Consider the following 51,912-nt stretch of genomic DNA (forward strand, 5'->3'; position numbering starts at 1 on the left):
AACACCCCAGCGCGCCAGCTCCAGCGTCAGCGGTGCCAAATCGGCCTCTGCAATTTCGGGCGCGGTAAAGGGGGCGCGCGCACGATGTTCGTTTTCCGGCCACAGGCGATAACACACGCCCGGTTCCAGTCGCCCGGCGCGGCCACGACGTTGCTCGGCACTGGCTTGCGATGACTTCACCGTGACCAGCCGCGTCATGCCCGATGCCGGATCAAACCTTGGCAGGCGTTGCAGGCCGCTATCAATCACCACCCGGATGCCGTCAATGGTCAGCGACGTTTCGGCAATCGCGGTGGCCAGAACGACCTTGCGCTTGCCGTCCGGAGCGGGCTGGATCGCGACATCCTGCGCCTTGGCATCCATCGCGCCATAAAGCGGGGCGATGATGACATCACTTCCCACCGCATCCTTAAGCGCACTTTCAACCCGGGTGATTTCGCCCTGCCCCGGCAGGAAGGCCAGGATCGATCCGCTTTCTTCGCGAAGGGCGGTTTTGATCGCGCCGGTCATTTCGGCGTCAATGCGGGTATTGCCCCATTTATCGGGCTTGGGGACCAAGTATTTCGTTTCAACCGGATAGGCGCGGCCTTCGGATGTGATCACCGGGCAATCGCCCATCAGGCGCGCAATCGGTTCGCCATCAAGGGTGGCCGACATGACCACAAGGCGCAGATCATCACGAAGCGCCCCCTGCGTTTCAAGGGCAAGGGCCAAGCCAAGATCGGCATCCAATGAGCGTTCGTGAAATTCATCAAACAGGACGGCGGCAACGCCTGAAAGTTCGGGGTCATCCTGAATCATGCGAACCAGAATGCCCTCGGTCACGACCTCGATCCTGGTGTCCTTGGAAATCTTGCTGTCGAACCGAACGCGATAGCCCACGCGCCCGCCAACCGCCTCGCCGAGTAACTGCGCCATGCGCCGCGCACTGGCACGCGCGGCCAGACGACGGGGCTCCAACATGATGATCTTCTGATCCCCGCGCCACGCGCAATCAAGCAACGCCAGCGGCACCTTGGTCGTCTTGCCAGCACCCGGTGGCGCCTGCAAAACGGCATTGGTGCCCAGATCAAGCGCAGAGACGAGCTCTGGCAGGACGGCATCAATTGGCAGGGCGGGAAATCGGGAACTCATATGTTTTCAATACTCAGCTTGGCACGGCAGATGCCTGTTTGCGGGCATTGCCTAGCAATATCCCTGTGCGCTTGTCCGGGGCAATGAAAATTGCGCCGGATCTTGTCGGGAAACCAGTATCGGATTGATGCGGCTCAATGCGCGCCACCCCGATCATGATACAGTGGCCTTGTTAATTGGGGCAGTTTCCCGGCTTCGGCTTGATAACACATGAAGGGCGATCTGCGCACAATGGTCTCACCCCTTAGGAGCAGGAGACTAACCATGAAAAGATTTCTCGCAATCACCGCAATCGGCCTGATGCTTGCTGGTGCTCTTGGCGTCGCCCAAGCGCAGCAAGGCACGCAAATGATGAACCAGACCGGCCAGGGCATGATGCAAGGCCAAGGTACGATGCAAGGTCCCGGCATGATGATGGGTCAAGGCCAAGGTATGGGCATGGGATATGGCGCCGGTAACATGATGGGCCTCCGCAACGGTACCATGGGTCCCGGAATGATGAACGGTGGCATGATGATGGGGGGCATGATGGGCAAAATGCATGGCCCGGAAATGATGATCGTCATGATGGACACCAATGGCGATGGCCAACTGCAACTTGAAGAGTTCCAGGCCGTCCATAACCGGATGTTCAACTATCTTGATGAGAACGGCGATGGGCAACTGACCGTCGACGAGCTGCGCCAACGCTAGGCGCAATGATCAGGCCCCGCGCCTGTTACCAAGGATGATGCCCTGCTCCGCCGCGATGCGCTGCAGGGTCTTCATCCCGCGCGTCAGGCCATAAAGCGCTTCCATCGCGCCCTCAGCCTTGGCCCGCGATGCCGCCGCACGCGTGATATCGTATAGCGCGCGAAATGCCGGTTCAGGCAGGGTGCGCAAGGCCGCCTCCTTCTCCGCCCGGTCAGGGTCGGGATGGGCAAAACTGATGGGCACGGTCGGGTCAAAATTCGACATGGTTTGATCTTGCAGGTTCGACAGGTTCGGGCCCGTGTTTTCTATCACGATTGACAGCGCCCAGACCATCCATGCCTGCGTCCAGCGCATGTAATTGCGCCGATCTGGCCTGCCGTCTTTCTTGATCCCGGCAAAGAACAGATCACGGCCCGGATCAAAAAGATTTTCTGCGGCCCATTCTGACACCCGGATCGCTCCGTCGCGGTCCCCGAACCGGCAAAGACTTGCCATCGCCTGTGCAACTGCATGGGCATCAAGGTAGCCATCCCGCCCGGCGTCACTTCGTGGCAGGTCATCTTTATCGAAGAACGCTGCGCGATAGAATTGCCACCCACATGCAATGGCTTTGTCCAGCCTGTTCAGCCCGTCCATCCCTGACGCCCGCAAGCGGTCAAGAAGATCAAGAACATAACCCGTGTGAAACCCGTCGACGAACCGGTGATGGGACCGCGTGCCATAGGCCCAGCTGCCATCGGCCTTTTGTGCGGCGATAATGCGCTCCACAGCCTGCGTCGTTTTGTCATTCGGTCCGATCATCCGATACAGCACGAAGGCGGCCCACAGACTGGCATTATGTATTTCAACGTTACTGTGATCGAAATAGGCGAAATAGCCGTCCCGCCAGAGCTTGCCTTCAACAAATCCTGCCGCATGAACCAACGCCGGGTGATCCTTCTGCATCCCGCTTTGAAGTAACGCATCAACGACAAAGCTTGTCACAATGGCATTGCTTTGATGGCGCGTGGCGTAAAACGCCCGCGCCTGCCATTCAAATGGATATCCCCATCCGCCATCCGGGTTTTGCAGTTCCAACAGGCGACCGCGAACGTCACAAAGCACCACGCCCTGCGCGGCCCCACCCAGCAAGGCCAGGGTCTTGGGATTGACCATGGGGGGAATGCGAACAACCTTGCGCAAACCAGCCTGGCCACGTTTGATCGTCTGCAACCAGGCCAACCGCGCCAGTCGGAACCGGCCAAGTCCACTTGCCCGAAACACAGCACTTTCAAGCCCGTCAAACGGATCGGCCCCGGCAAAGCCATCAGCGACCATACGGGCAAGGACCCGATCACGGATATCGATCAGACGATCCCTATCCATGGTCACACCCCGCACGGGCGGCAATGCCGGCAGCAATTCCGCAACAGATCAGATAATGCCCGTAATTCAACGTATTGTCCGTCACCATCGTCAGCATTGCCGAAAACAAAATACAAACCGCAAGGCGCGCATGACGCACCGACCACAGCATCACACCCCATCCGAAAAGCCAAAGCCCCGCCCCCAGAATGCCGGTTTCAAACAGCATGCGGAAATGATCGTTATGTAGGGCCCCAAACGATGCAAAGGATTGATAACCTGACAGGGTCTCCTCGACCGCACCCGCACCGAAACCCAACCATCTTTGCCCGACGGAGCCACCTTGCCACAGCCCCCAGAAATCCTGCCAGAACGCCAGGCGGCCACTGCCATGGGTAAGAAACAGGCGCGGTAAATGAGACACGGCGATCCAGCTAACACCCGCAAGCACGATGACACCGACAAGCCATGTCATCGCGCGCGAGAACCGGATCATCCCAATCAGATTGACCAACATCGCCAACACCGCAATCCGGGTCTGGCTCAGCAAAACCGCCACGCCAGCCGCCGCTGAAAGCAACTGGTGCCCCCGCCATCGGGCAACCGAGCACAAGGCAAACAAGCCCAAAAACAAGAACGGCTGATTAAGACGCAATCCCTCATGCGTCATCTGAAAGGAACTTGACAGCAGCAGGTAAAGCACAAGAACCGGGATCATAAGCCCAAGGCTGTCACGACCCACCATACGCCCGACCAGAAGCCCGACCGGCAGCATCAAAAGGTTGCCGATCAGACGCAGCTTTTCCAAACTCGCACCATTCCCCATCGCGATCAGGCCCGTTAACGCAGCAAGGATCAGCCCCCCAGTCAGCAAACCGCCCCCAACCCGGACTTGGCGCGCGAACCGACACAGCAGCGCAATCCAGAAACCAAGCAGAATAAGCTTTGCGGCCATTCCACCGGCACCTATCAGCCAGAGCGAGACCCCCATCAGCAAATTACCCAGCAGCACAAGCCATAAAGGCAAAGTTGCTGGGTTATGGCGCGCATCGCGATTTTGCCGGTCGGCAATCGTCGCCAAAGAAACGCTTCCCTTCATGGCCGGTTGCCTCTCGTAAGCGGCGCGACAGGATGCGAAAATTCGGCTAGGCTAACGGTTTGGATTTCAACGCAGATTGGCTGACCTTGATGCTCAGGCTTTCGCAAACTTGTCTGATGGCGCAGATCATTCTTGCCCCGCTTTTGCTGGGCGGTCTGCGGCCATGGGCGCTTGCCATTCTGGCGATCCTGACCGGCATTGGCATCGTCGCAATCTGTCTGCGCGCCGGTCCGGTACAGATCAGCAAACATGTGCTCTATCTCTGGCTGGGGATCGGTGGGCTGATTGGTTGGTCGGCCCTGCAAAGCGTGGGCGTCTGGCCCCTGCAGGCCTATCCGTTTAATGCACCGCGCATAGCACTTGTCCCCAATGGCTGGTTGAACATGGCGTTCTATTTGATCTGGCTGGGCGGTGTGCTGACGCTGACTACACTGGTTGCGCGGATGCAGTCCCACTTGACGGTCATTGTCGCCCGCACTCTTGTGGTCGCCTGCGCCCTTCAGGTCGTGCTGGCAACAAGTGCCGAGCTGTTGGGATGGCAGACCACATTCTGGTTTGCCAAACAAGTCCATCTTGGCGACTGGACCGGAAGCTTTGCCAACCGCAATGCCTTTGGCACTTTGATGGCATTTGGCATCGTTGCCTCCCTCTTTCTCTATCATCAAACCGCTGCATCGAGCACGGGCAAGCGCCTTGATCAGGCAGGTGGATGGCTGGCACTGGCGATGGTTTTTGCCACAGCCCTTACGCAAAGCCATTCGCGGCTGGGCTTTGCCATGGCGATTATGGGCAGTGCCCTGTTTGTTATTTTGACGCCAAGTGAAATCACCAACCGTCTCAAACGACTGCTTCTGACCGCCTTGGGCTGCATCGCAATCCTTGGCGTTGTTGCCATTGCCTCGCCAGAGCTTTGGGCCCGGTTCATTGACCTGTCGCGCACCGACCTGATCCAGCGCGATGATCTCTGGATGACTGCTCTGCAAGCAATTTCGGAACGACCAATCACCGGATGGGGGGCAGATGGCATTGCTGTTGTCATTGCTCATTTCGCCACCCCGGATCTGAATGCGAATGCCAACTGGTTTAGCAGCCATAATCTCTGGCTCGACAGCAGTCTGGTGTTTGGCATCCCGACCACGCTGATCCTGTTGGCCGCAATCGCTATTGCTTTTGTGGCGGCTATTGCCAACGGCAAGCACCGCGACACACGCGCACTTCTGATCGCGCTTTTGGGCATGGGATTGCTTGGCAGCGTTGGCGACTGGGTCATGGTCATGCCAGCCCTTATTCTGCCGGTTGTGATGATGGCAATGACGCGTCTTGAAGCCACATTTGCAACCCGTCGCGCAAAGTCCGCACCCTTGGGTCGCGCGGCGCAATCGCCTGTGCCTGATCAAGCAGGCTAGCCCCCACCAACAGATCACGCTTCGCAAGCATTTCGGCCTTCAGGCCCCAAAAAAGCGGATCGAACGGCCTTTCCGTCAGTCGCTGATCAACAACTTCGCCAAGCTGCAAAGCATCATTCGCCATTACAGCTTTCAGCAGGTTCTGTGCGTCACGCGCCGCAGCAAAACCGTTTCCATTGGCAAATCCCGCCCGCTTGTCTTTAAGCTGTGATAGCGCCCTGCCCTCTGAAACCAGCGCCGCCCCGCCAGCGCCAAGCAAAAGAAGCGCTATCGCAAACAGGCACCACTTCATGTCAGTTGCCCTTTCGTCGCCATCGCCGGTTCGGCTTTGCCATAGGCAGGACGGGCTTGGGCGCTATTCAAAACCACCCCGTCGGGTACGATACCGGCTGCACGCAATTGTGACAGGGCATGGGTGATATCGCGGCGCTTGCTGTGCCCGCAACGCAGCGTAAACAGTCTGACATCGGCGAGCCCCAGCGCAATCACGCCGTCCGCCACCGAGAGGATCGGTGGTGTATCAACAATCACATGATCGAACCGGTTGCGCAGGCGCTTGATCAAATGCGGCAATTGCCCGTCTATCATGCCCGTGGCGATATTGCCCGGCACCGGCATCCGCGCACCAAGATATTGATACCTGTCTTCATGCCCCGGCCCGAAAATGACCTCATCCGGATCAACAAGCCCTGACATGACGTCAGTCAAATCGGCGTCGTTTTTGCTGTCATGATCGGTCCGCTTTGGCGGTGCCGGATCATGCAAATCCGCATCAAGGACAATCACCGAAGCCCCCAAGCCCGACAGCTTTTCAGCCAATGCATGCGCAATGTGGCTTTTGCCATCGCCAGACACCGCTGAACCAAGGGCGATCACTTGTCCGTTCGGGTTGCTTTGCGTTTCCCCATCCCGTCCCTGAGACATAATCCGCATCAGAACCGCCAGATGACCAGTCGCTTCCTCATGTGCGGTGGTTGCATTCCCCAGGCCGGATTGATCGGGGATACGCGCAAAAAGCGGGATGCCAACTATCGCTTGGGGATCAAATGCATCATCAATGCGCTGATCGAAATAGTGATGCAGCAATGCCGCAACCACAGCTGCAAACAACGCCATCATGATGGCCAACAGGGCAAGGTCACGTTTAGCCGGGAATTCGGTTGCTGCGGGCAAGGTTGGCGCATGCAGGATCGCAGCATCGCCATGAAAAGCCGCCATTTCGCGCCGAAGCGATTGAACCTGTTGCCCAATCTCCTGAACGTTCGCACGCGCCAGAGCGACTGACCGACTCAACGCCGCCTGCCCCTGAACGCTTTTATTGCGTACAGCCATCCGTTCTTCCCATTGATCACGTTGATCGGTAATCAAGCGAAGCTTTTCTTCGGCCCCGGCAAGTTCAATATCCATTTGACTGGCAACTTTACCTGCCGCATCGCCAAGTTCACTACGCAGATCCCCAATCTCACGCTGCTTGCCCTGCATCATGGGATGCTTGGGGCCATAGCGCTGATCAAGCGACACAAACTCCTGCTTTTTTGCATCAAGCTGTGCTGAGACTTGCCGCACAACCGGATGGCCTGCGATATCGGGAATTGCCAGAAGATCATCAAGCGTCGCTGCGTTATTGCGGCTGTCACGCGCAAGTCTCAGGCCAACAACCTCCTGACCAAGTTTTTCAGCCTGTTCATCAAGCGCATAGATGCGATCAAGCATCCGCGCACTTTCATCAGCGTCAAGAATACCCGCACTGTTTTGCAAAACGGCCAGATCGCTTTCCAGTGCCGCCAGTTCAGTTTGCGCGGCATCGAACTGCGAAACGGCCTCCGCAAGTTGCTGCCGAACCGCACTTTTCTGGCGATCTTCGCGTTGCCAAAGATAGGTCTCGACAATCGCCTGCAAGGCCTGTTGCGCTATTTCGGGATGCTTCGCACGAAAAGAAACTTCAATAACGGCTGCGTTTCCGACCCGTGATGCTTCCAGCCCCCGGCGCAAATCATTCAGACGATCCGCTTCAGCATGGTCGTCTGGCGCGATATCATCCTGCCCTGGGTTAAGGATACCAAGCTGCTTGAAAAGTGACCCGCCTTCAGACGCGTTGCCAAGCTTAACACCCTCCCCACGCAGCACCGACAATGCTGCCAAAAGTGTTTCCTGCCCCTTGATTTCGGCAATCGCTGTTTCAATTTCCTGGGCTGTTACAGCATGCCGATCACCCAACCAGGATTCTGACGATGAGCTTTTGCCGACAGATGATTCCTGTGAAAACCCGATTTCGGCCACTGAGCGGTAATTGCCCTGCCAGTTTGCGAACAGCGTCAAAAGCCCAATCAAAACAATGACAAAGGCCATGAACGCAATACCACGTCGCTGCCAAAGGATGACCAGCATATCGCGCAATGATGGGTCAAAACGTTCGCTCATCTGGGACTTGCATCCTCAAGCTCTGCCAGATCGCTCTGATCCTCGTAATCATCACCCTCCCAAAGGTTGTCTGTGCTGCCCTGAAGCTGCAGCCCAATGACAAGCAAGGGGGCATATTTTCGGGTCCGCTCTGCCTCGGACTGTCGCCGTGATTGTCCCACACGCCGAGTCGTATCGCCGTCAAAGGTTGCCGAAACGGATGCTTGTGTATCAGTGAAAGTAAGTTGGCGATCCGTCGGGCGTTCAAACAAACGGGACATCAAACCGGGTGCATTGGTGCGCATGTTTTGCCTGAATTGACCGGGTTCAGGATGCAGATCAATCAGACGTAAAATTACCCCGCCAAGAACAGTTTCCGCGAGAAACCGGTTTGTACCACCACCAAGAACGGCTTCAAACAGGCTCAGAAGCGCATTGACGCTCTCCTCGGATGCTTGCCAGTCGATTGCATTGCTGTCTTCCGCACCATCTGCGATCAACAAGGCGCCAACAAGCACCTCAATCATCTGGCCAACATCTTCGGGGTCTGACAGCTTGGCAAGCTCACTCTCAAGCCAACTTAATGCCGCCTGTCGGTTCGCGGGATCAAAATTGGCCACAATATCTGATTGCGCCCTTAAATCGGCGACCGGCAGCAACATCATGATTACGGCCAAAATGCTTGCCGTTCTTTGTATTGCTCCGCGAAGGCGGGCGATCTGAAAGCTTGCGATTTTTGGCAAAACAACGCGGGAAAATGCCGCAAGACCACGACCGTAACGCGGGACCATGTAGCGCGGCTGCCAAACGATGCGCCAAAGGAATTCCAGACCAATTCGTTGGCAAATCAGCGGCGCACGCCGAACTTGCCCTGCCAAAACGTCAAACGCGCCGCCAACCCCCATGACAAAACGGCATCCGGTTTCAGGCCCATATTGATCAACGAACAATTCCTTGCGCGGCGACGGCAAGGCAACAAAAAGCGCATCCGGTTTGCACGCAGCAACACTGCTGGCAAGTTTGTCGTCATCCATCTCATAGCCGTGATGTGTCCCGACAATGTTCAGGCCGGGAAACCGATCAGGCAACGATATTGTCAACTGATCAAGAACCTCCTGACGCGCCCCCAGAAGGAAGACACGCACACCATCACGTGCGAACAGAGCCAAAAGATCCGTCATCAGATCAATGCCGGTTACCCGCTCTGACACCCTGATCCCCATCAGGCGGGCTGCCCACAGAATCCCCATGCCATCTGCCGAAAGGCAGCTCGCGCGCGACAGTGCCGCAAATAACTTTTCATCGCGCAAGGCAGCGGGAAGTTTGATCGCATTCAGGCTGTGATGGCGAAAGCAGGTTCGGGTGTTAGCGGCGGTTGCTTCACGAAGCTTCATCCGGATATCGGCGCAGACGTGGTGTCTTTGGCGCGTATCAAGTGGCAGCCCAAAAAAGGCAGCCCGTTGCCCTGCAATTTCGTCGCGCATGCACCACCCCTGTCACTTCGCCGGACACACCTGCCCCCCGGCGAAACCAAACAAGCCGCCTTCTCGTCATCGGCTTATGAATGCCCAATGCAATTTAAGGTTATGGCTAATTGGTTGAAGATAATGGTAACTTATGATTGAGTTATCGGCAATATTAGCATCTCAAGGTGAGCGCCACGGTGAGGGTGACTTTACTGACAAACCTTGTGCCACCCTACCGATCCGCGGCCTATGACGCGCTTCAACACTGCGCTTATTTGGCCGGCGGCGGCTTACGGGTTCTGTGCACCCAGCGGCGTGAACCACAACGTAATTGGGCAAGCCCTGCGGGCAGCTATGAATGCGCAACCTTGTCGGGCCTGCAAATTCCGCTTGGGGAAAACCGAACCCTTGCGATCCCGTTCGGGGTTGCGCGCGCCCTTTCGGCAAAACCGGCCGATATTCTGATTCTGGGTGGCTTTGGCATTGCCCAATGGCAGGCTCAAAACTGGGCCCTGGCACACGATATTCCAACGGTTTTGCAATTTGATGGCTGGTTGGGCTCGGATGCGGCCTATTCCAATCCCGTTCGACAAAGATTACGCCGCACCCTGATCGCACGGGCAGATGGTTTTCTCGCCGCAAGCACGAGCGGGGCGAGTTGGTTTGAAAGCCACGGAGCACTTCCCCAACACATCCGGGTCGCGCCAATTCCTCCGTCATTTCCGATCCCCGCTGCAACGGCCAACCGGACACGGTCAGAACGGTGTTATGACCTGCTCTGGTGCGGCCGCACGACCAAGTCCAAGGGTTTTGATATCTTTGTTTTGATCGCGGCAAAGCTGAGCAAAGCAGGCATGGCCCAGCGCATCGCAATCGCAGGCAGCACCGATATCCCAAAAACCACAGAAGTGTTGAAATCTGTAGGCCTTGAGAACCATGCCGACGTTTTTGACCAGTTACCGCCAGATGACCTCCCGCCAATTCTGACCAACAGCAAGATCGCGCTTTTCCCAAGCCGCAATGATGCTTACGGGGTTGGTGTGATTGATGTGATCACCTGTGGTGCTGTCGCCCTGACAAGCGCGGTGACGGGTTGCGCGCCTGATGTTTTGCAGCCGCCCGAAATCCTGCCGGTCGACGATCCGCAACGGTGGGTTTCTGCCTGCGAACGGCTTCTTGCCAAGCCCGAACTTCTTGAAACCACGCGACAACAACAAGCCAAGGCGATTGCCAATAACAATCCTGCGCATCACGGCGAGACCATCTGGAATGCTGTTCACGACGCGATAAATCGCAAAACGGAAGTGCGGCAATGGGGATGATCACGCCACATGCCAAATCAGGGTCCGGGCCATCGGTCTGGTTGATCAGCCGCATCGATCAGGCCAGCATTCTCGCCCAACATTTGGCGAACCAGAAAAGGCTTCTGCGTTGGGACAGTTTCTGGCGCCACAATGGCACCGGACTTGTTCGGCCCGCATCACGCAATGTCGGGTCGGCACTGTCGGATATTCCCGGTCGTCATCTGCTGCCTGATTTGCTTGGCAAAGCGGCCCAAAGGCTCCGGTTGCCTGCCCATAATCTTTATTCCGACATTCCGCTGTCAATGTTGGCTGCACTGCGCCCACCCGATGCCAGGATTTTGCATGGGCAAGGCAATTACAGTCTGCCCGCCATGCGCCGGGCCAAGGCACGGAATATGATCACGATTTCGGATGTGACCGGTCAATTGGCAGAAACCCGTCATCATCAGCTTGCCGGTGAATATGAAACACATGGCCTCAGATACCGCGAAATCTCGAGCCTCCTTGCAAGACGCCGCTGCACAGAAGCCCGATATGCAGATGCTGTTTTTGCACCATCAGAAGCCGTTGCAGACGGTCTTAACCGCGCTGGCATTGCAGAGGAAAAGATATACCTGGTTCCATTCCTGTCACAGCACTGTCAGGCACTGTCCAGACAGAACCGGCCATCGCGCGACGACACCGTCATTCGATTTCTGTATGTCGGCAACCTGTCACTTGCGAAGGGCACAGCACACCTTCTGGCCGCGTGGAAAAACATCCGTCACCAGTTCCGCATGCGCGTGGAATTGACGTTGATCGGGGCGCTACGACCTTGCGCAAAAGCTTTGCTTTCAAGCTTGCCTGATGGGGTGAGATGGCTTGGCCCTTTGCCGCATGATCAGGTTGCCAAGCACCTGCTGGCTGCAGATATTTTCGTCTTTCCCAGCCTGACCGAGGGCAGCAGCCTTGCCACCATGGAGGCAATGGCAGCAGGCTGCGCTGTCATCACGACGTTTGATGCCGGAAGCCCGGTGATCAACCATCAAAGCGGCCTGATCATTCCACCGCGGGATCAAAACGCGCTGGTTACAGCGGCAAAAGCACTTATCACGCACCCCGTCATGCGTCGAAACATCGCACAAACGGCACGCAATCACATCGCTCGTAACATTGAACACGCCTATGGCACGCGGGTCGATCACGCCTATGAAACCATTTTGTCGCGCCATGGATAAATGGCAGACGATCATAGGTATCAGGGCCGGGCTGTATCCCCTGTGGCTGATCGGGGCCAATCTGGTTGCGCGAACGGGCGGGTTGGCGATCCTGGTGCTGATCGGTCATTCATATTCACAGGCCGAACTTGGCACCTATTTCAAGTTGCTCGCATTGATCGGCTTGGCCGTTACCGCAACACAGGCCGGCAGTGGCCCGCTGTTGATCAGACTAATCCAAAACGACGCCCTTCGATCAGCCATGCTGATTGTTGGTATCCGGGTTCTGATTGCATTGATCGCATCCGGTTTTGTCGTTTCAGCAACCAGCCTGCCTTTTGCAAAATTCTGGCCGCTACTGCTCATACCGATTGCTGCGGCTTTATCACCTGACTGGCTGATCACTGCACATAACCGTTTCTCCCGGATCAGTATCATCGCAGTTATCGGTCAGGGCGTGGGCATCACAGTGGCTGTTTGCGCCAGTCTCACGCACTCTCAACTAGGGCTATACTTCATTGCGCCGGCGATCTCGTTATCAAGCCTCTTACTGGCTGCTTTCTTCGCATACCGCAGTTCCCAACCAAGATTGATCGGCCCGTCATCTCCAAGTCAAACCAGTGCATTTGGTCTTGTCGGCTTCACCTTGTTGGCGGGCTTTCTGCCAAACGTCGACTTTGTATTGCTCGACATCGCCGACGATGCGCTGTTTCTCGCTCAACGCGTTTTCCTGTTTTGCGCAGGTCTAAATACGGCCATTGCATCAACTCTTTTCGCCAAACAGCAATCAGGCAAGCTTCGCGATATTTGGCTACTGGCACCGATGGGCCTTGTTTCCGGTTTGCTGCTTTTGTGGCCGGATGGATTGGCGCATCTCGTTTATGATGCCCCGTCAATTCACCTGATCAATATCCTGCAAATCGGGGCGGCATGGCCACTTCTACTGGCAGTTCTGACCCGACAATTGTTGATCATGCAAGAAGCGCCTGATGCCAGATGGGTCGGCTGGCTATGTCTTGCCTTGGTGCTGTCATCTGCATTCGTTTTCCCTGATGCAATCACGCCGTCAAACACCATGGTCCTGATCACACTGCGTTTGGCAGTTTTGTCGGTGATCCTTCTTGCGTGCCAGAAGGTTCTAACCAAACGTCAGGTCATGGCATGAAGAAGCTCGCAACCACCATCACAAACAATCAGCTCATACACGGTCAATATGGCGACATTACCTTTGGTCCGTGGGGGCTTGAATGCTCTGACAGATACGCGTTTGTAACGATCACCGACACCCCCAGAAACACATATCAAAGCGGTGATGTATGGCACCTTTCCAGTGGACGAATACAGATCGAATACACCACACGTCAGAAAACGCCCGACAAAGTCTCGCTATATTTGCGCTTTCGGGCACTGGATGATGTTTTGCTGCAAGATGCCGTGATCCGGCTTGTTTTTGACAAGAATGCAATCACGCATGGTATCATCGCAGGCAACACTGTCACCCATCATAACAGTGATAAATATCGCCTTTTCCCCACACGACAGACCAAGCTTGTCGGGCAGGATGGCGCGACAATATCCGTTTCACTTGATAATGCAGATGGCGCAGGTCGGTTTGCGCCGTATCTGTATCTGCGTGATCGTGACGATCACTGGATCATTCATGCACGTCTGCTTCCAACAGACCCGGTTGATCATGTCTGGCTGCGCTGGGCAAACAGACTGTTCACGCTATCGGCACCCAATGGAGTCTCTCTTTTTCTCTGGCGCATCAAACCCTTCAAAGCCATATTCTGGCGGTTGCGCGAACGGATGGGTCGCCACTTTCCTGAAATTCAGGCAGTGCCACTCAACCGACTGAATGCCGGTCAATCTGTGTCTATGGAGGTTACATGTCACTTCCATTGACACAGATTGACCTTCGCCAACGCAGCCTGCGATTGGCCAGCCTGATTGCAGATGATCTTGTGTCGCGCCAAACCAGTGACGGACAGTTCAAGCAACCCGATTTTTACGCCAAGGCCTTTGCCGTCAACCTTTGGACGCGCCTTGATCACTTGCGATATGCCAAAAATATCGAACGCGCGCTGACCGCCTTGAAATCCGACAGGCAGGACAAATCCTACCACGGGGAATTTATCGAGTACGCGTTGCTTGATACCCCTGACCTGTCATCGGACACCATTCGCACAGTTTTGCGAAACGCCCCGAACCAAAGCCCGGATGTCGCAAATTGGCAGTTGATCGGCCTGATCAATCGACAGAAACGCCGGTCAGACATTTTGGCAAAGATGTTCAACCGTGCGCATTTCGCTTTCATCCTGCACCGCTATTGGCGAAAACCGCTTTTCCTTGATCGACCCGGTTCTTTTTCTGCGCAATACCATGCCTTCTGCGCAGCACTCCTAAGCCAGAGCGATAACGACCGACACCAATGCATTGCCGGTCACGCAGGCGATATGATTGCGAAATTCACCGGCTCACATGGTTTTACCAACCTGTTGGGGCGTGGGGCAGGACAAAACTTTGGCACTGCATGTGCGGTTTATGCATTGATGAAATACGGCCATCTCGACCAAGCAGATGCCGCACTTTACCGACTGGAAGACGGACTGCTGAAGGCAGGGCAACTCCCGCTCAACCTTCTTGCCCCAACACCGTTGCCAGATAAACCTGGCCCGGAAAATCCCCAAACGCCTGGCTGGTATAGCTATAACCGCCATGATGACTACCTTGCCTTTGCCGGGCATTGGTTACTGAAAGCCTCGCTGCTTCAAGACGTCTATTCTCACAGCGCCCCATGCCCAAAGACGGTGTGCTCGCCCTTTGTTGCCCAATATTCATCAGAATACTTTCACGCGCAGATGACGCTCACTGGCAAGCAAGGTTTTGATGTCTCGGGCGCACCCGTCATCGTTTCCGGTCACGGCAGCTTGGCTCAGGTACTCCTTCCGCCAACCGGTGGTGAACAGGATGTGCCAAGCCTTTATGGCCCGGATGCACATCCCCTGCCCGCCATCGGCGATCAGGTTTTTGGTCAATTGCTGCGCGCAAAGCGCACCTCGCAAAATACGATTGACCTGACCTTTGGGCTTGCCGGTGGTATCGGACATCGGCGGATCGAATTTGGGGATCATTGCGTCATCATCCGTGACGCGTTTCCCCAAAAGGATATCCGAAACCTTCACCTGCTTCGCATTCTGATCGATGACAAGGTCGATCTCGTTCAAACAGATCATAACACTCTCACCTGTCACGCACTGGGGCTCAGAATAACGGCAGACGCCCCCCTTCAGATCACCCCACAAGCGGCATATAGCGCCGCTGGCCCAGCGACACGGATAAGCGTGGTGGAAAGGTCAAGTGCAACACTGACGTTTTGCTGGAGCGACGGCGATGCGTGATCCGATAACCATCATTACGACCGTGCGCGATGGCGATGGTTTTCTGGATCGCTATTTCCATAACCTGGGTGATGTTCTTGGTCCCGATGACTTCGCTGTCATTGTTGATGATGGCTCTGCCATACCGGTCTCACTGCCCGTAAGATGGCAAGAAGATAAAAGACTGAAACTGTTACATCCCGGGCCGATTGGGCGCGGTAACGCTCTCAATCTCGCAATTGAAAGCAGTCCGACCGATTTGATTGCGATCCAGGATATTGATGACCTCTCCTTGTCCGGCCGACTTGATCAAGAGGTTGCTATTCTCTCTGCGGATTATGATCGCCTTGTTTTTAGCCGGGCTCTTTCCGACCCGTGGCGACCGCATGTGAACACCATGCACGCTATTGATCCTGCGCGACTGTATTTGGGCAATCCACTTCATCACTCATCACTTGCCATGCATCGATCCGTTTGGCACCGGGTCGGGGGATATGATTGCGATCTGCCTTGCTGCATCGATCTTGATTTCTATCTGCGGGCCTGTTGCCGCGAACGGGCAAAGATATGTCGCCTCAATTCAAAACTCATCGACCGTACGCTTGACCCCGCTCTGCGACATTTTACGAGAATACCAAACGATCTCTATCAACAGACACGGGCCCTCGTTCTTGATCGTTACCGAACGGACGTCCGTTCCTCAATCTGGAAAGCATTGGCAGGCATCCGCAATTGTCCGCTGTTATCGGGAAAAGGGGCAAAATGACGAAACAAACAAAAGTTGTCGCGATGGTCCAGCTTCCGCCCCCCATGCATGGGGCCGCGCAAATGAACCGACATGCTGTTACCGCGCTGGCCAAGAACTTTGACTTGCACGTCATTGAAATGCGCTTTGCCCGAACACTGTCCGCGCTAAACCGGTTTTCCTTGCGAAAGGTGGGCATGGCGATGTGGTTGATACTGCAGATGATCCGAGCCTTGCCGCGTGCAGATGCCCTTTACATTTCTTTTGCCCCAACTGGTTTTGCCTATTACCGCGACTGTCTTTATGTTCTTGTGGCAAAGTTATTTGGTGTTCCGGCAATCCTGCACCTGCATGGACGCGGCCTTCCGGCTATGCGTCGCTCCCGCTGGTCAAAGACCCTACAACAACTGGTTTTCAAAGATCAGACTGTCGTCTTGTTGGGCGAACGGCTGAGACCCGAAATCGAGGGACTGCAATGCCACAGTTCCGTGATCAACAATTGTCTGGATACGGACGCTTTCCTGCCGCCATCTGCCACACCCTGGTCCCCACATGACCCTGTAAGATTGTTGTGGTTGTCCAACCTGTTCAAGGCCAAGGGCATCGAAACCTTGCTGGTAGCCTGTACAATCCTTCGAGCTCAGGACACCAACTGCCATCTCACGATCGCCGGTGCCAATGGGGATATCGAAGAGACGGATCTCCTCTCTTTGCTGAACCGGTATCAGATGCAGGACGCAACCACCTTCTTGGGTGCAGTGCCTGCCTCATCACGGCAGGCGACCTTGCAAGATGCGGATCTGTTCATTTTTCCCAGCCACTACGCCAATGAAGCACAACCGCTTGTCGTCCTCGAAGCGATGGCGGCAGGGCTCCCGGTGATTGCGACGGACATCGCAACCTTACCCGAATTTGTCCAACACAACGCAACCGGTTTACTCTGCCCGCCAAAAGACCCGGCAAGGCTGGCAAAGATGATCAAACATGCAATTCATGCTCAGGCAATAGTGACAAATATGCGCGATGACGCCTACAAGCTTTGCTGTGACAAATTCAGCCAAGACAAGTTTGCGGACCGTCTGGTCGAACTGGTGCATGACGTTGTCGAAAAACGCTGACGCGCGGCACGTCATTTCGTACCATTATTGGTAACGTTATTTGCACAATCAGGTGGGCCGCAATGGATCGGGATGCATTCAACGCCTTTTGCAAGTCACTCCCCCACACAACGCACGTTGTTCAATGGGGTGGTGCGGACGTATGGAAAGTGGGCGGCAAGGTGTTTGCCATCGGTGGCTGGACCAAGAATGAGACACTTGGCATCACATTCAAGACATCCGAGATCGGCTTTGAGGTCCTCAGGGAAATGCCCGGCCTGCGCCCCGCACCATATTTGGCATCACGCGGTATGAAGTGGATACAGCATTACGATGCACCGGGCCTAAGTGAAGATGATCTCAAGGATCATCTAAAGAGCTCGCATCGCATCGTCGCCAAGGGTTTGACGAAGAAACTGCAGCGCGAGCTCAATCTTTACCAGGACGAATAGACCGGGTCTCCTAGAGACGCCAGAGATCGATACCGGCAGGTACCTCATCACGCGGCAGAACCGCCCGCACATCGGCAACAAAGCCCTTGCCATCCTTAAGCAGACTGCTGATCAGCGGCCAGCCCTTGGCAACATATTCCTTGTGCGACACGGCCAGTACGAGGGCATCGGCCGGTTTCAGCCCACTGTCAGAGCAAAGCTTAAGGCCGTCAAATTCGTGGGCCACTTCTTCCTTGTCGGCGTGAACATCATGAACCTGCACATTGATACCGGCGTCTTCCAGCGAGCGAATGATATCGATGACGCGCGTATTGCGAATATCGGGCACATCTTCCTTGAACGTCAGGCCAAGTACGGTAACAGTCGGGTTTTTGGTCGCCCCTTCACGCAGCAGCGCGCGAATAACCTTGTTGGCAACCACTTCACCCATCCCGTCATTCACCCGACGCCCCGCCAGAACCACTTGCGGATAGTAGCCAAGCTCTTCGGATTTGTGGGTCAGGTAGTACGGATCAACGCCAATGCAATGACCGCCAACCAAACCCGGGGTAAATTTCAGGAAGTTCCATTTGGTACCCGCAGCTTCAAGCACATCACGGGTATCAATACCGGCCCGATCAAAGATCAACGACAACTCGTTCATCAACGCGATATTCAAATCACGCTGGGTGTTTTCGATCACCTTTGCCGCCTCGGCCGCCTTGATGGTTGGCGCCTTGTGGACACCGGCGGTCACCACGCTGCCATAAACATCGGCCACGATATCAAGCGTTGCCTGATCCTGGCCCGAAACAACCTTGGTAATGGTCGTAAATCGATGTTCGCGATCACCCGGGTTAATGCGTTCCGGAGAATAACCGACCGTAAAATCGGTGCCTGCTTTTAGCCCCGAAAGGTATTCAAGGATCGGCACACATTCTTCTTCGGTTGCACCCGGATAGACCGTGCTTTCGTAAACAACAATGTCGCCCTTTTTAAGAATGGCGCCAACGGTTTTCGAAGCAGAGCGCAGCGGTGACAGATCCGGACGGTTTGAACCATCAATCGGTGTTGGCACAGTGACAATATGGAAATCGGCCTTGGCAAGGTCACTGGCATCAGCGGTCAGCAACAACTCGGCGGCAGCAAGTTCATGGTCATCGACCTCACCGGTCGCGTCATGCCCTGCTTTGAGCTGGGCGATACGTGCCTGATTGATATCAAACGCCACGGTACGACCACATGACGTGCCAAAAGCCACCGCGACCGGCAACCCGACATACCCCAAACCGACAACCGAAATCTTGCGTCCGTGACTCATGCTTAAAACCCTGCAAACAAACTGGTTGCCGATTTGTAGCCACCTCGTCATGCCCCGTCAATTACTTAGGTTGTCCAATCTCGGGGCTGTGACATTTTCTGGCCAAACACGCCCCAAAAATGACGACACTTGTACCAGTACCCGGAAAGTGATCTAGTTCAGGTTCATCCTTCGCAACATGCGACGTCATTGACATGCGCCTTATCTTTCTGGCCCTTTCTGTCCTGCTGCTCGTGACAAGCCACGCGATAGCGGTACAACCGACCTCGCAGATCCGGGTGGTTTTCCCCTATATTCCGTTGATGGCGGAAAGCAAGGATCACGGCGTTTTCATTGATATGTATACGGAAATAGCAAGACGGTCGGACACTGACGTCGTCATTGACATTCTGCCGGTACGGCGCGCGGTGCAGGACTTCATAAGCGGCAAGTATGACGCGCTGGGAGCTTATCCGTCACTTTCTGACATTCCGGTCTCGTTGGCCTCGGTGCCGTTCTATCGCCGCGAAAATCTGATTTTTTACAGCACTGATCGCTTTGGCCGGGGCAGGGTTGAAAAGCTTGAAGACCTTGATGGCACGCGGGTGGGGCTATCTGCCTATCATTACCCTGACTATATTCTTGATCGTCAGGAACTCAGCATCGAACGCGTCCCCGGTGATACGTTTTTGTTGCGCATGATTGCCAGCAACCGTCTGGACGCCGCCATCATCGAACGTTTTTCGGGCAACCATGTCCTAAAGCTGCTTGGCCTTGAAGACTCGATCTCTGTTACCGACGATCCTGTCACCAGCGAAAATGTCCTGATCCTGTTCAAGGCCGATCTTGCCGGTATCAAGAACCGCAAGAGCTTCAACAAGACGATCTATGAAATGCTGTGCGACGGGACTCTGGCAAGACTGTTTGGCCGCGCAAGCCTTCTGCCTGACCAGATGATCATCGAACGTGAAATCCCTGCCTCAGCCATCCTTAAGGATTGCGACCCCAAAGCTATCTTCGCAGACCGGTGACCCGCCACGAAAAAAGGGCACGCTGCCGAAGCAACATGCCCTTCTCGTAAAATCCATCCTCGCGGTCCGGGCTTAGCCCTTCACCACGATATTGACCAGTTTCGGGGTCGGCTTGGCGACATAGATCACCTTGACGATGTCCTTGCCTTCAAGATGGCGGGCAACGTTTTCGTCGGCCTTGGCAAGCGCCTCGACCGTTGCCTGATCGGCATCGGCCGCCACCATCACCGAACCACGTTTCTTGCCATTGACCTGAACCGGGACTTCGAACTCGTCATCCTTGGCCTTTTCGGCATCAAACTCCGGCCAGTCGAACTTGATGACTGATTTCTTGGCACCGAATTCATCCGCTGCCATCCGGCTCATCAGCTCTTCACCCAGATGCGGGGCAAACGGGGCGACCATCAATGCAAGCGCCTTGGCATGATCGTCATGCACGGCATTCTGCTTGGTCAGCGCGTTGGTGAGCTCAATCAAGGCCGCAATTGCGGTATTCAAACGCAGATCGGCAATATCACCGGTCACCTTGGCAATCGTCTTGTGCAGAAGCGTTTCGATCTTTCCATCCACGCTATCGGTCCGCTCCATCTGGGTCGTGACTTTCCAGACATTGGACAGGAACCGCATCATGCCGACAATCGCGTCATACTGCCACGGTTTGGAGCTATCAAGCGGCCCCATATACATCTCGTAGGTTCTGAACGTATCAATCGTGTACTGATCACACACTTCTTCAGGCGGGATACCGTTTTTGTATCGTTTGCCCATCTTGCCCGGCACGGTCGTCAGCTGCTCATCGGTTTTGGCGTTGAACGGCACCTTCTTGCCATCGACATCGCGCATTTCAACATCATGGATGTCGACATAAACGCCGCGCGCATCGGTATAGGCATCGGCCGTAATCATGCCCTGGTTAAACAGCTTCTGGAACGGCTCGGGTGTGCTGACATAGCCAAGATCAAACAGGACCTTGTGCCAGAAACGCGAGTACAGAAGATGCAGCACCGCATGTTCCGCGCCGCCAACATAAAGGTCAACCGCACCCGGAAGGGCGTTACCGTCCTTGTCCGTGCTGTTTGCCCAATAGGCCGCGGCATCATCTGATGCAAACTTGGCATCATTCTTGGCATCGAAATAGCGCAGGTAATACCAGCAAGACCCTGCCCAGTTCGGCATGGAGTTGGCATCGCGTTTGAACGCGCGCACTTCATATTCCGCACCCTCATGGGTGTGTTTGGTGCCAACTTCTGCATCGACCGGCAGAACCGAACCATCAGAAAGGACAATCCCGGTGACTTCCATCCAGTCCTTGGCGCGTGCAAGCGGCGGTTCCGGCTCGGAATTCGGGTCTTCGTTTGATTTCGGTTTGAAATCGGTCATTTCCGGCAGAACGACCGGCAAGGCTGCCTCGGCAATGCCGTGAACCTGATCGGTTTCTTTATCGAACAGGACCGGGAACGGCTCCCCCCAATAACGCTGACGCGAGAACAGCCAGTCACGCAGCTTGTACTGCACGCGACCGCGGCCAATGCCCTTGGCTTCCATCCATTCGATGATCTTGGCCTTGGCATCCGGGGTCGAAAGACCGTTGATTGAAACCTCGTCATTGGCGGAATTGATCGTCTCGCCAACTTCGGTCTGGGCAAGTTTGAATGCGCCCGGCTCTGCCTCATAGCGCGCCAGAAGCGTTGCCGCATCAGCATCCGCCGCATCAGCCGGGGCATTTTCCTTAAGCCAAGCTTCGGACGGCTTGGTGGTTGCCTTGATCGGCAGATCGAATTTATGGGCAAATTCAAAGTCGCGCTGATCGCCAGCCGGAACCGCCATGATCGCACCGGTGCCATAGCCCATCAGGACATAGTCGGCAATCCAGACCGGGATTTCTTCACCGGTGACCGGGTTGGTCGCATGCGCGCCAATAAACACGCCGGTCTTTTCGCGTTCGGCATCATCCTTGGCCGAAACGGCCTTAAGCTCGGACGCCTGCGCACGGTATGCCGCAACGTCGGCCTTTTTATCGGCGGCGCAAAGCTTATCGACCAGCGGATGCTCAGGTGCGAGAACCATATAGGTCGCGCCAAAGATCGTGTCCGGACGGGTGGTGTAAACCGCGATTTTCTCGTCTGCACCGTCGACGGTCTTGACCGGGAAGTTCACCCGCGCACCGACAGAACGGCCAATCCAGCCCTTCTGCATCTCGACCACGCCATTTGGCCAATCAAGCCCTTCAAGGTCTGCCACCAGACGATCGGCATAGTCGGTAATGCGCAACATCCACTGTTTCAGCGGACGTTTATAGACCGGGTAATCACCACGTTCGGATTTTCCTTCGTTGGTGACTTCCTCGTTCGACAGAACCGTGCCCAGCATCGGGCACCAGTTGACCGGCACCTCATCGACATAGGCCAGACGCCCGCGATCAATTGCACGATCAATCTCTTTGCCCTCGGCTTTGGTGCCTTCGCCAATCACCGATTTCGGCTGTGGCACGCCATCTTCATCAAGCAACCACGCACCAGATTCAAGCAATGGGCGCAATTCGGCAATCGGGCGCGCACGCCCATTGATCACCTGCCCCTGCGGGCCTTTCCATTCCACGGTCGGATCATAGAAGCTGTTGAAAAGCTGCAGGAAGATCCACTGCGTCCATTTGTAATAGTCGATATCGGTCGTGGCGAAACGACGATGCGGGTCATGACCAAGGCCGATGACCTCAAGCTGACGCAGCATGTTTTCGATATTGGCTTCGGTCGTGATGCGCGGATGCTGGCCGGTCTGGATGGCAAACTGTTCTGCCGGCAGACCAAAGGCATCAAAGCCCATGGAATGCAGAACGTTTTTGCCGCGCATGCGTTCGAACCGTGCCTTGACGTCCGTCGCGATATAGCCCAGCGGATGGCCGATATGCAGGCCAACCCCGCTTGGATAGGGGAACATGTCCAGGATGACGCTTTTCTTCTTGCTTGCGTCGAAATCGGCATCGCCGGGATTTGGCGTACGATAGGTATCGTTTTCACGCCAATAAGCCTGCCAGCGCTTTTCAAATTCCCGCGCACTTTCCTGATAGTTCGCCACGCTCAATCAACTCCTGCCTGTCAAACCCCGACCCTGGCGTCCGGCGCTGCCCAAACGGCGCGCCACCCCCGGATCGGGTTCCAAAATATTCTTAAGCAGTGTTCATAAGCGCGCTTTGATCGACGTGCAACATCAGATAACGAGATTTCTGGCGAAAATCGGTCGATTTCCACAAACATTCCCCGGCAGTCAAAGACAACGCAAAACACAAACCACCCTTGCAGCTGCATCAACCCTGCCTGTACATGAGGACTGGATTTTTCCGCCTTTCCATGCCATATTGAAGTTTGAATTTTATCAAGCGGTCAGCTGCATGCGTAATTGCAGCGCAGGTTTGCTTGGAAAAGTGCTGATTGTCAGCACCGCGCTTAACGCATTCCGTCCAGGGAGGACGTTTATGGATATCACCATTGGTGGTCTGTCATCCCAACAATCCGGGGCATCAAGCCGCTCGGCACAATCCTATTTGCCGGGACAAAGTGATTCTGAGAAAACCGGAAACAATGGCGCATCTGCATTTGCGGCTGCGACGTCTGTTTCGCTGTCTTCTGAATCCGCAACCCGCCTATCGGCGGACAACATTGTTGCCGCGATCAATGAAAGCCTGCAATCGACCGGTCTGTCGATCCAGGGTGTTAATCCCGACGATTACACACCCGAAGGCGTTGCTGACCGCATTCTCGCCCGCGTCGGCGATCTGATTGCATCCAATGCAAGTTCCGAGGCCGAAGCCCGCGAGATCTTTGATCAGGCAAGCGAAGGCATTCAGGCCGGTCTTGAAGATGCCCGCGCCATCCTTGACGGACTGGGCGCGCTCAATGACGAAATCAATGGCAATATCAACGAAACCGAAGAACGCCTGAATGAAGGCCTGCAAAGCATCGAGCAACGCCTGACCGAGCTGTTTAACAGCAGCGCGTCAGAAGAAGCGGCCGAAGCCGCAACGCCGGAACGCGATGAACAGGTCCTGCAGTCGCAGGTCACCCAGACCGCACAGGCAAGTCAGGCCTACGCCGAAGCTGGCAGCAATGCCCAGCGCAACGCTCCGCGTTATGGCACCAACGGCTGATAAAGCACTCAAACATCTGTATTCATTAAAAGCCGGTCATTTCCTGACCGGCTTTTTTGCATTCCAAGACCAACCGGATCCACCCCATTAAGGATAGGCTCTTCTTTTAGTCAAAGATTTCAATTGGTTAACTGAAGCCTTCCAGTAGCTTCCGCCTTGCACAGCTCCAAAAACCATTTTAATGTATATTCACGGTTCGCTCATGTAGAGGGACCTTGCAGGTCTAAATTCAATCAGACCTTTACAGTTCAGGTAGGAACTCGGACGTGGCACTCAATATTATTTCAAACTATGCGGCCAATCTTGCGCATCGCAATCTGACGGCGTCCGATGCGGCGGCGACCCGTTCGCTGGCCAAGCTGTCTTCGGGTACGCGGGTTGTATCGGCGCGCGACGATGCGGCGTCGATGGCGATTGGCGCGCGTTTAAATGCCACCGCACAGTCGTTAAAAACCGCCGCAGTCAATGTCGGGCAGGCCAATTCCATGTTGCAGATTGCCGACGGCGGCATGGCAACGATTGATGACATTCTGGTGCGAATGAAGACCCTTGCGGTTCAGGCATCATCGGGCAACCTGTCCGATACCGAGCGCGGGTTCCTCAATGACGAGTTCACCGAACTGCGCGACGAGATTGATCGCATTTCATCCTCGACCAATTTCAATGGAATTCAGTTGCTCGGCGATGGTGGCGATGTCTCGCTTAACTATGCGCTGTTTAATCCCACGGGCCTGGCCGAAGACCTGTCGCCGGCCAACGGGTTCGACAAGATCGGGATCACCGACAACAATTACTGGGCAACCGACGCCAACGATAACGGCGTGACCGATAACGAATTCAAGGTCCATTTCATCAAGGTCGGAAATACGGCCATGCTGAACATCTTCACAACGATTGATGGTGCGACCAGCCGCGAACAAAGTATAGACATCACCGATCTTGCCACGGGTGGCACGCAGGCCCTTGGCCCCGGTGAAACCACCACCATCAATTTTGATGAACTTGGCCTGACACTTGATCTGAACTCGAACATTGGCGGCATCATTGCCAATACCATCACGCTGGGCTCGGACGGGGCCGGTGCAGATGGTTATGCGACAGCACAGGTGATTGGCGGCGGCGCGACACCGGGCGACAACAGCACCGTGCGCATGCTTTCCGATCAGGGCCAGCAACTTGCTGACAATATTTCCTTCCAGGTCGGGGCTGGCAACACATCCAATGACCGGCTTGCGATCAATTTCCAGTCGGTCGACAGTTCAGAACTTGGTACGGGTGCCAATGGAAGCCAAAGCAGCCTTGAGGACCTTGGCACCAACGCTATTAACACCGCGGCGACTGCACAAAACGCGGTCGAGGTCGTTACGCGCGCGATTGATGACCTGCAGCGTGCACGCGCCAATGTCGGGACCTACCAGAACCGTCTGGATTTTGCAGGCCAGAATCTTGCTACCATGATCGAGAATATAGAAGAGGCGCGCTCTACCCTGCTGGACCTCGACGTGGCGGCAGAGATGACGAACTTTACCTCGAAACAGATTCTGGTCCAGTCGGGCATCGCCATGCTCGCACAGGCCCAGCAGATGCCACAGAACCTGTTACGCTTGCTGCAAGGTTGATTGAGCCCCCTTCCAGCAAAGCCATGGAGCCCTGCGACACATCGCAGGGCTCTTTGTTTTGAATAACGTCCTGCGGTTTTCCCCACGAAATGAATCACTTGCGCCTGCGCAATGTGGCATGAAACGACAGGCGTGCTTTCCCCTGCACGACGTTACATTGCGCATTAAAAACACACTTCCCGCTCCCCTTGATCAGATTGATCTTGTGCTCCGCGCAGGGCCTTCTTTTTTTGAGCCGGTATCCACCAAAAGAAATCGCGCTTTGGCTCCTCTCGAAACCCCTCCTTTGGCATAGGAGACTAATTTATCATTATTATTCAATAACTTACTTTTGAGATACTTCTAATATTAGCTATTGCAATTTCATATTTCTCTAATTAACCTTTTGCGCAGTTGGCCTCATGTAGGGGTCCGGATCGCCGCCACCATTTGTTTTGCTTGTTCAGGTAGGAACTGCGACATGGCGTTAAATATTCTATCCAATCACGCGGCCAATCTTGCACATCGCAATCTGGCACGCGCCGAAGAAGCGACGAACAGATCGCTTCTGAAACTGTCATCAGGACAGCGTGTGGTTTCCGCACGTGATGATGCAACGTCTATGGCTATCGGGGTGCGGCTGGATTCAACGGCCTCGACCATTACATCGGGAATTGTCAATGTGGGGCACGGCAATTCCATGCTCCAGATTGCAGATGGGGGCATGGCCACCATTGATAATATTCTGGTGCGTATGAAAACCTTGGCCGTTCAGGCCGCATCGGAAAACCTGCCGGATACCGAACGCGGGTTTCTCAATGACGAATTCACTGGTTTGCGCGATGAGATCAATCGCATCGCGTCCTCGACCAGCTTCAACGGCATCCAGTTATTGGGCGATGGCAGCGATGTCTCGCTTGATTACTCCGATCTTGAAGCTGGCGGCACGGCCAATGCCCTGTCGCACGCCAATGGCTTTTCCAATGTTGCCATTACCAATGACAATTATTGGGCTGGCGATAACGACGAAGACGGTCTTGGCGATAACAGTGTTCGGTTTGACCTGATCAAAACCGGCGACAGGATCATGCTGAATGCTTCGTCCGAAATTGATGGCACCGCTTCGCACCGCTCGCAAAGCATCGACATCACCGACTATGCCACCGGCGGGGCCAAGGCACTTGAAATCAGCGCGAGACAAAGCCTTGAATTCGACACGCTCGGGGTCAAGGTCGATCTGAACTTTAACATCGGTACCACGGTGTCCAACGCCCTTTCGCAGGGTGCTGACGGTGCCGGTGCAGATGGATCAGCCAGTGCGCAGGTTCTTGGGTCCTCGCCGGTACTCTCCGTTACTGAAGATCGGGGCAACAAGCTTTCTGATCGGGTTTACTTGCAGGTCGGTGGCGGGGCAACGGCTGCGGATCAGGTTGCGATCTCGATGACTGCTGTGGATGGCGCAACCCTTGGCAGCGGAAAGACCGGCACTGAACCCAGTCTTGATGATCTGGGCAAGAATGCCATTGCCTCAACGGTCAAGGCGCGCAAGGCGCTTGAAACCATTACCCGTGCGATTGATGACATTCAGCGCGCACGCACAAATATTGGCACCAACCAGAACCGCCTGGACGTTGCCAGCACCAACCTTACTGCGACACTGCAGCATGTCGAAGAAGCACGTTCCAGCCTGCTTGATCTCGATGTTGCAGCGGAACTGACCGACTATGCCTCCAACCAAATTCTGACCCGAACGAGCGTTGCGATCCTTGGTCGCATCAGCGAAATGCGCCAGAACCTGTTACGCTTGCTGGAAGGTTGAAGAGCCGCCTTTCAGTTTGTGTAGGGAGCCCTGCGCGATGGCGTGGGGCTTCTTACCCTCATTGCGCTGCAAAACATCCTTTAAACCGCAGTGGATTTAAGTTTATGGTCATAGCCCAACCCAAAGGGAAGCTGACCGACCATGACCACCACCCCGACTTCCGAAACCTGGCAAAACCTCTCGACTGACTGGATCACCTGGGCGGAACGCCTGGCGCCTGCGGCCGAGAAAATCAATCGCCATATGATCGAGACAGCGGACCTCAAGGGTCTTTCGGAGAAACGCAATGGTGCCCCGCTTGAAGTCCTTGATCTGGCGTCCGGGGTTGGGGAACCTGCTTTTTCCTTTGCCCGTGCGCTGGGTGGCGGCAGTGAGGAAGACCAGGTCAACATCCCCGGCGTGACCGGAACTGTCACCGCATCCGATATCGTGCCCGACATGTGCGACGCCCTGATGGAACGCGCGTCCGAAGACGAAATTTCCAACATCAAGGCCATTCCGGCCAATATGGAAAACCTGCCCTTCGAGGATCAAAGCTTTGATGTCGTATCATGCCGTTTTGGCGTGATGTTTTGCGATGACCCGGACAAGGCGCTTCGCGAAGCTTTTCGTGTTCTGCGCCCCGGCGGCAAGGCCGTTTTCATGGTATGGGCCCCCTTGATCGACAATCCCCTGTTCGCCGCCATGGATGCCGTTCTGGGCAATATTCTGGGCATCGGCTTTGATAAAGCCGGACTTGATCCGTTTTGCTTTGGCGATGCGGACAAGTCGATGATGCGTCTGGAAAATGCAGGCTTTACCGGGATCGAGGCCACCAGCCACAGCCCAGCGGGCCGCATTCCCGAAACAGCCCCCTTCTGGAAACCGCAAATGGATATGCTGTTTGGCAATGTCCTGCGCAAGTCATCGGACATGGAAGTCGGCGCGATCAATGCCGCGATGTTTGAAACATTGGCCCCTTATATCGAAGACGGCCATTTTCAGGTCCCGATTTGTTTTCACGTACTTAGCGGCACACGCGCGTGATAAAGCCCGCCGTCTGACACCTGATTTCCATCAGGAACCAAGCATTCCTGCGCGTCCTGCATGGCCTCATGCGTGGATTTTTGCTTGCGTTCGGGCACACGCCATGGCAAACCCCGCCCCCTTGGAAGGATGATCCTTCCCCTGTCGTAGCACCAGGTTAAAAACACGAAAGACTGATCATTATGAAGACGATTGTCGTCTGCTCTGGCGGGCTGGATTCCGTCACGCTGGCCTATAAGGTCGCGGTCGAGCACAAGCTCCATTCCCTGATTTCATTCGATTATGGCCAGCGCCATAAAAAGGAACTCGATTTCGCCGCCCGCACGGCGCGTGATCTTGGCGTCCGGCATCACATTGTTGATCTGACACCTGTGGGTGCGCTTCTTTCCGGATCGTCGCTGACCAGCGATGAAATTGATGTGCCCGATGGCCATTACGCCGAAGAAACCATGCGCGTTACCGTGGTGCCGAACCGCAATGCCATCATGCTGTCTGTGGCCTTTGGTGCTGCTGCCAGTGCCGGGGCCGATGCGGTTGCCACAGCCGTTCATGGCGGGGATCATTTCATCTATCCCGATTGCCGCCCCGATTTCATCAATGCCTTCCAAACCATGCAGAACCATGCGCTTGAAGGTGTCGGGGACGTCTCGCTTTACACCCCGTTTGTAAAGGTCTCCAAGGCAGACATTGCTGCCGAGGCGGGCCGACTGGGCGTGCCGGTCGATCTGACGTGGTCGTGTTACAAGGGCGGGGAAACCCATTGCGGACGATGCGGCACCTGTGTCGAGCGGCGCGAGGCGCTTGAACTGGCGCGCGTCAAGGATACGACCGTTTATGTCGATCGCGATTACTGGAAGCAGGCCCGCGCCGATCATATGGCGCGCAAGTTTGCCAAAGGCGAAACGAAAGCCACCTCCAGCGCGGCCGAGTAACACTTTCCATTTCCTGCACCATGGATGCCCGCCGAAGCTGGCATGACGGATCGACTGCAAACCCGCCTGATTTGGCACCGTCATCCCCGCGAACGCGGGGACCTCGATCCGCATGTTCGTGCTGGGAAAAATGGACGACACCGAAAGAAAACCGATGTTCACCATCACCAAACAATTCGCCTTTTCCGCCAGCCACCAACTAAGCGGCCTTGAAGAAGACCACCCATGTGCGCGCCTGCATGGCCATAACTATATCGTCGAGGTGGAGCTGAAGGGTGCGACGCTTGATGAACGCGGCTTTGTGCGCGATTACCGCGAACTGGGCCCGCTCAAACGCCTGATCGATGACGCGTTTGATCACCGTCACCTGAACGAGGTTCTTGGGCACGATCACCCGACCGCCGAACGTCTGGCATTGTTTTTCTATGAATGGGCGCATGATCGCTGGCCGGAAGTATCGGCTGTGCGCGTGTCCGAAACGCCAAAAACCTGGGCGGAATATCGTCCATGACGGCGCACGACCCCAACCTTGCCGACCTTTCCGATGCGCGCGGTAAAATCCGCATTTCGGAAATCTTTGGCCCGACCGTGCAGGGCGAAGGCGCGCTGATTGGCATGCCGACAGTGTTTGTCCGCACCGGCGGCTGTGATTTCCGCTGTTCGTGGTGCGACACGCTTTATGCGGTTGATCCGGCCTTTCGCGCCGACTGGAAACCTATGTCTGCGACCGAAGTTCTGGACGAAGTCAAAACGCTTTCCGGTGGCAAACCGATCCTGATTACGCTGTCGGGCGGCAACCCGGCCATCCAGCCATTGGGGGAACTGATCGCCATGGGCAAGGACGAAGGTTTTACCTTTGCCATCGAAACCCAGGGCAGCATCGCCAAGGACTGGTTTGCCGACCTTAATTTCCTGACCATCAGCCCAAAGCCACCAAGTTCCTCGACCAGTTTTGATAAGGACGCATTGCAGGCCTGCATGGATGCCGCACAGGCCAATGGCATGCTGAACGGCCCGGCGATTACCCTCAAATTCCCGGTGCGTGATGCGGCCGATCTGATGTTTGCCGATTATGTGAGGAACCTTCACATTGGCGTTCCAGTCTGTTTGCAACCGGTCAACACAACGCCCGCCGAACCGCACCCGGATGGCGCGGACGGTGTTGATATCGACGGCCTGACCGAACGGTATCGCTGGCTGGTCGATGAAGTCGCAAAGCGCAAATGGTTTGACGTACGGGTTTTGCCGCAATGGCACGTGCATGTCTGGGGCAACCTGCGCGGGGTGTGAGCCCGCACCCGCACTTTGCCAGTGATCAGAAAATATATTTTATCCGAAATAAGCGAGCCTTTCCCGCGCATTTAGGCGATAAATCCCGCTGCATGCCAATTGGCGCATTTGCTAGTTGCCCGCACACACACCATCTCTCCATTAGCGGGCGCGCTTTGCACCGGCAATTGGAAAGATCAAATCATGTCATTTCGCAGTTTTTCGAAGAGCCACGCAAACGCGGGCGCGAAGCCGGGTGCAAAATCGTCAGATACCGCAGCGGCCCCTGCCGCAAAGCCAAAGGCCGAAACTTCCCCTGCCGAAACCAAACCGACCGCGCATCAAGGCGCGAATGACTGATACCGTGCTGGCGGAGGTTATCCTCCGCCATCGCCTTTTCTGGCCGAATTTTCCGAACATCATGAACATGCAGGAAACGCACGTTTCCCGTTTCATAAAGGGCTGATGCCATGCAGCACAGCAGGATGACACACAAAACGGTGACCTTTGCGCATCCGTTTCACTTGCGCGGACATAGCGATCTGTTTCCGCCGGGAAGCTATGTCGTCGACACCACCGAAGAATTGATCGAAGGCGTTTCGATTACGGCCTATCGCAGGGTGTCGACCGATTTGCATCTGAAATACAAACATAACGGCATGATGGTCGACCGCATTCTTACCATCAAACCGGTTGATCTCGATATTGCCATGACACGGGATGCAGATCCGGACCGCCCTGAGCATCGTTGAGCCAGCCATCCCTTGAAACCCGCCAAATTCAAGCGCGCGTTTGTCATGCCTGGATGGTACACATATTTGTGCCAAACGTTGTGTTTTGGCCGAAAATCCCCATATATAATGTATACACCGTGCCTGTTCGCAGGCAGGGTGACAAATTGGCGCCAGCCCAAATGATGCCTGTGCGTCCCGAGCATATGACACAGGCATCGGCGCCCTACCGAATGACCCGAAGAGACCGGGGATTGCGGATCTTAAACCGCCCCAAAGGGGTGAACACTCAAAACAAAACCAGATCCGCACCGTCAACGGTCATCTTTCGGATGCTCGAAGGAGCCATGCTATGAGCATAACTCGCACAACCCATCGTACGGTGACGTTCTTTCATCCGTTCCATTTGCCCGGTCATGCCGGATTGCTTTCGCCTGGCGAGTATGAAGTCGACACCCTGGAAAAACTTGATCCCGATGCCGCGATGCGCAGCTATATCAAGCTGGAATGCCATATCCATCTCTGGGCGAAGGACGACATGAAGGACGGTATTGACGTCCTGATGGTCGAACCGCAGGTGCTTGAAGCCGCCCTTGCCCTTGATTCCGATCCGCTGCGTGAGGATGAGCGCAATCAAATGATCAAATCCTTTGGCGGCAGCCCAACGGATCACGCCGCCGCCTGATGTCATGCCAAGCCGAAAGGTAGACTGCATTAGGCAACCCGGGCAGAGAACGCTATCAACTGATCGCTTCCCAACACCTCTGCCCTGCATATGATTATGGATTTATGGCAGCCAGATCACCGGTGTCAGCCACCCGTGATCTTGCAGGATTTTGACACCGTCCAACACGGGAATGGCAATCCAGAACCACATCGCATCGCGGGTGGTGGCCAAAAACAGGGCCGGTCGGCACGAAATCTCTTTCTCGTCACGCCAGCGGAACCATGTCGGGCGAAAACGCGGAACCGTATTCACATAGCGTTTGAATGCTTGGCCAAACCGTTCCGCCAGCATGGCCTCCTCACGCAGCACCACATGCCGGAACACCGCCCAGCACAAAGCTGCCGAGACCAGCCCGATGGTAATACTGCCGGTCTGGGCACCTGCGCCAAATGCACCGATGAAGCTGAAAACATAAAGCGGGTTTCGACACATCGAATAGGGACCGGACGTCACCAGTTCGGTCTTTTTGCGCCCGCCAATATAAAGCGAACACCAGCCCCGCCCCACGATGCAGACCATGATCGCCATCATCCCGATAACCTCGATAACGTGGTGCCATACACTGCTGCGATCAAATCCTGCACGGGTAAAACAAACCAACGCCAAAAGCAGCACAACACCAAGGCGAAGCGTCCATTTTCGGTAGCGCTGGATGCGCTGTAAATCTTTCGCCGCGTGTTCGTCTGTTGCAGAATTGAAACTGGGTTGAATGGTAAAACGTGGTTGCTGCATGAATGCCCCCTTGGGAAAAAGAGGCCACAGCATCCGCGATCACCCAATCTTTGGCGTCCAATGCTGTTGATCCGGTCCCTCAATTGGCGGTTCGGACGCATCGGCAGCAAGCATTGTTCCCCGGCGCGCTGCTTCGCGCACGGCGCTTGGTGTTTCTCCGGTAATCTTTTTGAAGGCAAGATTAAAAGTCGATTTCGAATTGAACCCGACACTTAGCGCGATATCAAGAATGGTACGATCAGGCTCAAGCACCAAAACCGACCGTGCTTCATCAATGCGCGCGGTATTGACGAAATCAAAGAAGCTTTTGCCGACATGATGATTAAGCACATAGGACAGCTGATTGGGTGTTATGCCAACCGCACGCGCCAGTTTCGGCAACGACACCAGCGGGTCCAGAAGAATATCCCCCCGCGCCTGAATGTCTTCAAGGCGCACCAAAGCCCGTTCTACACCATCTGGATCAAGCAACGGACGCGGGGTTGCATCGTCAGGCACGCGCTGATCCGTCCGAGCTATTTGCACGGGCGGATTTTCGTCTGGTGACATGGCCGTTTGGCTTTGCACATCGCCGGCTTCATTGGCATCATCCAAGGCATCATCTGATGGCCAATCAGCCATGACAAACACCGCCGGCTGCGTGGCGATTTCATAACTCATGGCAAACAGCACCAGTGCAAACGCGATCTCGGTGCCAAACATTTCGGCATTATCGGGCAAGTAAAGCTCAACAATCTTGCTTACCGCGACCGTAACAAACACGAAGGTCAGGCCACCCAGAACCACGCCAATCCAGCGTTGCATGGCCTTGCGATCCGCACCAAGCTGCTCTTCGGTCTTGCGCAAATAGCGGCCAGCCACCTGCCACAACAGGACAATATATATCGTTATCTGGATAAAGATCGCACCCCAGCTAAAGGCATCAACGAATTCCGCGATCGTATATTGCCCTGCCCAAACGGTCCTACCACCATTATGTGTGACAACCCACGCGGTCAGGTTAAACACCACAAATAGCAAGATGAAATGCCCCCACGGGCGGCGCGACGGGTTGCCCGAAATTTCCTGGAAATAAAGGTAGACCGCAGGCGCAATCGCAAAATTGATCGGACTAAAGAACAGATCAAGCAGCCCGCCCATATCGGCCGAGACTAAAGGTTCAGCCACATCCTCAATCAGATTGAGCGCGACAGCAGCAATAAACAGCATCATCCATCGGTTGGCCCCAAAGGCACGCGAACCTTCGGACCGCAGAATAAGACACAGAAACACCGCCTGTGCGACGCCGACGGCTGCGACCACAGCGCTTACATAATACGTCCAACCGGTCATTCCGGCATGCTCCTGATTTTTCAGATGGATCTTCAGACGACGAACAATGTCCGGCCCGCTCGACTATATCGTTTCAATATACACAGCCGGACACTATCGGCGTCCGATTATGCACAGGCGGACGCCGCCCGGGATCGACTTTGCGAAAGTGATCACTCGATGGTCACCGATACCCCGACCCCGTCCGATCATCACAACAATCATGTTGTAACACGAACCAAACATGCTTCGTCCAGATTGAAGGGCTGTCACAAAAGGTTCCATCATATTTAATTGACTATATCGAATTGATATATGATAGTTCGATATATATCGGATTGATATAGTCGTTTTGGTAACTTCCCCCGCCGCGGCATACTCAGTCCCGGATGCGTAAACAAGGATACAGAACACAAGATGGACGTACGTACTTTATGTCTGGGTGCCCTGATGGGTGGCGAGGCAACAGGATATGAAATCCGCAAGATGTTTGAAGATGGCACCTTCAGTCATTTTCAAATTGCGTCCCTTGGTTCGATCTATCCTGCACTGACCAAATTGACCCTGGATGGTCTGGTGACATTTGTTGAACATGAACAGGAAAACAGACCGGACAAGAAGATCTATCAACTGACGCAAGAAGGGCGCCGCACATTCCTGCGCACCCTTTTGCAAACAAGACCGGCTGAAGATCGCTATCGGTCCGACATTCTGTTCATGCTGACCTTTGCCGAGGAAATGCCCATCGAGCTGACCGAAGCACTGATTGACGAGTTTGCCGCACGTCACGAGTTGATGAGCCAGCAGATTGATCCGGAAAGCACCGACAAACCGGCGCATCAAAAATCGAATGTCCGCGATGAAAATGGCGAACTCAAACCGGGATGTTGTTTTGTTGCCGGGCTGGGACAGGCCATGTGTGACGCAACGCTGAAGTTTATTCGAGAAAACAAGCAAGGCCTGCTTGATGAACTGAAAAGTCGCAAGACCAAAAAATCCTGACAGGCCGATGCCAAAGCAGCACGCAAGATTGCATGGCGAGGAAACACAGAGCGCAAGACGCGCCCGATACTGCCACTGACGCATTCCGGCAACGGAATATTTGAGGGAACAGAACAATGAACGCTTCTCGACTGATCGCTATTCTGCTGGTCGTAGGGACCGTTATATGGATCGGCAGCTCCTATATGACGGGAGATGATGCGACCGATCAGACCGCAGCAAACGACACCGCGAGCGAAAGCGAAACCGCCAAGCCATTGGCCAGTGTGCGAACCATCACCAGCAAAGCGGTTGATCACGTTGATCATCTGCGCATTACCGGACGCACCGAAGCGGTCATTTCTGTTGAAATTCGTGCCGAAACCGAAGCCCGTGTCGTTGAAATCGGCGCGGTCAAGGGTCAAGCCATTCAGAAAGGCGACTTGATTGCCCGTCTCGACATTGGCGACCGTCAGGCCCGTGTTGCCAAGGCCCGTGCCCTTGTGGCCCAGCGCGAACTTGAACATTCCGCTGCTGAAAGTCTGGCCCAGAAGAATTATCGCTCCAAAACCGGCGTCGCGCAGGCGCTTGCCCTGCTCGAGGAAGCACGGGCTGATCTGACCATTGCGCGCACGGAACTTGGCAATACTGAAATCCGCGCGCCATTTGACGGCATTGTTGAAGAACGCCCGGCCGAGGTCGGAGACCTTCTTTCGATTGGTGATCCGCTTGCGACGCTTATTCAGGGCGACCCGATGCTTGTCGTTGCCCATGTGCCCGAACATTCCATCCGCGCGATTGATCTTGGGCAGTTGGCCACAGTCACGCTGTTTGATGGCAGTACGCATGACGGTATTGTGCGCTATACCGCACGCGTATCGGACAATGACACCCGCACCTTCCGTGTTGAAGTCGAAATGGAAAATGCCGATCTGCGCATTCCCGATGGCATGACCGCCCAGCTTGAAATTCCGGTCGGCACCAAACGCGCCCATCAGGTGACGTCTTCTGTACTGACACTCAATGACGAGGGCGAACTGGGTGTTCGCGCCATTGTTGATGACAACAAGGTCGATTTTCTGCCGGTCGAACTGCAGGGCGGCAGCCGCGACCGCATCTGGATCGGTGGCCTTCCCGAAGAGTTTGAGCTGATCGTTGTTGGCCATGACTGGGTCAAGGAAGGTGCAACCGCCAATGTTGTCCACCTTGAAACAGACAAGGATGGCCTGCCCATCATGCAGGATGAAAACTCGCCTGTTTCAGGGGCCGGTGAAAACGGCCAGACCCTTTCAGAAAACACCGCGCACTAGCGCGTATCATGAGGAGATAAGACATGTCCCTGATTGATCACGCGCTGAACAGGTCGCGCACCGTCATTCTGGTTCTTATTCTGCTGCTGGCTGCAGGCTGGGCAGGCTATAACGCCATTCCCAAGGAAGCCGACCCGGATGTGCAAATCCCGGTTTTGTATGTCACCATGCATCATGACGGTGTTTCACCCGAAGATGCCGAACGTCTTCTTTTGCGCCCGATGGAACAGGAACTTCGGTCCATCGAAGGGGTGAAGGAAATGCGTTCGCAGTCCTATCAGGACGGCGCATCCGTAACCCTTGAATTTTATTCTGACGTCGAGATCGACGAAGCACTGGCCGATGTCCGCGAACGGGTTGATATCGCCAAATCCGAGCTGCCTGACGACACCGATGACCCCGAAGTTCACGAAGTCAACCTGTCGCTGTTCCCGGTTCTGGTTGTTACGCTTTCCGGTGATGTGCCTGAACGTGCATTGCTGCGCATGGCACGTGACCTGAAAGACGCGATTGAAGGCCTGCCTGCGGTTCTTGAGGCCAACCTGGCCGGTGACCGTGAAGAACTGGTCGAATTCATCATCGACCCGATGAAGATCGAGGCCTACCGCCTGAACGGTGTCGATATCGTGACACTGGTGCGCAATTCGAACGCGCTTGTGGCGGCCGGCGCCGTTGATACCGGTAACGGACGCTTCAACATCAAGGTGCCCGGTCTTTTTGAAAGCGTTGATGACATTCTTGATATGCCGCTTCTGGTTGATGGTGATTCCGTCATCCGCTTCCGCGACATTGGCGAGGTGCGCCGTACCTTCAAGGATGCCGAAAGCTTTGCCCGCCTGAACGGCGAACCGGCGATTGCGATCGAGGTTTCCAAACGTGTTGGCGAAAACATCATCGAAGTTATCGATGCCATCAAGGCCACCACCGCAGAAGCCCAGGAAAGCTTCCCGCCGAACCTGACAGTCAGTTATTCGCAGGACAAGTCATCGGATATCCGCACGATGCTGACCGACCTTCAGAACAGTGTGATCCTTGCGATCCTGCTGGTGATGGTTGTGGTGATCTGGGCCCTTGGCTGGCGCTCTGGCCTTTTGGTCGGGCTTGCCATTCCGGGCTCCTTCCTGACCGCGATCCTTGTGCTGTGGGCATTGGGCATGACGGTCAATATCGTCGTGCTGTTCAGTCTTATTCTTGCCGTCGGGATGCTGGTCGACGGGGCCATTGTGGTCACGGAATATGCTGATCGTAAAATGATCGAAGGCCTGCATCGCAGCAAGGCCTACCCGCTTGCGGCAAAACGCATGGCGCTTCCGATCATTGCATCAACGGCAACCACCCTTGCGGCTTTCCTGCCGCTGGCCTTCTGGCCCGATATTGTCGGGGAATTCATGAAATTCCTGCCGATCACGGTGCTGTTCACCCTGACGGCATCGCTTGCCATGGCATTGATCTTCGTGCCAACCGTTGGCGCGTGGTTCGGCAGGCCGGGCAGCCAAAACAACGAAAGCCTTGAAGCCATCGCCGCCGACCATGGCGATGACATCGAAAAGGTCAAAGGTGGCACCGGGGTTTATGTCCGGATGCTCAAGGGCTGCCTGCGGTTCTATTGGCTGATTGTGCCCGCCGCCTTTGTTGTGCTGGTTTCGGTCTGGGCAGCATTTGGACAGCTGGGCAAGGGCGTTGAATTCTTCCCGGCGGTCGAACCCGAAGTCGCCGTTGTTCAGGTGCGCGCACGTGGCAACATGTCCTACTATCAGCAGGACACCCTGTTGCGTGAGGTGGAAAACCGTATTCTTGCCCTTGATACCCATCACGAAGGCGAAAACTGGTTTGATACTGTCTATGCCCGGTCCGGCTCGGGCGCGGGTGGCAATGAAGCAGCCGAAGACGTGATTGGTGTGGTTCAGCTTGAATACGCCGATTGGCAGACCCGCCCCAAGGCGACCGAGATCGAAAAACGCATTCTGGCCGAAACTGCTGATCTGGCCGGTATCCGGATCGAGGTCCGCGCCCAGGAAGCAGGTCCGCCACAAGGCAAGGACATCCAGATCCAGCTACGTTCCTTCTATCCCGAACTTCTTGATCAAACCGCGACCACGTTGATGACCGGTTTGCAGGAAATGGGCGGGCTTTATAACTTCGAAGACGGGAAGTCCCCCCCGGGCATTGACTGGGAATACAGCGTTGACCGCGCACAAGCCCTGAAATTTGGTGCTGACATCAACCAGATTGGCAATGTCGTCAAACTGGTGACCAATGGCATCAATTTCTCGACCTATCGCCCGGACGACTCAACCGAGGAGATTGATATTGTCGGACGCTATCCGGCCCAGTATCGCTCGCTTGAGGAATTGCAAAACCTCAAGATCGTGACCGACAAAGGTCTGGTGCCGCTGTCGAACTTTATCAAACGCACGCCCAAGCCCAAAACCGGCACGCTGACCCGCGTTGACAGCCGCCGCGCACTGACCGTAAAGGCCGACGTGCAGGAAGGGGTTCTGGTCGATACCAAACTGGGTGAAGTCAAGAAGTGGATGAGCACACTTGAACTTGATCCGCGCGTTTCGATTGAATTCAAAGGACAGGACGAAGAACAGAAAAAGTCTGCTGAATTCCTGCAAAACGCCTTCTCGATCGCGCTCTTCATCATGTTCATCATTCTGGTGACGCAGTTTAACAGCATCTCAAGTTCGCTGATGATCATGGTCGCCATCATCATGTCCACGGCTGGCGTGTTCCTGGGACTGATGATCACCGGGCAGGCCTTCTCGATTGTGATGAACGGGATCGGGATTGTGGCGCTTGCCGGGATTGTGGTGAACAACAACATCGTTCTGATTGATACGTTTGACCGGCTCAAGCACACCGCAAGCAGCATCGAGGCCGCCATCCTGCAAACTGGTGCGCAACGTCTGCGTCCGGTGATGCTGACCACGATCACGACCATTCTAGGTCTGGTACCGATGGTCTTGCAGATCAATATCGACTTTGCCGCCCGCGATGTTTCGGTCGGTGCACCTTCCACGCAGTGGTGGGTTCAGCTTTCGACCTCTATCGCGTTTGGCCTGGCCTTTGCGACTGCTTTGACCCTGATCTTCACGCCTTGTGCGTTGATGATGCGCCACAAGCTCGGCAACCTTATCCGAAACATGAATATCGGATCACGGTTGAAATCTGCCGTATCAGCCTGGTTTGGCAGGTCAAAGAAGCAGGCGCCATAAAACAGGTCAGCAAGTCCTTAAACCCCATAGCCGCGCGACATTTTCCCCCGACCCCGCCGCGCGGTTAGACCGGCCCCCTTTTTGGGGGCCGGTTCTTTTTGGACTGCGACATCACATGTATCGCGCAGCCTTTGAAAAACCACATTAATCACTTTATTATAACCATGTGACATTTGGCTTTGGAATTTGTATGAATGCGGCATGCGATACACACTTTGCTAAGAATTCTAAACGTATTCTAGAAATCATTTTCAAAGCTGTTTTCTCGCGGGAACAAAGGTATTTCATGGCATGGGCCCATTGGCATAAAGCACGATCACTGGCATTTGGACTTACCTGCACACTAGGTCTGTTAAGTGTGCTCACGCCCCATGGGGCTGTGGCCGAAGACACATCACCAGATCATCAATCCCTTGTCTGGGCTGTCCCGTCCTTTGCACCGGCTTTCATCAATGAGTCCGGCAAACTGAGCGGCTATGCCGCCGATACCCAGAACTGGTTTGCCGCCCAGCTTCCGCAATACGATCACGATGTACTGCTTGTGCCCCTTGCCCGTCTTCTGGCCGAAATGAAAAACGGCGACGGGGACTTGCGCTGCTCAACAACACTGATCCCCACCCCGGAACGACGCAAATATATAACTTTTGCCGATACCGTTTTGCTGCATCTGCCGGTTTCGGTCGTCATTCGGGCGGAAGATGAGGACCGCTTTACCCCGTATCTCAATGACGAGGGTCACATCGAACTCGACAGGATTCTGGGCGACGAAAACCTTTCAGCAGCGATCCGCATCGGACGTGCCTATGGCAGAAATGTAGATACACACATCAACCAGTTCCGCGAGACCAATCAGGTCATGCAGGTCGCAGAGGATACCAAGTTTGTCCGCATGCTTGACCTTGGCAGGATCGACTGGACGCTTTATTTCCCGTCCGAGGCAGAATATTACCGCCGTCTGTTAACGCCAGAACTTGCAATCAAGGCCCTGCCAATTGCCGGCAATACCACCTTGCTTGAAGGCACCATTGGCTGCGCGAACACACCGCTCGGCAAGCAGACGATTGCGAAAATCAACACCATCATCGAAGAAAACCCGACCATGCCCTGGACAGAGTTCTATGCCCAATGGCTTGGTCCCGGCGACCGTGAATGGTTCTATGCCGCGCGCGACCAGTACATCCATTCCGAACATTTCGAAGCCCGTTTGGAATACAGCCCAACCGAACAGTCTCAGCGCTAAACGCGCTTTCCAATTCACCGCATCTGGTGTTTTGAACACTCACAGGTCAGCCATGCGTGCACCTCTGTTGTCGAAACGACCCTATTTGACATATCTCTAATGCAATCTCGTCCGAACACGTTACAACGCCCTGTCATCGGCAATTGGTTGCCGTTGATCACCCTGTTCCCAACCGGACCTATATGCCTGTGCCTTCTTCTGTTAAAAACCGGCCCTTCGCATGGGCGACCATCGCCATTACCGTTATCGCGATGACGACCGCGCTCATGACCATGCCAACATCGGCAAGCAATGGCTTGAACACTGCGTCCCCCCATGAACAGTCCCCGCAAGCAGGAGAAGTACGGGGAGATGTCATGTGGGCTATCGATGCGATTCCACCATTCTTCTACGAACGCAGCGGTGAACTGGCCGGCATGGGCGTCTCCGCGATTGACTGGTTGATTGCACGCCTGTCAGAGCAGAACATCTTCATCGAGACGCTGCCACGCGAACGTGCACAGGAATTTATGCGTGCCACACCGATGGACAATGTCAAAGCGGTCTGCGTGCCGGACATGCTTGAAACGCCCGACAGGGCAAAGGATTTTGTCTTCAGCGAACCACTATTTCCGGTGCTTCCAGTGTCTGTCATCATTGAAGCCAATCGTGAGGACGAATTCGCAGCCTTCCTGAATGACGACAACGAGATCTCCCTGACGCAGCTGCTTCTTGAGGACGGGTTTTCGACAGCCATTGAAATAGGCAGATCCTATGGAGCTGTGGTAGACCGCGCTCTTCGTACGCACAAAAGCCGCAGTCACATACAGGCAACACGCCAAACAGCCGACTTTACCCGAATGCTCGCACTTGGCCGCATCGACTGGTTTTTGGCCTACCCGACAGAAGCAACATATTTGTTTGATCGCGATGCTACAGGCGCAAAGATAAAAGCACTGCCGATCGAAGGTATGCCTGATATTTTCTATGGCCGATTTGCCTGCAGCCCCACCCCGACAGGCCACGCATTGATCGCAAAGATCAATGCAGAAATATCAGCAGCCCAACACCTGCCATGGATCGCGGATTTTCTTGAATTTCTCTCGCCAGAGGAAACAGCACGCTTTCAGGAAGCACACGCTGTTCGTTATTAAAGAAAAAGCCGGCAAATTTGCCGGCTTTTTTGATGGGTGATCAGTTTTGATGGACGCGGTTCAACCCGTCTTCCGGGTCGTCATCGGGCTCGCCGTCATCCTCTTCTTCATCCTGCTCATCGCGACGCTGCTGGTTCTCGACCCCCATGCGACGATAGGAGCGATAGGACAGCGGGAAGGTGATGAAATAGATCGCGGCAATCACCGAAAGCGTCAGCCACGGCGAGGATACCAGAAACGCCACCGACGCCCCGAACGCCAGCATCAATGGCAGCACCCAGGCACGCGGCACCTTGACCTTCTTGAAGCTGAATGTCGGCAAGCGCGACACCATCAGACCCGCGATAATCACGCCATAGGGCGCAACGATATAGGGGCTGTCAAAGATGCCTTCGCCAAACTGGAAGGTCAGCACAATCGGCCACATCGCAAGGGCCGCGGCTGCCGGGGCCGGAACCCCGGTAAAGAACCGATAGGCCCATGTCGGCAATTCCGGTTCGCCCAGCATCTGGGTATTAAAGCGCGCCAGACGCAGCATCATGCAAACGGCAAACAGCAATGACAAAGCCCAGCCAATACCGCCAAATTCATGCAGCGACCAGAAATACAGCATCATCGCCGGTGCGACGCCAAAGCACACAAAGTCCGACAGGCTGTCAAGCTCGCCGCCAAAGCGGCTGGATGCATTCAGCATCCGTGCCAGACGGCCATCAAGACCGTCAATAATCCCGGCAATCAGAATGGCGGCAACTGCGGCCTCCCAACGATCCTGCATTGCAAAGCGGATCGAGGTCAGACCGGCACACATGCCCATTATCGTTGCCACATTGGGCACCAGCCGTGTGAGCGACATCGCCTTGAAGCGACGGGGACGACGAATGGGATCGATGCCGCCTGCCATTAGCGGATCTCCCCGACGGCCGCGTCCTTGTCCTTGACCGAGACATCGGCAAGGACGGTTTCACCGGCAATCGTGGTTTGTCCGACAATCACATTGGGTGACACGCCTTCTGGCAGATAAACATCCACGCGCGAGCCAAATCGGATCAGGCCGAAACGTTCGCCTGCCTTAAGCTGTGACCCGGTGCCGACATCACACAGAATACGACGTGCAACCAGACCAGCGATCTGGACAACACCAAACTCGCGGCCTTCCTTGTCACGCACCAGAAGGATCTGGCGTTCGTTGTTTTCCGATGCCTTGTCGAGTTCCGCATTGACGAACTTGCCGGGCACATAGGCCTCGCCAATGATCTCGCCATTGACCGGGCAGCGGTTCACATGGACGTTGAACACATTCATGAAGATCGACACACGCGTGCGCGGGGTCTTGTCATCAAGTTCGAGTTCCTTGGGCAGCGGTGCCTGCGAAATCATGCAAACACGGCCATCTGCTGGCGAAATCACCAGATTTTCGTCGATCGGGGTAATACGATCCGGGTCGCGGAAGAAATACGCGCACCAAAGTGTCAGGATCACGCCGATCCAGCCCAGCGGTTCCGCAATCAGGAACAAGCCCACAGTGATCGCTGCAAAGATCGCAACGAATTTCCAGCCTTCCGGATTGATCGGCACAAGAACGGATTTCAAAGTCTTAATTCCCTGGTTGCCATGGTTGGGCATATCAATTGGTACGCTTGGTACCGTGCGGGCGCTTCCCTAGCATCTAGTGATGACAAAGGGCAACGCAACCCGCGTCATATGTTTGGCCCCAAACTTAGGTTCAGTACGTAAAAGGGGCAAAACACACTTACCATGTGCTTTGCCCCTCGAAAAGAAAAGTGATGCTTATTGCTGAATTTCTTCGTTCGGCAGTGCAAAAATCTGCCCCGGGTAAATCAGGTCAGGATCGCGGATCTGATTGCGGTTCTGATGATAGATCACCCAGTATTTCAGGCCTTCGCCATAGGTGCGGCGCGCAATACGCCACAGGCTGTTGCCCGGTTGAACGACATAGCGTGACCCCGGTTCAAGGATTTGATCGGGTCGTGCCCGCTCGAACGGAATTTCAACGCGTGCGGTGACGTTACCCGAACTGTCAAGCTGATCGGCACGCATCGTATAGTTGCCCGGTTCAATCGGCTCACCGATGGTCAGCGCCCAGTTGCCGTTTTCATCGGCCGGTGCGGTGCCAACATGCTTGTTATCAAGGTAAATCCGAACCGTGTGATCCAGATCGGCTTTGCCCGACATCGCAACGCGGCCTTCGGTATCGTAATCAACGATATCAATCGACAGGCGCGGCAGGCTTGGATCCTGTGTTTCGGTTGCTTCCGCTTCGGGTGCGGATGCGGCCTCTGGTGCGGGACCCTGCATCACGGTTGCGGCACCATCACCTTCGGACGGGACCTTAAGCGCGATAATCGGCTGCTTTTCCTTGGCCGGTTCGCTGGAAGCTTCCTCAGATTGCGCCGATACACCATCTGCACCATCCGCTGCTTTGGTTGTTTCTGTTGTTTCGGTTGTTGCTGGTGCTTCGGCCGTTTCGGTTGCCGGATCACTCTCAGGGGCAGGCGCCGGTGTCGACGCAGGTGCTTCTTCCTCGGGGATCAGAACAACGATCTTGTCCTCGGACTTGGCAACCTTGCCAGTCTCGTCTTCGGCCTCAAGCGACAATTCACGATCGCCACTTGCCAGCGGCTTGTTTGGCAGAACAACCCATTCGCCGCGTTCATCGGCTGTGGCTTCGCCAATCACCTCTTCACCTTCGCGAATGCGGACCGTGCTGTTGGGTTCGGCGCGGCCTGCGATGACGGCATTTCCGTCCGGGCCGATGCGCACGACATCAAAGCTTGGATTGGCGATTTCAGGCGCGGCAGCATCCTGCGCGCTGTCCGGTTCCGATGCCGGTTCGCTGGGCGTCGTTTCAGTGGTAACCGAAGGCGCCTGTGTTACTGCCGGTGCGGTTTCTTCGTCCGCACTCTTGGTCAGCATATAATTCAGCGCAATCGCTGCAATGATCAATACAACGCCGACAATGACGAGGATATAGGGTCGCTTCACCGGAAATATCCTTGAACGATGTTTATAGTTAAATAGGTCCTTGCCCTACCGCTCGCGCTCAAGACATTGAAATTGTTTGCCATATTCCCCTCAAACAACCCGTCCGAGCACGTTAATTAGAAACTTGTACTACTTTCAGCGCGCAGTTTCCATAACGTAACGAACAAACGATACAGCGCAACCGTTAGGCAAAGATGAAGAGATTCAGAGTACTTGCCGGACATTACCCATACACTCAGAGACCTCTTGCCGCCATTTCAGCACCGACATAGGCGACAAGGGCCGCAATGATCAGTGGCAAGGCAAGAACACCAACCTTTATGACCGTCCCCAAAAGCACCGCCTGTGCGGGATTATCACCCGGAAGATGGGCTGCCAACCGGACAGATGCCTGACGGCCGGACACCACCAGCAGCAGCACGGCAAAGGCAAGGCAGGATGCCGGAACAATGATCATCGCACTTGCAGCCCCTGCCATCAGCGCCCCGACAACACCGAGCCAAACGGCCACACGATATTGTGGTGCCGCCTTTTCAGAAATCAGGGCCACAATCAGCGCAACGCTCAGGGCTGCCTGCAAGACAACAAAATCATTCAGTCCGAACAGATGCACAACGATCCCCTGCCCCAGTGCCAGGGTCATCAAAACCGCGACCGGCCCGGGTTTGGCAAGGCTTTCAATATCGACCGTCGCTTCCGCTGCCGAGGATTTGGTGGCCTTTGACCTGGCCCCTTTGGCTTTCCTGCCCTTGGCCGGTTTCGCGACTTCTTCGTCATCTTCGGAGAAATCCGGGCGGGTCACCCACAGGAAGCAGCCCCCGATCAGCAGAAAGGCCAGCCATGCTGCGATCTGGATCGCAGTCGGATGGTATAAAAGCCCGCTCACTGGCGCGGCCAGAACCAGCCATGCACCCAGCAGCAGGATCACCCCCGCGACCCCCATCGAGATGCGTTCCGAAAGTCGCGAAATATCCATGATCGCGCCACAGACACCACCAAGTACAAGCATCAGAAGTGCCGCCCCCACACCCCCACGCGCGGTTTCGGGCAAGCCAATGGCCGCGGGTACCGCAACGGCGACCGCCGGGATGATTGCGCCCAGCACAAGACGGCGCGCAATCGCGCGTTCCAACCCCAGCCACAAGGCCAGCATCAGAACAGCAGCAATGATGCCCGATATCATAATAGCGAGAATGAAAGGACTATCGACAAACACGTTGGGCGGTCCTGCCTTCTTTTTATGGTTACGCCGAGCGCAGTTTCCTGCATTGAAAACTACCCATCCCACAATCAGGTTCAGAACTTGTTAACCCTGCGACAAAAAGCGCGCGATCCGCAGGTTTCCAAGCCTTGCCGATTAATCCCACAGCCAATTGGCAACAATGCGGCCAAAGACGATCAAATCTGGGCACAGGCGTGTCATTTAAATTTCAGATGCTGCTATGCGGAAATTACTGCCACAGATGCGATTTGATCGGTTATGGTCGCTTTCCGTACGGGACGAAGCGCACCACATGCGCCGTCCCGCTACCTGCGAAACAAAAAACACAAGGCAGGTCGCCATGACGAAAATAAAATCAATCTGTGTCTTTTGCGGTGCTTCGGACGGCAAGGACCCGCGACACATGGAAAACGCCATCGCATTTGGCAAGATGATGGCCGAACGCGACATCACACTGGTATATGGCGGGGGCCGCATCGGCCTTATGGGCGCTGTGGCAAATGGCGTCATGCAAAATGGCGGAACAGTTGTCGGCATCATCCCGGCCCATCTTGACGATATCGAAGTTGGCCATACCGGCCTGTCCGAGCTGATCATTTGCAAGTCCATGCATGAACGCAAGGTCGAGATGTTCAAACGATCGGACGCTTTCGTTACCCTGGCGGGCGGGCTTGGCAGCCTTGATGAAGCGTTTGAAGCCATGACACTGCGCCAACTGGGCATTCATGACAAACCGATGGTGTTCCTTAATGCGCTGGGCTACTGGGACAAATGCTTTGACATGATTGACGGCATCATTGAGGAGGGCTTTGCCCGCCCAAGCCACAAGAACCTTTATACCGTTGCCGACACCCTTGAAGAGGTGTTTGAACAGCTTGCCGCCGAACCGGCCCCGCGCTTTGACCCGCGCGAAAAGCTGTTCTGATCCAAGCAAAGCGCCAATTGCACGCTTCACGACGCCGTCCGAGCCAGATCGGGCGGCGTTTTTTGTTCCGTCCCCGTCACATCTACCCGCGATCTGGCGGCGTGGTTCATTTGATCAGCTCTATCAAACCCATGATTTCCGGGCCGTTTGCAACCGTCGGAACATTCACACGAATGTCACTTACTTGAAACCGTAGTGACAACGAAGCCGCCTATGATCGTTTTCATGTTCAAAACAACAAATTGAACGATCATATGAATATTTCCGCGCGACAACGCGACATCATCGATATCCTGCGCCGTGACAGCTTTATCTCGATTGACAAGCTGGCCGCGCATTTTGACGTTACCCCGCAAACCGTGCGGCGCGACGTCAATATGCTCAGCGATGCCAATCTGGTGCGCCGACGCCATGGTGGCGTTGAATATGCAGGCGAACCGGGCATGAACCTGTCCTATGAAAGCCGGCAGGTCACCAATATCGCCGCCAAACATGCCATATCGCTGCATGTCGCAAGCCTGATCCCCGACGGGGCCTCCATACTGATCGGGATCGGCAGCACGCTTGAACTGGTCGCGCTTAATCTGGCCGATCATCGCCACCTGACCGTGATCACCAACAACATGAATGCCGCCATGGCGCTGGGCAACAATACCGGCAACCGGATTGTCATTCCCGGTGGCACGTTGCGCCTGCCCGATCGCGATGTCATCAGCCCCGAGGCAGAGGCAATGTTTAACAAATACAAGGTCGATTTTGGCCTGTTTGGCGTTGGCGGTGTTGAGCCCGACGGGACGCTTACCGATTTCGATCATCGCGAAGTTTCACTGCGTCAGGCGATTGCCGCCAATTGCCGCAACTCTATCCTTGTTGCCGATCAATCCAAATTCGGCCGCCCGGCCCCGGCCAAGGGCGGCCATTTGACCGACCCTGACCTGATCGTGGTCGATGGCGCGCCTGGTGGCGTTTTCGATCCGTTATTTGACCGTCAGGACGTTCGCGCGCGTCTGCAAATTGCCAAAAGCGAAAGTTACGAATGACCAACCAGTCCCCCTTTATTCGCATCAATGCTGTGTCGCGCGTGTTTAACGGCGGCAATGGCGTGCATGACTTGTCACTCGACATTCCGCGCGGAAGCTTTGTCGTCCTGCTGGGGCCATCGGGCTGTGGCAAGTCGACAACCCTGCGTCTGATTGCCGGTCTTGAAACCGCCGATCAGGGAACCATTGCGATTGATGGCAAGAACGTCACAAGCACCCCGCCATCCAAGCGCGGCCTGTCGATGGTGTTTCAGTCCTATGCCCTGTTCCCGCATCTGAGCGTTGCCGAAAACATCGTCTTTGGCCTCAAGGTCCGCAAAACAAAGAAAAATGAAATCAACACCCGCCTGACCGATGCCCTGCTCGTCACCGGCCTTGAAGGGTTCGAAGACCGCAAACCGGCCCAGCTTTCCGGTGGGCAGCGTCAGCGCGTGGCACTGGCGCGCGCCATTGTTGCCGGTCATCCGCTGTGCCTCATGGATGAGCCGCTATCAAATCTTGATGCCAAGCTGCGCCATGCCGTGCGCAAGGATATCCGCGACCTGCAACAGCGCCTTGGCATTACGGTTGTTTATGTCACCCACGATCAGACCGAGGCCATGAGCATGGCCGACATCGTCATCCTGATGAAAGACGGTCGGATCGAGCAGGTTGGCAACCCCGCCGACCTTTACCTTAAACCCGCCACCGCCTTTGCCGCCGGTTTTGTTGGCAGCCCACCCATGGCGCTTATACCGGCAAACGCCCTGCCAACCTCGGTCATCCCCGACGGACTTGATGCCAAACACCTGACATTTGGCATCCGTCCCGAAGACCTGATCCTGTCGACCAAGCTTGGTCAGCAACCGTGGGGCATTCCCGCCACCGTGACCGGCAGCGAGTTTTTGGGTGCAGAAACATTTGTCTTTGTCGCGATCCCGGGAACGGATGGGGCCACCGCCCGCCTGCCCGGTCGCGTTGAAATTTCGCCGGGGACGGAAGTCTCGCTCAGTTGGGCTGGCGCTGCGGCCCACTGGTTTGATGGCGAACACGGTCATCGTCTGACACCGACGGTACCGGGCACATCAGCGCACGTTACCAAGATCACCTCTCAACCTGACACTGCAACTTCGACACTTTAACAGGGAACTATTGTCCATGCGTAACATCGTAACCAGTGCTGCAATCGCGGCCGGACTGATGGCAACGGCGGCAAGCCCGGCCTTTGCTGCGACCGAGTTGACCATGTATTATCCCGTCGCTGTTGGCGGCCCGCTGACCAGCGTCATTGACGGCATGATCGAAGGCTTTGAAGCCGAAAACCCGGACGTCAAAGTCAACGCCATCTATGCCGGCAACTATGACGACACCCGCCTGCGCGCGGTTTCGGCTATCAAAAGCGGCGATCCGGCACAGCTTTCCGTGATGTTTTCAATCGACGTCTATGACCTGATCGAACAGGACCTGATTGTTCCGTTTGATGATGTCGTCAAAACCGCCGAAGACAAGGAATGGCTGAATGGCTTCTATCCGGCGCTGATGGCCAATGGCGAAGTCGATGGCAAAACCTGGGGCATCCCGTTCCAGCGTTCGACCATTGTCATGTACTACAACAAGGACTTGTTCCGCGAAGCCGGTCTTGATCCGGAAATGCCGCCCCAGACCTGGGAAGAACTGGTAACGACTGGCAAGGCGCTTTCGAAAGACGGCAAATGGGGCCTGATGGTGCCTTCGACCGGGTATCCGTACTGGATGTTCCAGTGCTTTGCCATCCAGAATGGCAAGGAACTGATGAGCGGTGATGGCACCGAGACCTATTTCGATGATCCGGCGGTTGTCGAGGCGCTTCAGTTCTGGCGCGATCTTGCGACCGAAGAAAAAATCATGCCCGAAGGCACCATTGAATGGGGAACCCTGCGTCAGGCCTTCGTTCAGGGTCAGACAGCCATGATGTGGCATTCAACCGGCAACCTGTCGGCGGTCAAGCGCGAAGCACAGTTTGATTTCGGCGTTGCCATGCTGCCGAAACACAAGCAGCCGGGTTCACCGACAGGTGGTGGCAACTTCTATCTGTTCAAGGACTCAACGGATGAGCAGAAAGAAGCATCGCTGGCGCTGATCAAATACATGACCGCACCGGAACGCGCAGCGGAATGGTCGATTGCCACCGGTTATGTTGGCGTCACCCCGGATGCCTACGAAACCGACGCGCTTAAGGCCTATGTTGCGGACTTCCCGCCGGCACTGGTTGCGCGTGATCAGCTTGAAGTTTCGGTTGCCGAGTTTTCCACCTATGACACCGCGCGTGTCCGCGAAGGTCTGAACAACGCCATTCAGGCGGCCCTGACCGGTGAAAAAACGCCGGAAGAAGCCCTTGGCGATGCGCAAGCCGAAGCCAACCGTCTTCTGCGGGCCTTCCACTAAGAGCGCCCGATCTGCACGCCGAAGCGGGATATTCCCCGCTTCGGCGCCTTTGTTTGATGATTTTGATTAATTGATTTCTTCGCAGGACGTGCCGACCATGAATGAAATGGCCCGACTTCAAAAACGCAGGCTGGCGCTTTATGGCTGGATGCTGGCCGCCCCGGCACTGGCCCTGATGAGCCTGTTTGCCTTTTACCCGGCCATTGCGACTTTTTGGCACAGCCTGTTTAGCCGCGGCACATCACGCCGACCATCGGTGTTTGCCGGGTTTGAAAATTATGGCGATCTGTTTGCTGATTCGACCTTTTGGACGGTTGCGACCAACAACCTGATTTATGCCGGGGTCACCATCCCGGTTTCGATTATCTTTGCGCTCGTCATGGCGCTTTGGGCCAATGCCCATATCCCGGCGCGATCGTTTGTGCGCAGCGCCTATTTCACGCCGACCATTTTGCCAATGATTGCAGCGGCCAATTTGTGGCTGTTTTTCTATACGCCCGATCTTGGGGTGATTGACCAGATCACCGGCTTCTTTGGCGCATCGCCGACCAACTGGCTGGGACAGCCGGAAACGGCACTGGCATCCGTGATCATCGTGACGATCTGGAAGGAAGCCGGGTTCTTCATGATCTTTTATCTGGCAGCCCTTCAGACCATCCCGCCGGATCTGCGCGAAGCCGCCCGGATCGAGGGGGTCGGTCGCTGGACCTATACACGCCGCGTGTTGCTACCGCTTTTGATGCCGACGACGATCTTTGTGTTTGTCAATGCGATGATCAATTCGGTCAAGCTGATCGACCATCTGTTCATCCTGACCAAGGGCGGACCAAACAATGCGTCCAAACTGATCCTGTACTGGATCTGGGAAATGGCATTTGCCTATTTCGACAGCCCGCATGCCGCCGCCATGACCATTCTTGTCTTGCTGGCCCTTGGCCTTGTCGCCGTCGCGCAGTTCCGACTGGTTGAAAAACGGACCCACTACCGATGAAAACAGATACCGTCACTGCCAACACCACACTCAAACTGCCTGATCTCGACAAGGTACTGGATGCACTTGGCGCATGGGTTCTCGCAATTGTCTGGATTTCACCGCTGCTGTTTGCCGCCTGGGCGGCA

The 51,912-nt window shown here is 55.3% G+C and carries 43 protein-coding genes; 30 read left to right on the forward strand and 13 right to left on the reverse strand.

What is annotated here, in order from left to right:
* Positions 1-1,134: ATP-dependent helicase HrpB (gene hrpB / locus B2R48_RS02515; protein ID WP_296997411.1), on the reverse strand; the 1,134-nt coding region annotated here is incomplete at its 3' end.
* A gap of 264 nt (positions 1,135-1,398) precedes the next feature.
* On the opposite strand from hrpB, the gene B2R48_RS02520 reads away from it, so the two are divergent.
* Positions 1,399-1,827 (forward strand): hypothetical protein, encoded by a 429-nt coding sequence (locus B2R48_RS02520; RefSeq protein ID WP_062955578.1) that lies wholly within the window; start codon positions 1,399-1,401, stop codon positions 1,825-1,827.
* Between the two features lie 9 nt (positions 1,828-1,836).
* On the opposite strand, the gene B2R48_RS02525 is transcribed toward B2R48_RS02520, so the two are convergent.
* Both B2R48_RS02525 and B2R48_RS02530 read right to left on the reverse strand, forming a co-directional pair.
* Positions 1,837-3,192: a prenyltransferase/squalene oxidase repeat-containing protein gene (locus tag B2R48_RS02525; RefSeq protein ID WP_296997416.1), complete on the reverse strand. Its 1,356-nt coding sequence runs from the start codon at positions 3,190-3,192 to the stop codon at positions 1,837-1,839.
* Positions 3,185-4,270 (reverse strand): O-antigen ligase family protein, encoded by a 1,086-nt coding sequence (locus B2R48_RS02530; RefSeq protein WP_296997419.1) that lies wholly within the window; start codon positions 4,268-4,270, stop codon positions 3,185-3,187. The genes B2R48_RS02525 and B2R48_RS02530 overlap by 8 nt, the downstream gene beginning before the upstream one ends.
* A 116-nt stretch (positions 4,271-4,386) precedes the next feature.
* Here B2R48_RS02530 and B2R48_RS02535 point away from each other — a divergent pair, with 116 nt between their 5' ends.
* Positions 4,387-5,676, forward strand: coding sequence for an O-antigen ligase family protein (locus B2R48_RS02535; RefSeq protein ID WP_296997423.1), 1,290 nt, complete (start codon positions 4,387-4,389; stop codon positions 5,674-5,676).
* A 288-nt stretch (positions 5,677-5,964) separates the two neighbouring features.
* On the opposite strand, the gene B2R48_RS02540 is transcribed toward B2R48_RS02535, so the two are convergent.
* Both B2R48_RS02540 and B2R48_RS02545 read right to left on the reverse strand, forming a co-directional pair.
* On the reverse strand, positions 5,965-8,097 hold the full coding sequence (locus B2R48_RS02540) for a GumC family protein (protein WP_296997426.1): 2,133 nt from the start codon (positions 8,095-8,097) through the stop codon (positions 5,965-5,967).
* A complete protein-coding gene (locus B2R48_RS02545; RefSeq protein WP_296997429.1) occupies positions 8,094-9,560 on the reverse strand; it encodes a WecB/TagA/CpsF family glycosyltransferase in 1,467 nt (488 codons plus the stop codon). Before B2R48_RS02545 ends, B2R48_RS02540 begins: the two co-directional genes overlap by 4 nt.
* Positions 9,561-9,745: 185 nt before the next feature.
* Here B2R48_RS02545 and B2R48_RS02550 point away from each other — a divergent pair, with 185 nt between their 5' ends.
* From B2R48_RS02550 to B2R48_RS02585, 8 genes are all read left to right on the forward strand, one after another.
* Positions 9,746-10,864, forward strand: a complete 1,119-nt coding sequence (locus tag B2R48_RS02550; RefSeq protein WP_296997432.1) for a glycosyltransferase family 4 protein — start codon at positions 9,746-9,748, stop codon at positions 10,862-10,864.
* Positions 10,855-12,063, forward strand: coding sequence for a glycosyltransferase family 4 protein (locus tag B2R48_RS02555; protein ID WP_296997435.1), 1,209 nt, complete (start codon positions 10,855-10,857; stop codon positions 12,061-12,063). The genes B2R48_RS02550 and B2R48_RS02555 overlap by 10 nt, the downstream gene beginning before the upstream one ends.
* The gene (locus tag B2R48_RS02560) at positions 12,035-13,207 is read left to right on the forward strand and encodes a hypothetical protein (protein ID WP_296997438.1); all 1,173 of its coding nucleotides are present in this window, start codon (positions 12,035-12,037) and stop codon (positions 13,205-13,207) included. Before B2R48_RS02555 ends, B2R48_RS02560 begins: the two co-directional genes overlap by 29 nt.
* Positions 13,204-13,947: a hypothetical protein gene (locus tag B2R48_RS02565; RefSeq protein ID WP_296997440.1), complete on the forward strand. Its 744-nt coding sequence runs from the start codon at positions 13,204-13,206 to the stop codon at positions 13,945-13,947. Before B2R48_RS02560 ends, B2R48_RS02565 begins: the two co-directional genes overlap by 4 nt.
* Positions 13,932-15,443, forward strand: a complete 1,512-nt coding sequence (locus B2R48_RS02570) for a hypothetical protein (protein ID WP_296997443.1) — start codon at positions 13,932-13,934, stop codon at positions 15,441-15,443. The genes B2R48_RS02565 and B2R48_RS02570 overlap by 16 nt, the downstream gene beginning before the upstream one ends.
* The gene (locus B2R48_RS02575) at positions 15,436-16,188 is read left to right on the forward strand and encodes a glycosyltransferase family 2 protein (RefSeq protein ID WP_296997446.1); all 753 of its coding nucleotides are present in this window, start codon (positions 15,436-15,438) and stop codon (positions 16,186-16,188) included. Before B2R48_RS02570 ends, B2R48_RS02575 begins: the two co-directional genes overlap by 8 nt.
* 176 nt (positions 16,189-16,364) lie before the next feature.
* A complete protein-coding gene (locus B2R48_RS02580) occupies positions 16,365-17,285 on the forward strand; it encodes a glycosyltransferase family 4 protein (protein ID WP_296997449.1) in 921 nt (306 codons plus the stop codon).
* 62 nt (positions 17,286-17,347) lie between these two features.
* Positions 17,348-17,716, forward strand: a complete 369-nt coding sequence (locus B2R48_RS02585; RefSeq protein ID WP_296997452.1) for an MmcQ/YjbR family DNA-binding protein — start codon at positions 17,348-17,350, stop codon at positions 17,714-17,716.
* Positions 17,717-17,726: 10 nt separating this feature from the next.
* On the opposite strand, the gene B2R48_RS02590 is transcribed toward B2R48_RS02585, so the two are convergent.
* Positions 17,727-19,016 (reverse strand): nucleotide sugar dehydrogenase, encoded by a 1,290-nt coding sequence (locus B2R48_RS02590; protein ID WP_296997454.1) that lies wholly within the window; start codon positions 19,014-19,016, stop codon positions 17,727-17,729.
* Between the two features lie 194 nt (positions 19,017-19,210).
* Between B2R48_RS02590 and B2R48_RS02595 the strand changes: the two genes are divergently transcribed.
* Positions 19,211-20,026 (forward strand): substrate-binding periplasmic protein, encoded by an 816-nt coding sequence (locus B2R48_RS02595; protein WP_296997456.1) that lies wholly within the window; start codon positions 19,211-19,213, stop codon positions 20,024-20,026.
* A gap of 72 nt (positions 20,027-20,098) precedes the next feature.
* On the opposite strand, the gene leuS is transcribed toward B2R48_RS02595, so the two are convergent.
* Entirely contained in the window at positions 20,099-23,101 is a 3,003-nt protein-coding gene (gene leuS, locus B2R48_RS02600) for a leucine--tRNA ligase (RefSeq protein ID WP_296997458.1), read from the reverse strand.
* Positions 23,102-23,498: 397 nt separating this feature from the next.
* On the opposite strand from leuS, the gene B2R48_RS02605 reads away from it, so the two are divergent.
* The 9 genes from B2R48_RS02605 to B2R48_RS02645 all read left to right on the forward strand — a co-directional run bounded on the left by B2R48_RS02605 (position 23,499) and on the right by B2R48_RS02645 (position 32,230).
* Positions 23,499-24,170, forward strand: coding sequence for a DUF5610 domain-containing protein (locus B2R48_RS02605; RefSeq protein ID WP_062955563.1), 672 nt, complete (start codon positions 23,499-23,501; stop codon positions 24,168-24,170).
* A 266-nt stretch (positions 24,171-24,436) separates the two neighbouring features.
* The gene (locus B2R48_RS02610; RefSeq protein ID WP_296997462.1) at positions 24,437-25,789 is read left to right on the forward strand and encodes a flagellin; all 1,353 of its coding nucleotides are present in this window, start codon (positions 24,437-24,439) and stop codon (positions 25,787-25,789) included.
* 460 nt (positions 25,790-26,249) lie between these two features.
* Positions 26,250-27,587 carry a flagellin gene (locus tag B2R48_RS02615; protein WP_296997465.1) on the forward strand — a complete coding sequence of 446 codons (1,338 nt, stop codon included), beginning with the start codon at positions 26,250-26,252 and terminating at the stop codon, positions 27,585-27,587.
* 141 nt (positions 27,588-27,728) lie between these two features.
* Complete coding sequence (locus tag B2R48_RS02620; protein ID WP_296997467.1) at positions 27,729-28,613, forward strand: class I SAM-dependent methyltransferase; 885 nt, start codon at positions 27,729-27,731, stop codon at positions 28,611-28,613.
* A 182-nt stretch (positions 28,614-28,795) separates the two neighbouring features.
* Positions 28,796-29,545, forward strand: a complete 750-nt coding sequence (gene queC, locus B2R48_RS02625; protein WP_296997469.1) for a 7-cyano-7-deazaguanine synthase QueC — start codon at positions 28,796-28,798, stop codon at positions 29,543-29,545.
* Between the two features lie 154 nt (positions 29,546-29,699).
* Positions 29,700-30,056, forward strand: a complete 357-nt coding sequence (gene queD / locus B2R48_RS02630) for a 6-carboxytetrahydropterin synthase QueD (RefSeq protein WP_213474832.1) — start codon at positions 29,700-29,702, stop codon at positions 30,054-30,056.
* Positions 30,053-30,835: a 7-carboxy-7-deazaguanine synthase QueE gene (queE, locus tag B2R48_RS02635; protein WP_296997472.1), complete on the forward strand. Its 783-nt coding sequence runs from the start codon at positions 30,053-30,055 to the stop codon at positions 30,833-30,835. The genes queD and queE overlap by 4 nt, the downstream gene beginning before the upstream one ends.
* A 464-nt stretch (positions 30,836-31,299) precedes the next feature.
* Positions 31,300-31,566 carry a hypothetical protein gene (locus B2R48_RS02640; RefSeq protein ID WP_296997474.1) on the forward strand — a complete coding sequence of 89 codons (267 nt, stop codon included), beginning with the start codon at positions 31,300-31,302 and terminating at the stop codon, positions 31,564-31,566.
* Positions 31,567-31,897: 331 nt separating this feature from the next.
* On the forward strand, positions 31,898-32,230 hold the full coding sequence (locus B2R48_RS02645; protein ID WP_296997475.1) for a hypothetical protein: 333 nt from the start codon (positions 31,898-31,900) through the stop codon (positions 32,228-32,230).
* A gap of 102 nt (positions 32,231-32,332) precedes the next feature.
* On the opposite strand, the gene B2R48_RS02650 is transcribed toward B2R48_RS02645, so the two are convergent.
* Together B2R48_RS02650 and B2R48_RS02655 are read right to left on the reverse strand one after the other, a co-directional pair.
* Positions 32,333-33,004, reverse strand: coding sequence for a methyltransferase family protein (locus B2R48_RS02650; protein ID WP_213474652.1), 672 nt, complete (start codon positions 33,002-33,004; stop codon positions 32,333-32,335).
* A gap of 39 nt (positions 33,005-33,043) precedes the next feature.
* On the reverse strand, positions 33,044-34,336 hold the full coding sequence (locus B2R48_RS02655; protein ID WP_296997482.1) for a helix-turn-helix domain-containing protein: 1,293 nt from the start codon (positions 34,334-34,336) through the stop codon (positions 33,044-33,046).
* Between the two features lie 396 nt (positions 34,337-34,732).
* Between B2R48_RS02655 and B2R48_RS02660 the strand changes: the two genes are divergently transcribed.
* From B2R48_RS02660 to B2R48_RS02680, 5 genes are all read left to right on the forward strand, one after another.
* Complete coding sequence (locus B2R48_RS02660; RefSeq protein ID WP_296997485.1) at positions 34,733-35,317, forward strand: PadR family transcriptional regulator; 585 nt, start codon at positions 34,733-34,735, stop codon at positions 35,315-35,317.
* A gap of 116 nt (positions 35,318-35,433) precedes the next feature.
* Positions 35,434-36,606 carry an efflux RND transporter periplasmic adaptor subunit gene (locus B2R48_RS02665; RefSeq protein ID WP_296997488.1) on the forward strand — a complete coding sequence of 391 codons (1,173 nt, stop codon included), beginning with the start codon at positions 35,434-35,436 and terminating at the stop codon, positions 36,604-36,606.
* Positions 36,607-36,629: 23 nt separating this feature from the next.
* A complete protein-coding gene (locus tag B2R48_RS02670) occupies positions 36,630-39,827 on the forward strand; it encodes an efflux RND transporter permease subunit (protein WP_062955550.1) in 3,198 nt (1,065 codons plus the stop codon).
* Between the two features lie 358 nt (positions 39,828-40,185).
* Complete coding sequence (locus B2R48_RS02675; RefSeq protein ID WP_296997494.1) at positions 40,186-41,067, forward strand: TIGR02285 family protein; 882 nt, start codon at positions 40,186-40,188, stop codon at positions 41,065-41,067.
* 188 nt (positions 41,068-41,255) lie between these two features.
* On the forward strand, positions 41,256-42,200 hold the full coding sequence (locus B2R48_RS02680) for a transporter substrate-binding domain-containing protein (RefSeq protein WP_296997497.1): 945 nt from the start codon (positions 41,256-41,258) through the stop codon (positions 42,198-42,200).
* A gap of 40 nt (positions 42,201-42,240) precedes the next feature.
* Here the strand turns inward: B2R48_RS02680 and pssA are convergent, their stop codons facing one another.
* The 4 genes from pssA to B2R48_RS02700 all read right to left on the reverse strand — a co-directional run bounded on the left by pssA (position 42,241) and on the right by B2R48_RS02700 (position 46,419).
* Positions 42,241-43,101: a CDP-diacylglycerol--serine O-phosphatidyltransferase gene (gene pssA / locus B2R48_RS02685; protein WP_062955547.1), complete on the reverse strand. Its 861-nt coding sequence runs from the start codon at positions 43,099-43,101 to the stop codon at positions 42,241-42,243.
* Positions 43,101-43,823 (reverse strand): phosphatidylserine decarboxylase, encoded by a 723-nt coding sequence (locus B2R48_RS02690; protein WP_062955546.1) that lies wholly within the window; start codon positions 43,821-43,823, stop codon positions 43,101-43,103. The genes pssA and B2R48_RS02690 overlap by 1 nt, the downstream gene beginning before the upstream one ends.
* Positions 43,824-43,988: 165 nt before the next feature.
* Positions 43,989-45,203: an Ig-like domain-containing protein gene (locus tag B2R48_RS02695; RefSeq protein ID WP_296997502.1), complete on the reverse strand. Its 1,215-nt coding sequence runs from the start codon at positions 45,201-45,203 to the stop codon at positions 43,989-43,991.
* A gap of 235 nt (positions 45,204-45,438) precedes the next feature.
* Positions 45,439-46,419, reverse strand: a complete 981-nt coding sequence (locus B2R48_RS02700; protein ID WP_296997505.1) for a hypothetical protein — start codon at positions 46,417-46,419, stop codon at positions 45,439-45,441.
* 346 nt (positions 46,420-46,765) lie between these two features.
* Here B2R48_RS02700 and B2R48_RS02705 point away from each other — a divergent pair, with 346 nt between their 5' ends.
* From B2R48_RS02705 to B2R48_RS02725, 5 genes are all read left to right on the forward strand, one after another.
* Positions 46,766-47,350: a TIGR00730 family Rossman fold protein gene (locus tag B2R48_RS02705; RefSeq protein WP_062955708.1), complete on the forward strand. Its 585-nt coding sequence runs from the start codon at positions 46,766-46,768 to the stop codon at positions 47,348-47,350.
* A gap of 254 nt (positions 47,351-47,604) precedes the next feature.
* Entirely contained in the window at positions 47,605-48,390 is a 786-nt protein-coding gene (locus tag B2R48_RS02710) for a DeoR/GlpR family DNA-binding transcription regulator (RefSeq protein WP_062955544.1), read from the forward strand.
* Positions 48,387-49,511, forward strand: a complete 1,125-nt coding sequence (locus B2R48_RS02715; protein WP_296997511.1) for an ABC transporter ATP-binding protein — start codon at positions 48,387-48,389, stop codon at positions 49,509-49,511. The genes B2R48_RS02710 and B2R48_RS02715 overlap by 4 nt, the downstream gene beginning before the upstream one ends.
* A gap of 16 nt (positions 49,512-49,527) precedes the next feature.
* Positions 49,528-50,793 carry an ABC transporter substrate-binding protein gene (locus B2R48_RS02720; RefSeq protein WP_296997514.1) on the forward strand — a complete coding sequence of 422 codons (1,266 nt, stop codon included), beginning with the start codon at positions 49,528-49,530 and terminating at the stop codon, positions 50,791-50,793.
* A 97-nt stretch (positions 50,794-50,890) separates the two neighbouring features.
* The gene (locus tag B2R48_RS02725; protein WP_296997517.1) at positions 50,891-51,784 is read left to right on the forward strand and encodes a carbohydrate ABC transporter permease; all 894 of its coding nucleotides are present in this window, start codon (positions 50,891-50,893) and stop codon (positions 51,782-51,784) included.
* Positions 51,785-51,912 lie beyond the last annotated feature (128 nt).

It is taken from the genome of Thalassospira sp. UBA848, assembly GCF_002295455.1.
In the GTDB taxonomy this organism is placed as follows: Bacteria; Pseudomonadota; Alphaproteobacteria; order Rhodospirillales; family Thalassospiraceae; genus Thalassospira.

Coding starts and splice junctions, on each gene's coding strand:
- B2R48_RS02585 (WP_296997452.1), top strand. CDS start 17,348: ATGGATCGGGATGCATTCAACGCCTTTTGCAAGTCACTCCCCCACACA.
- queE (WP_296997472.1), top strand. CDS start 30,053: ATGACGGCGCACGACCCCAACCTTGCCGACCTTTCCGATGCGCGCGGT.
- B2R48_RS02575 (WP_296997446.1), top strand. CDS start 15,436: ATGCGTGATCCGATAACCATCATTACGACCGTGCGCGATGGCGATGGT.
- B2R48_RS02520 (WP_062955578.1), top strand. CDS start 1,399: ATGAAAAGATTTCTCGCAATCACCGCAATCGGCCTGATGCTTGCTGGT.
- B2R48_RS02715 (WP_296997511.1), top strand. CDS start 48,387: ATGACCAACCAGTCCCCCTTTATTCGCATCAATGCTGTGTCGCGCGTG.
- B2R48_RS02555 (WP_296997435.1), top strand. CDS start 10,855: ATGGGGATGATCACGCCACATGCCAAATCAGGGTCCGGGCCATCGGTC.
- B2R48_RS02580 (WP_296997449.1), top strand. CDS start 16,365: ATGGCGATGTGGTTGATACTGCAGATGATCCGAGCCTTGCCGCGTGCA.
- B2R48_RS02645 (WP_296997475.1), top strand. CDS start 31,898: ATGAGCATAACTCGCACAACCCATCGTACGGTGACGTTCTTTCATCCG.
- B2R48_RS02640 (WP_296997474.1), top strand. CDS start 31,300: ATGACACACAAAACGGTGACCTTTGCGCATCCGTTTCACTTGCGCGGA.
- B2R48_RS02620 (WP_296997467.1), top strand. CDS start 27,729: ATGACCACCACCCCGACTTCCGAAACCTGGCAAAACCTCTCGACTGAC.
- queC (WP_296997469.1), top strand. CDS start 28,796: ATGAAGACGATTGTCGTCTGCTCTGGCGGGCTGGATTCCGTCACGCTG.
- B2R48_RS02595 (WP_296997456.1), top strand. CDS start 19,211: ATGCGCCTTATCTTTCTGGCCCTTTCTGTCCTGCTGCTCGTGACAAGC.
- B2R48_RS02690 (WP_062955546.1), bottom strand. CDS start 43,823: ATGCCCAACCATGGCAACCAGGGAATTAAGACTTTGAAATCCGTTCTT.
- B2R48_RS02540 (WP_296997426.1), bottom strand. CDS start 8,097: ATGAGCGAACGTTTTGACCCATCATTGCGCGATATGCTGGTCATCCTT.
- B2R48_RS02725 (WP_296997517.1), top strand. CDS start 50,891: ATGAATGAAATGGCCCGACTTCAAAAACGCAGGCTGGCGCTTTATGGC.
- B2R48_RS02560 (WP_296997438.1), top strand. CDS start 12,035: ATGAAACCATTTTGTCGCGCCATGGATAAATGGCAGACGATCATAGGT.
- B2R48_RS02590 (WP_296997454.1), bottom strand. CDS start 19,016: ATGAGTCACGGACGCAAGATTTCGGTTGTCGGTTTGGGGTATGTCGGG.
- B2R48_RS02535 (WP_296997423.1), top strand. CDS start 4,387: ATGGCGCAGATCATTCTTGCCCCGCTTTTGCTGGGCGGTCTGCGGCCA.
- B2R48_RS02565 (WP_296997440.1), top strand. CDS start 13,204: ATGAAGAAGCTCGCAACCACCATCACAAACAATCAGCTCATACACGGT.
- B2R48_RS02705 (WP_062955708.1), top strand. CDS start 46,766: ATGACGAAAATAAAATCAATCTGTGTCTTTTGCGGTGCTTCGGACGGC.
- B2R48_RS02655 (WP_296997482.1), bottom strand. CDS start 34,336: ATGACCGGTTGGACGTATTATGTAAGCGCTGTGGTCGCAGCCGTCGGC.
- pssA (WP_062955547.1), bottom strand. CDS start 43,101: ATGGCAGGCGGCATCGATCCCATTCGTCGTCCCCGTCGCTTCAAGGCG.
- B2R48_RS02530 (WP_296997419.1), bottom strand. CDS start 4,270: ATGAAGGGAAGCGTTTCTTTGGCGACGATTGCCGACCGGCAAAATCGC.
- B2R48_RS02720 (WP_296997514.1), top strand. CDS start 49,528: ATGCGTAACATCGTAACCAGTGCTGCAATCGCGGCCGGACTGATGGCA.
- B2R48_RS02615 (WP_296997465.1), top strand. CDS start 26,250: ATGGCGTTAAATATTCTATCCAATCACGCGGCCAATCTTGCACATCGC.
- queD (WP_213474832.1), top strand. CDS start 29,700: ATGTTCACCATCACCAAACAATTCGCCTTTTCCGCCAGCCACCAACTA.
- B2R48_RS02660 (WP_296997485.1), top strand. CDS start 34,733: ATGGACGTACGTACTTTATGTCTGGGTGCCCTGATGGGTGGCGAGGCA.
- B2R48_RS02650 (WP_213474652.1), bottom strand. CDS start 33,004: ATGCAGCAACCACGTTTTACCATTCAACCCAGTTTCAATTCTGCAACA.
- B2R48_RS02710 (WP_062955544.1), top strand. CDS start 47,605: ATGAATATTTCCGCGCGACAACGCGACATCATCGATATCCTGCGCCGT.
- B2R48_RS02605 (WP_062955563.1), top strand. CDS start 23,499: ATGGATATCACCATTGGTGGTCTGTCATCCCAACAATCCGGGGCATCA.
- B2R48_RS02545 (WP_296997429.1), bottom strand. CDS start 9,560: ATGCGCGACGAAATTGCAGGGCAACGGGCTGCCTTTTTTGGGCTGCCA.
- B2R48_RS02670 (WP_062955550.1), top strand. CDS start 36,630: ATGTCCCTGATTGATCACGCGCTGAACAGGTCGCGCACCGTCATTCTG.
- B2R48_RS02525 (WP_296997416.1), bottom strand. CDS start 3,192: ATGGATAGGGATCGTCTGATCGATATCCGTGATCGGGTCCTTGCCCGT.
- B2R48_RS02570 (WP_296997443.1), top strand. CDS start 13,932: ATGTCACTTCCATTGACACAGATTGACCTTCGCCAACGCAGCCTGCGA.
- B2R48_RS02665 (WP_296997488.1), top strand. CDS start 35,434: ATGAACGCTTCTCGACTGATCGCTATTCTGCTGGTCGTAGGGACCGTT.